We start from the raw sequence: 57383 nt of genomic DNA on the forward strand, positions 1-57383 counted from the left end.
GGCAGGCCGATGGACGGTTCACGCGACGGCAGGCCGGTAGCACCTGGCTCACGCGACGGCAGGCCGATGGACGGTTCACGCGACGGCAGGCCGGTAGCACCTGGCTCACGCGACGGCAGGCCGATGGACGGTTCACGCGACGGCAGGCCGGTGGCGCCCGGTTCACGCGACGGCAGACCCGTGACACCCGGCTCACGCGACGGCAGACCCGTGACACCCGGCTCACGCGTCGGCAGACCTCCCGCCGCCGACTCACGCTGCGGCACACCGTTCGAACCCGGCTGCCGCTGCGGTAGGCCGGTGGCGCCCGGTTCACGCGACGGCAGACGCGTCACACCCGGCTCACGCGTCGGCAGACCACCCGCCGCCGACTCACGCTGCGGCAGGCCGCCAGATGCGGACTCACGCTGCGGCAAGCCACCCAAACCGGAGTCACGCTGCGGCAAGCCACCCAAACCGGAGTCGCGCTGCGACAAACCACCCGCGGCCGATTCCCGCTGCGGCAGACCGCCGGAGGCGGACTCACGCTGGGGTAGACCGCCCAAACCGGATTCCCGCTGCGGCATGCCCTTCGAAGCGTCTCGCGGCGGCACGCCGTTGGTGCCCGGCTGGCGCTGCGGCAGACCGGTGCTCGGCTGCGGCACGCCGTTGGCGCCCGGCTGACGCACCGGTAGCTCGCCCGAGTTCGGCTCACGCGACGGCAGGCCGGTACCGGACGACTCGGCGGGCCCACCGGGCTGGCGCGGCGGCGGACCGCCGGGGCTGAGGTTGCGCTTGGGCAGGCTGGCCGCGGCGAGCTTGCCACGCTGCGGACCACTCGGCGCGGGCTGCCCCGGCGTGGGCCGCAGACTTGTAGCCGACTGCTGGTTCTCCGAGTGCATACCGGACGACGTCATCGCCGAACCCGGCTGCCGCTGCGGCAGTCCACCCGGTCCCGTGGGGATCGGTCCGCTGGACGAAGCGGTGGGCTTGGCGCTCACGGCCGGAATCGGGCCGCTCACCCCGGGATCGACGGTGACCATGACATTGCCCCCAGGAGTCCGCTGGACGGCCCGCATCTGCATGGACGACGGCGCCGACGGACGCTGTGGAGCGGCGGCCTGCGGCGAAGGCTGCGGGGTGACGGGCTGCCCCGCGCTCGGTTTGCCCGCGACGATGAGTCCGACGGGCACGTGCACGGTCACCGTCACGCCCGGATCGCGCGCGGTGTCGAAGGTCGGCCGCAGCCGCACGGTGAGACCGTGCCGCTCGGCGAGCCTGCCGACCACGAACAGACCCATGTGCCGGGCCGTGTCCGGCCCCGGCTCGGCGGTCTGCTCCAGACGGCGGTTGATATCGGCCATCTCGGCGGGCGGCATACCGATGCCGCGGTCGGCCACCTCGATGAGCAGTCCCTGATCGTGCGCCTGCGCGAACGTGAACTTGACGTCGGTCTCCGGCGGCGAGGCGCGCAGCGCGTTATCGAGCAGCTCGGCGAACAGATGCGCGAGGTCGGAGGCGGCGGGTTCCTTCAGCGAACCGCGCGGCGTGGCGCCGAGCTTCACGCGCTCGTAGTCCTCCACCTCGGAGATCGCGGCGCGCAGCACGTCGGCGATCTCGACCGGGGCGGACTTGGCGCGGCGCTGCCTGGTGCCCGCGAGAATCAGCAGGTTGTCACCGTTACGGCGCATACGGGCGGCGAGATGGTCCAGCCGGAACAAGTTCTCCAGCAGGCGCGGGTCCTTCTCGTCGTACTCCATCGCCTCGATGAGCGTGAGCTGATGGTCGACGAGCGACTTCGACCGCCGCGCCAAGGTCTCGAACATGTCGTTGACCTGCGAACGCATCTTCGCCTGGTCACTCGCCAGGCGCAGCGCCTGGCCGTGGATGTCGTCGACCGCGCGGGCGAGCTGACCGATCTCCTCGGTGCTACGCACCGGCATCGGCTCCAGCGGCACCTCTTCCGGCGAGGCGCCGGTGCGGAGCTGGGCGACCTCGTGCGGCAGGTCGCTCTCGGCCACGCGCAGCGCGGCCAACCGCAGCCGGTGCAGCGGGACGATCATCGAGCGGGCCACGAAGACCGCGAGCAGCAGCGCGGCGAGGATGGTCGCGATGACGACCGCGGTATAGGTCCACGCGTCCCGCTGGGCGGTGGTCACCAGCGAGTCCATAGCGGAGTCGATGTCCTTGGTCGCCTTGCCGACGACGTGCTCGTACACCGCGAGGCTGTCGGTCAGCGACTTCTTCAGGTCACCGACCGGAAGCTGGCCCGCCTGCGACTGCGGGCTGGTCAGCAGCGCGATCCTGGTGTCGATGCCCGCGCGCAGGTCGGCGATCGAGGTGTCGCCGTCGGCGAAGCGGTGCGCGAGCACGTTGAGCAGCGCGCGCTCGGTGTTGGAGGCGATGAGGAAGTTCTGAACGCCGGACTGCTGGGCGCGCAGCACCTCGGGGAAGGCGGCGAGCTCACTGACCAGGGTTGCACGGGTGTTGAGCGAGTCGACCAGCCGCAGTTTGGCCGCGTCCACCGCGGTGTCGCTGACCTGGCCGACCGTCGTCTCGACGATCCGGACGCTGTCGCTGCGGACCCGGTCGATCAGCGCGAGGGTGTCCGACGGCGGTCCGGTGGAGACCGACTTGCCCTGGGCGCGCACCCCCTTGGCCTGGGTGAGCATGCTGTCGATGGCCGCGCGCGCGCCCGGTACGCCGTCGAGTTTGCCGACCGCCTTCTCGGCGTTGGCGATCGCCTTGTCCAGGTCCGCCAGGTTCTGGTCGGTCACCACGGACTGGTTGGACCCCAGCGAGATCATCTGCGAGCCCGCTGTGGTGGCGGTCTGCGCGCTGAGCGCGGTGACCGAGGGGATGGCGGCGACGTTGTCCGAGATGTCGGCGAGCCGGTTCGAGTCCGCGAACTCCGACGAGATCCTGGATACGCCGAGGCCGACCGCGACCGCGAGAGGCACGGCGAGGACCGCCGTCACCTTCCAGCGCAGGTCCCAGTTGCCCAGCGCCCAGCGGCTACTGCCGGAGCTAGCGGCGTCACGCATCTCCCACTCACTTTCCAAACTGGCCTCTACCACGCGCCATCAACCGAACCTCCACAATCGCGTGCTTGGCTCGACAGGTGGAGCTGGCCGAGAGCTGCGGCTGGCCGAGAAATTGCGTCTACGACGGCCCAAATAAGTGACATCAGATTCTAACGGATCAATAACTTCTTGGGTGACGGGGCGTGATGTCGCGATCATTGACCTGCCGGTTCCAGGCAAAACCAAAGGTAGCGGCACCCACCCGGGCGTCGCGTGAAGTCTGCCACAATCAACCAGATCTATCGAGGCGGGCATCGAGGCGAGGCTAGGGAGTCACGGGGTTGAACGTGCGGCACGAGTACCGACCGGCCTACCAGACCAGCTTGGTGGATCCAGCCGAGTTCTGGGCCGGCGCGGCCGAAGCGATCGACTGGGACGTGCCGCCGACGCAGATCGTCGACAGCGGCGCCCGCCCGGTAGCCAGGTGGTTCTCCGGCGCCCGGCTCAACACCTCCTTCAACGCGCTCGACCGCCACGTCCACCCCACCACCCCCGACTCGCCGAGCCGCGCCGACCAGCCCGCACTGATATACGACTCGGCTATGACCGACGCCACCGTTGTCTACACCTACGCCGAGCTGCTCGACGAGGTGTCGCGGTTCGCTGGGGCGATGGCGCGGCTGGGCGTCGCCGCGGGCGATCGCGTGGTGATCTACCTGCCGATGATCCCCGAAGCGGTGATCGCGATGCTGGCCTGCGCCCGCATCGGCGCGGTGCACTCGGTGGTGTTCGGCGGCTTCGCGGCCCCGGAGCTGGCCGCGCGCATCGATGACGCCGAGCCGGTGTTGATCATCACAGCGTCCGGTGGCCTGGAACCGGGCAAGCAGATCGAATACCCGCCCATCGTGCTGCACGCGCTGGATCTCGCCGAGACGACCGCGCCGCGCACGGTGATCGTCAAGCAGCGGCCGCAGTTCGACACGATCCACTTTCCCGCGCCGCAGCCCGCCACCGAGTACCTGCCGAGTTCGGCGGAGACCGTGGCCGCGCAGTGGCTCGACTGGGACGACGCCGTCCGCGACGCGCCGCGGGCCGACCCGGTGTCGGTCGCCGCGACCGATCCGCTCTACATCCTCTACACCTCCGGCACCACCGGGAAGCCGAAGGGGGTGGTCCGCGACAACGGCGGGCACGCGGTCGCCCTGGCCTGGTCGATGCGCAACATCTACGACGTCGACGCGGGCCAGGTGATGTGGGCCGCCTCCGACGTGGGCTGGGTGGTCGGGCACTCCTACATCGTCTACGCGCCGCTGTTGGTCGGAGCCACCACGCTGCTGTACGAAGGCAAGCCGGTCGGCACCCCGGACGCGGGCGCGTACTGGCGGGTGGTGGACAAGCACAAGGTCGACGTGCTGTTCACCGCCCCGACCGCGCTACGCGCCATCCGCAAGGCCGACCCCGAGGCCGAGCTGGCCCACCGCCACGACCTGTCCTCCCTGCGCGCGCTGTTCTGCGCGGGCGAACGCCTGGACCCGGCCACCTACGCCTGGGCCGACGAAACCCTGCTCGCGGGCCGCTCGGACTGCCCCGTCGTGGATCACTGGTGGCAGACCGAGACCGGCTGGCCGGTCTGCGCGAACCCGCTCGGCCTGCAGCAGCTGCCGATCAAACCGGGCTCGGCCTCGGTACCGGTGCCCGGCTATCGACTACGCGTGCTCGATTCCTCCGGCAACGCGGTGGCGCCGAACACCGAAGGCAACATCGTCATCGGTCTGCCGCTGCCGCCCGGCACGCTGACCGGCCTCTGGCGGGACGAGGCCCGGTACGAGCGCTCCTATCTCTCCGCGTATCCCGGCCACTACCTCACCGGCGACTCCGGCTACTTCGACGAGGACGGCTACCTGTACGTCCTCGGCCGCAGCGACGACGTGATCAACATGGCCGGGCACCGGCTTTCGGCGGGCAGTATCGAGGCGGCCATCGCGGGGCACGAGGCCGTCGCAGAATGCGCCGTCATCGGGCTGCCCGACGAACTCAAGGGGCACCGGCCGCTGGCGTACGTGGTGCTCAAGTCCGGCGTCGACATCGATCCCGACCGGCTGCGCGACGAACTGATCGAGCGAGTGCGCACCCACGTCGGCGCGATCGCCACGCTGCACGACGCCATCGTCGTGACCGCGCTGCCCAAGACCAGGTCCGGCAAGATCTTGCGCAAGACCATCCGGCAGATCACCTCCGGCGAGACTTTCGAGGTGCCTTCCACCATCGAGGATCCGGCGGTGCTGGTGGCGCTGGAGCAGCAGATCCGCGCGGCGCGTCCCGAATGGCGGGACCCGGCGCACAGCACGGAGAACACCGACGACGTAGTGGCGCCGGACGTGGATCCGGTTGCGCCGTCCTGAGTTTCCGCACCGCCGTTAACGTCCTCAGAGTTTCCTCAGAGGATGTTCATGTCGGTGCCAGCAGTTCGAAATAGCCTCGAGACCGCCCGAAACCCCTCGATGATCTGGAGGCAGAGACATGAAACGTTCCGTAGGCCGCCCCGCCGTCGCCGCCGCGGCAGCAGGTGGAATCGCCACGGTCACGTTGCTACTGAGCCCCGCTATCGCCGCCGCGGGCCCGATGGAATACGCCGAGCCCCTGCTGACCTCGGACTGCTCGTTCGCCCAGGTCGACGCGGCCCTGCACGACAAGGCGCCGCAGCTGGCCGCGATGCTCGACGCGAACCCGAACCAGAAGGCCGAGTTGCAACGCAAGTTCGACCAGCCGGTCGAGCAGCGCAGGGCCGAATTGCGGCGGGCCATCGACGAGAACCCGGACGCGGCGCGCCAGGCGGAGAACGACCCGCGGACCGCGCAGTTGCGCGACACCATCCGCGTCGTGGCGGAGACCTGCCACAACTACTGATCCCGCGGAAACATGGGTGACTCGCCGGGCATTTCCGTATTCCGGCGGGTCATCCCCTGGTTCCGAACGCGAGTCCGCGCGCCGACTCGCACGACCGAAGATTCACGGAGGCGGGGAGCAGAATGGACGACGTGACCTCGACCTCGAACCCGACGGTTCTCGTCGTCGACGACGACGAGGACGTGCTCGCCTCGGTCGAGCGCGGGCTGCGTTTGTCCGGCTTCCAAGTCCTGGTGGCCAGGGACGGCGCACAGGCGTTGCGCAGTGTGAACGAGAACGCGCCCGACGCCATCGTGCTGGACATGAACATGCCGGTGCTCGACGGCGCGGGCGTGGTGACCGCCTTGCGCGCGATGGGCAACGAGGTGCCGATCTGTGTGCTCAGCGCCCGCGCGTCGGTGGACGACCGCATCGCTGGGCTGGAGTCCGGCGCCGACGACTATCTGGTCAAACCATTCGTGCTGAAGGAACTGGTGGTCCGGATCAGGGCGCTGCTGCGCAGGCGGTCGGACGTACCAGCCCCCGCGACCCCGGGAGCGGTCGCCATCGGCCCGCTCGAGGTGGACGTCGCCGGCTACCGCGCGCTGCTGCACGGCCGCGAGATCGAACTCACCAAGCGGGAATTCGAACTGCTGTCGACGCTGGCCAGGAACGTCGGAGTGGTGCTGAGCCGGGAACGTCTGCTGGAACTGGTGTGGGGCTACGACTTCGCCGCCGACACCAATGTGGTGGACGTGTTCGTCGGCTATCTGCGCCGCAAACTCGAGGTGGACGGCACTCCCCGGTTGCTGCACACGATCCGCGGCGTCGGGTTCGTGCTGCGAGCGCCGAAATGACGGTGCCCGCCGCCGCACCGCCGAAAACCCGTCGGCGCCGATCGTTTTCGCTGCGCACCCGCGTCGCGGGCGCGGCAGCCGCGGGCGCGATCATCATCGTGACGCTGATCAGCCTGATCAGCATCCGCGCCATCGAGCGCAACAACGTGCGGCAATCCGACCAGCAACTCGACGTCGCGGCGCGAATCGTGCTGATCGAGCCGCAGATCGCCGTCCGGTTCATCAGCCTGACCGGCTTGAACAACAACATGGCGGTGACCGTCCGGGACAACGGCGAGGTGGTCGCGAGCACGCCCACGGAACTACCCGAGTTGCCCACCGGCTCCCGCACGGTGCCGGTGGGCGGCACCCCCTACCGGATCCTGACCACCACCGAGAAGCAGCCCGCGGGCCGCGTGGTCGCAATCGGCATACCCGCCGCGGACGCGGCCGAGGCCACCGCCGAGCAGCAACGATGGGTGCTCGGCGGCGCGCTGCTGGCCATCGCCGCCGCCGCCGGGCTCGGCTGGTTGCTCGCGGGCGCTGCGGTGCGCCCGATCGTCCGGCTCACTCGGCAGGTGGGCGCACGCAGCGCGTTTCCCGATCCGAGCAATCCGCAGGCGCCGGTGGAGGGTGCGGGCGTGCACGAGGCGGAGCAATTGGCCGACGCGGTAAACACCATGTTGCAGCGGGTGGACCAGGCGCAGGCGCAGACCGCCGCCGCACTGGAGACCGCCCGCGACTTCGCCGCCGTGTCCGCCCACGAACTGCGCACCCCGCTGACCGCGATGCGCACCGATCTCGAGGTACTGCGCACACTCGACCTGGACGAGTCGCAGCGGTCGGAGATCCTGGGCGACCTGCAACGCAGCCAGGGCCGGGTGGAGAGCACGCTCGCGGCGCTGGAGCGGCTGGCCACCGGCGACCTGACCAATGAGCGCGACCACGTCGCTACCGACGTCGGCGACCTGTGCGACCAAGCCGCGCACGATGCCATGCGGCACTTCCCCGGCCTGGTCGTGCGCATCGATTCCGACGCCGAGCTGGTCACCCGCGGCCTGCCCGCCGGGCTGCGGTTGGCGGTGGACAACGCGCTGGCCAACTCGGTCAAACACGGCGGAGCGACCGAGGCCCTGGTCTCGGCGCACCGTGCGCCCGACGGCCACATCGTGATCTCGATCGATGACAACGGGCGCGGCATCCCGCCGCAGGAGCGCGAGGCCGTCTTCGACCGCTTCTTCCGCGGCAGCCAGGCGAGCAAGGGTGGGTCCGGACTCGGCCTCGCTCTGGTCGCTCAGCAGGCCCAACTCCACGGCGGCCGGGCCTATTTCGACGCGGGTACGCTCGGCGGCATCCGCTTGGTCCTGGACTTACCAGAGCGGTCGGCAACTTAGACAACTCTCAGAGAAACGCCAAGGGGGGCGCCAGAACTCGCGTTTAGGGTCTGCGGCGTGATCGGAAAACGCGCCCGCTGGGGCCTTCTCGTCGTCGCCCTCGTCGCAGCTGGAGCGCTCGGCGCCGGGCTCACCGCATGGACCGGGACGGATCGGGGGCCGACGGGGATCGCGCTGGTCAATGCCGATGCCGGGCCGACAGGGGCGCGCGTGGTCAAGGCGTTGCAGGACGCGGGCGGCTACGAATGGACCGCCGCGGCGCCGGGTGAGGCGAACACCGACGACTACGCCGCGGTGATCACGCTGCCCGCCGACCTCACGGCGTCTATGGGCACTTTGGCCGGGCCCGAACCGAAGCGGGCCAAGGTCACCGTGGACACGAACGAACACGCCGACGCCGACTTGGTGCACGGCGCGATGACCGCGGTGACGCACCGGATCGGCGCGGCAGGCGTCGACGCCGCGCTCACCGCCGTCGCACAGGCCAGGTCGCAGATGTCGCAGGTGCAGTTCAGCGCCCAGTTGCTCAACGCGGGCGTCGAGGCGGCCGCCGCGGGAGCCGACCAGTTCAGCTCCGGCGCAGATCAGTTGCTCGGCTTCCTGGAGTTCGCGAAATCCGGATCGGCGCAACTCACTTCGGCCATCGCGTTGCTGAACTCCACCGTCGACGGCGCCGCCGCGCAAGCGGGCCGGCTCGCCGCGGCCCTCGATTCGACCGGAATCACGATCGCGCAGGTGGAACGAACGGCGAACACGGTGAGCGGCGGACTCGACCAGATCCTGCCGCTGCTGCGCGCGCTGCCGTTCGCGAGCGACCCGGCACTCGCCGACATCATCGGGAAGCTGGAAGCGCTGCGCGGCGTGTCCGCGCAGGCGGGATCCCAGCTGACCGGCCTCGGCTCGCTCGTCGGCGGCGCGGTCGACCCCGACACCGATCTCGGCACCCTGCTCCGCACCGTCGTCGACCGCCTGACCAGCGCGAGCGCGCAACTGTCCGAAGGCGCGAAACTCGCCGAGGGCCTCCCGCAGCTCGCCGAACAGGGCGGCGCTCAACTGGTCGGCGCCATCGGCCAGCTCACCGGCGGTGTGAGCCAGCTACAGAACATCGTGCGCAACCTGAGCACGCAAACCGACAAGGCGGTGGCCGCGCTGCCGCAACGCAGCAGCACCCAGCAAGCAGCGCTGGCAGCGGCCCTGACCGACCCGGTCGAGATCGTCAGGAAGTAGATACGACGATGGCCCGTCTTCTTCTAAGAAGACGGGCCATACGCGAGCCATAAGAGGGCCGCGAACACGCGGCGCCGCCAGACTAGTTGGCGTTCAGCAGGTCGATCACGAAGACCAGCGTCTTGCCGGACAGGGGGTGACCGCCGCCAGCCCCGCCGTAGGCCAGCTCCGGCGGGATGGTCAGCTGACGACGACCGCCGACCTTCATCCCGGGAATGCCGTCCTGCCAGCCCTGGATCAGGCCGCGCAGCGGGAAGGTGATGGACTCGCCGCGGTTCCACGACGAGTCGAACTCTTCGCCGGATTCGAATTCGACGCCCACGTAGTGCACTTCCACGGTGCCGCCGGGCACGGCTTCTTTGCCCTCGCCCTCGATGATGTCCTTGATCACCAGCTCGGTGGGCGCGGGCCCTGCCTGGAACTCGATCTCCGGTTTGGTCATTCGGCTATCCCCTTCGATAGATGGTGGATGGATTTCGTCAGCGATTGTTGATCTCGCGGTAATCGCGAGCGCCGTAGCCGGTGTAGATCTGCCGGGGACGGCCGATCTTCAGCGGCTCGCTGTGCATTTCGCGCCAGTGCGCGATCCAGCCGGGGAGCCGGCCCATCGCGAACAGCACGGTGAACATGCGGGTCGGGAAGCCCATCGCCTTGTAGATGACGCCGGTGTAGAAGTCGACGTTCGGGTACAGGCGGCGCTCGATGAAGTAGTCGTCGGTGAGCGCGGCCTCTTCCAGGGCCTGGGCGATGTCGAACAGCTCGTCGTGGCCGCCGAGCTTGCTCAGGATGGCGTCGGCGTGCTTCTTGGCGATCGAGGCGCGCGGGTCGTAGTTGCGGTAGACGCGGTGACCGAAGCCCATGAGCTTCACCCCGTCTTCCTTGTTCTTGACCTTGCGGATGAACTCCTTGACGTCGCTGCCGCTGGCCTTGATGCCGTCGAGCATCTCCAGCACGGCCTGGTTCGCGCCGCCGTGCAGCGGGCCCCACAGCGCGTTGATGCCGCCGGACACCGAGGTGAACAGGTTGGCGTCGGACGAGCCGACCAGGCGCACGGTCGAAGTGGAGCAGTTCTGCTCGTGGTCGGCGTGCAGGATGAGCAGCATGTCCAGCGCCGCGGCGACCTCGGGGTCCACCTCGTAGGGCTCGGCCGGGAAGCCGAAGGTCATCCGCAGGAAGTTCTCCACCAGGCTCAGCGAGTTGTCCGGGTAGAGGAAGGGCTGGCCGACCGACTTCTTGTACGAGTAGGCCGCGATGGTGGGCAGCTTGGCCAGCAGCCGGATGGTGGACAGCTCGACCTGTTCGGGGTCGCGCGGGTCCAGTGAGTCCTGGTAGTAGGCCGACAGGGCGTTCACCGCCGAGGACAGCACCGGCATGGGGTGCGCGTTGCGCGGGAAGCCGTCGAAGAACCGCTTCAGGTCCTCGTGCAGCAGGGTGTGCCTGCGGATGCGGTCGGTGAAGTCCTCGAGCTGGGCCTGCGTGGGCAGCTCGCCGTAGATCAGCAGGTAGCTGACCTCGATGAAGGTCGAGGCCGCCGCGAGCTGGTCGATCGGGTAGCCGCGGTAGCGCAGGATGCCCGCCTCACCGTCGATATAGGTGATCGCCGACTTGGTCGGGGCGGTGTTCATGAAGCCCGGGTCGTACGTCACATACCCGGTGCTGGCCAGCAGCTTTCCCAGCTCGATCCCGTCGTTGCCCTCGGCGGCCCTGGTGACCGTCATCGGGAACTCGCCGCCGGGGTAGGAAAGGACCGGCTTGGCGTCGTCGTCGACGTTGATGATGTTCTCAGCGGGCACGGAAGGATCCCTCTCAGGCTAGAACCACAGGCACCGGCGCGGTGGCGCACGATGCGCTTGCCTCAACGCTAGCCGTTGGCCGACGCGGACAATACCGGAGGGTAGTCCTGCGGCGGCTCACAAACACGTCCCGGCGCGGTGAGGTCCGGTGGCTACCGCGAAACGCGGTCGCCAAGCGTTAGCACTGCACGTCACACGGCGATTTCGGCAGGAGCGCGACCGACACGGTAACGCGTGAAGGCCGGAAACGCGACCGCCGCGATCAGTACACCCACCACCACGAGCGCACCGCCGCCCGCCGCGGCTACAGCGGTACCCAGGCTCGCTGCCGCGAAACCGTGGGCAACATCACCGATGCGCGGGCCGCCCGCGACCACCACGGTGAACACCCCTTGCAGCCGCCCGCGCAGCTCGTCGGTGGCCACCGTCTGCAGCATCGTGACCCGCAGCGCGGCCGAGACCATGTCCACCGCGCCGCCGAAGGCCGAGCACACCAACGCAATCCACAGCCCGGCGCCGAGACCGAGACCGTGGCCGGTGAGCCCGACGGCGAGGCCGAAGCCGACCATGGCCAGCCCCCACAGCGCGATGCAGACCAGCACCGCGAAGCCCTGCCTGCGGATGCGCGGAATCCACCCGGAGAACACGCCGCCGAGCACCGCGCCCGCCGACATCGAGGCGAACAGCAGGCCGAGCGCGACGCCACCGGTCGCCGGGTCGCCGAAGGTCTCGTGCGCGATCTGCGGGAACAGCGCGCGCGGCATGCCGAACACCATGGCGATCACGTCCACCGCGAACGACGCCAGCAGCACCCGTTGCGTGGCGAGGTAACCGAAACCGTCCAGCACGGTGCGGAATCCGGCGCGGCGCACCGTTCCGGTCGGCGGCAACTCGGGCAGCCGCCAGACCGCCCACAACGTGGCCAGCAGCGCGACCGCATCGATCAGGTAGAGCGTGGCGAGCCCGACGACGGGAATGAGCACCCCCGCCAGCACCGGACCCGCGATGGCGCCGAATTGCATCACCGTCATGTTCAGCGAATTCGCGGCGGCCAGTTGGCCTTCCGGCAACAGGCGGGGGATGGTGGCGCTGCGGGTGGGCTGGTTCACCGCGAAGAACGCCTGCTGCACGGCGAACAGGCCGAGCACGAGCCACACGTTGTCCGCCCCTGCCACCGCTTGCAACCAGAAGGCCAGGGCGGTGAGGCCGGTGCCCGAGTTGGTGATCAGCAGGAGCCTGCGCCGATCCAGCACGTCGGCGAGCGCGCCGCCCCACAGGCCGAACACGATCAGTGGCACCAAGCCGAACAGACCGGCCAAGCCGACGTAACCGGAACTGCCGGTGATCTGGAAGATCTGCTGCGGAACCGCGACCACGGACAACTGCGCGCCGATCATGGTGACGATGCCCGAGCTCCAGAGGCGTCGGAAGTCCGGATTGCGCAGCGGAGTGGTGTCGGCGAGCAGTTTCACCGCCGCAGCGTAATCAGTCCTCCCCTCCGGATCGACGCGAGAATTCTCACGCCCGCGCTGGGAATACGTCAGGGCTGTAAGCGCTCGACCGTGGTCCCCGCGTCCTGGATCCGCACCCGGATGCGGTTGTGCAACCGGCCGCGCCGTCCCTGCCAGAACTCGACCTCGTCGGGACGGACCAGGAAACCGCCCCAGTGCGGCGGCACCGGGATCTCGTCGGTATCGGCGAATCGCGCGGTCGTCTCGGCCAGCGTGCGATCCAGTTCGGCCCGGGAGCCGATCGGCTGGGACTGGCGCGAGGCCCATGCGCCCAGCTGCGAGTCCCGCGGCCTGGAACGCCAGTAGGCCACCGTCGTCTCGGCGGAAACCCGCTCGACCGCGCCGCGCAAGTGCACCTGCCTGCCCAGCGCGGGCCAGACGAAGGTGACCGCGGCATACGGGAGGGCGGTCAACTGAGCGCCCTTGGCCGAGTCGTAGTTCGTGTAGAAGATCACACCCTCCGGGGAGAGCCCTTTGCACAGCACCGTCCGCGCGACCGGCCGCGGCGTGCCGTCGGCCAGCGACACCGTGGCCAGCACCATCGCGTTGGGTTCGGCGATGCCGACCGCGGTGGCCTGTTCGATCCAATGTCGCAGCAGCGGCTCCCAGCCGCCGGCGAGCCAGGTCTCGTCCAAGTCGACGTCGTCGTTGCCGCCGTGCGGTAGGCCGCCGTAGTCGACCCGCATGGCCGCGAGATCCGATGAATTGTCCAGGTCACGCATGGGGCAGACGTTACTCTTCGGTAGCGGGGAGCTAAGGTTTTGATGATCGGCATGTGCTCGTCAAATCCGACAACTTCCCATCGGCGAGAACATGCGACCCAAGTGCAAGGAGAGTCGCGACATGACTACCAGCCCCGCGGTTTCCGGTGGGCAGGCCACCGTTCCCAGCGATTTCGTCAGTGGCCTCGAGGGCGTGGTGGCTTTCACCACCGACATCGCCGAACCGGACAAAGACGGCGGCGCGCTGCGCTACCGCGGAGTCGACATCGAGAACCTGGTCGGGAGCCGGGTGACCTTCGGTGACGTGTGGGCGCTACTTGTCGACGGATCGTTCGGGCGCGGTCTACCGCCCGCCGAGCCGTTCCCGCTCCCGGTGCACACCGGTGACGTGCGCGTGGACGTGCAGGCCGGGCTGGCCATGCTCGCGCCGATCTGGGGCTACCAGCCGCTGCTTGACATCGATGACGAGACCGCTCGCGAGAACCTGGCCCGCGCCTCGGTGATGGCCCTGTCCTACGTCGCGCAGTCGGCGCGCGGCATCTACCAGCCCGCGGTCCCGCAGAAGAAGATCGACGAGTGCACCACGGTCACCGAGCGCTTCATGACCCGCTGGAAGGGTGACCCGGACCCGCGCCACACCGAGGCCATCGACGCCTACTGGGTCTCCGCCGCCGAGCACGGCATGAACGCCTCCACCTTCACCGCCCGGGTGATCGCTTCTACCGGGGCCGACGTCGCGGCGGCGCTGTCCGGCGCGATCGGCGCCATGTCCGGCCCGCTGCACGGCGGCGCGCCCGCGCGCGTGCTGCCGATGATCGAAGAGGTCGAGCGCACCGGCGACGCGCGCGCGCTGGTCAAGGGCATCCTGGACCGCAAGGAGAAGCTGATGGGCTTCGGTCACCGGGTCTACCGGGCCGAGGACCCGCGCGCCCGCGTGCTGCGCGCCACCGCGAAGCGGCTGGCCGCGCCGCGCTACGAAGTCGCCGCCGCACTGGAGCAGGCCGCCCTGGCGGAGCTGCGCGAACGCCGTCCGGACCGCGCCATCGAGACCAACGTGGAGTTCTGGGCCGCGGTGATCCTGGACTTCGCCGAGGTGCCCGCGCACATGATGCCCGCCATGTTCACCTGCGGCCGCACCGCGGGCTGGTGCGCGCACATCCTGGAGCAGAAGCAGCTGGGCAAGCTGGTCCGCCCGGCGGCCATCTACACCGGCCCCTCCCCGCGCAGGCCCGAGGACGTCGAGGGCTGGGCCACGATCGCGCACACGTAGCGCGACCACAGCGTCACGACCGCGAGCCGGACGTGACGGCGGAAGCTGTTGTCCCGCCGTCACGTCCGGCTCGCGTAGCATCCGGGAGGGGAAGCTAGAGGACTAGAGGGATGCTGGACGAAGGAATATCGAGGCGGCGGATGCTCGGCGTCGGCGCCGCTCTGGCCGCAGGATTCGCCGCCACCGGGTGCGGCACCACACAGAACACGGCTCTCACGCAGGCGCGCGCGTCGGTCGCGCCCGGCGCCACCACCGGGATGCGGGCCGCTCCCGTCTCCGCGTCCCTGGACGCGGGCACACCGGTCGCCGTCGCCGCCAGGCACGCCGGGATCTCGCCGAAGCGGTGGGGCGTCGAGATGGCGGGAATCACAAGTGCTTTCACCGCCGCGGGCAAACAGATGGCGCTCACTTTCGACGCCTGCGGCGGGACCGGCAACAACGACATCGACGAGTCGCTGGTGAACTTCCTGATCAGCGAGCGAATTCCGGCGACGTTGTTCCTCAACAAACGCTGGATCGATGCCAACCGCGCGCGTACCGCGCAGTTGGCGGCGAATCCGCTCTTCGAACTGGCCAACCATGGTGTGGCGCACAAACCGCTGTCGGTGAACGGCCGCGAAGCCTATGGCATCGCGGGAACCGCTTCGGCGCGGGAGGCGGCCGACGAAGTGTGGGCCAACCACGAGTTGCTCACCACGATCACCGGCAAGCCGCCGCGATTCTTCCGCGCGGGCACCGCGCATTACGACGACGTCGCGGTGTCCATCGTCAACGAATTGGGCGAAACCCCGGTCGGTTTCAGTATCAACGCCGATTTCGGCGCGACCGCGTCGGCCACTCAAGTGCAATCGGCGATGAATGCGGCCGCGCCCGGCGCTATTTCACTGGCCCATATGCATCGGCCGCGCTCCGGAACCGGAGCGGGGATGATCGCGGCGCTGCCGAAGATTCGCGCCATGGGTTTCACCTTCGTGCACCTGTAGCCGCTCGACCGTATTCGCCAGAGGTTTACTCCTCGAGCGAGGCGACCCAGTCGACGGCGACCGTGTCGCCGCGGTCCACTTCGAAGAAGGCGACCTCCAGATGCCTGCCCAGGTCGACCAGCCGGAGGGCGTGCAGCGGCACCGGCTGGACCAGCCGTACCCGCCACGGCTTGGGTTCGTCCCAGGCGCGCAGTTCGAGGTCCAGCCGCAGCACCGGGTCGTCACGACCGGAGTAGTCGGCCGCGACCGGCGCGGCGGCGAGCACGGTGGCGTCGGCGCGGCGGCCGTCGGCGAGGATCTTCGCGATGCTCGCCCGGCCCGCTTCTTCGAGGTCGGGCACGTACAGGACCAGGCGATCGCGGTCGCGCGGGTCCACCCGGCAGCACACCACGTCACCAGGCCGCATCCATTCCAGGTCCGCGTCCGGCACTCGCTGCCGCACCCGGCTCTCGTAGGGGAACTCGCCGGCCAGCTGCACGCGGACCCAGAACACGTGTCCCGGTTCGGTGCGGCGCGGACGCACGCCGAGGATCGTCGCGGTTCCCGCTTCCCCGCGGATCAACAACTCCCGCCGCATCGCGTCCGAGACCGTCGCGCCGCGCAGGCGGAGATTCCGCGCCCGCCGGCGCAGGCGCCACCCCGAGTTAGCTGACGGCATGCTCATGGGCGCTTACGTTAGCCGGAGTGTGGGCGTCGCCACAGCGACACCACCGACTACCCTGTTGGCCATGACCTCTGCGTTTCCGACCATTCCCGACGACCTCAAGCCCGCCGACGGACGGTTCGGCTGCGGCCCCTCCAAGGTGCGCCCGGAGCAGCTGCAGTCGCTGGTGAACGTCGGCGCCTCGGTGTTCGGAACCTCGCATCGGCAGAAGCCGGTCAAGGACGTGGTGGCGCGCGTGCGCTCCGGCTTGCGCGAGCTGTTCGGCCTGCCGGACGGCTACGAGGTGGTACTCGGCAACGGCGGCACCACCGCTTTCTGGGACGCGGCGGCGTTCGGCCTGGTCCGGGAGCGTTCGCTGCACCTGACCAACGGTGAGTTCAGCTCGAAGTTCGCCGCTGTCACCAAGGGCAACCCGTTCATCGGTGACCCGATCGTGGTCTCGGCGGAGCCGGGCAGCGCGCCGGAGCCGGTGTCGGACCCTTCGGCGGACCTGATCGGCTGGGCGCACAACGAGACCTCCACCGGCGTCTCCATCCCGGTGCGACGTCCCGCGGGCTCGGACCACGCGCTCATCGCCATCGACGCCACCTCCGGCGCGGGCGGCCTCCCGGTGACCATCACCGACGCCGACGTCTACTACTTCGCACCGCAGAAGTGCTTCGCCTCCGACGGTGGCCTGTGGGTCGCGCTGATGAGCCCCGCCGCGCTGGCGCGGGTCGAGGAGATCAAGGCGTCGGGCCGCTGGACGCCCGATTTCCTTTCGCTGCCGATCGCGATCGACAACAGCACCAAGGATCAGACCTACAACACCCCCGCGTTGGGCACCCTGCTGCTGTTCGCCGACCAGATCGAGTGGCTCAACAACAACGGCGGCCTGGACTGGGCGGTCAAGCGCACGCTCGACTCCTCCTCGCGCCTGTACTCCTGGGCGGAGTCGAGCGAATACGCCACCCCGTACGTCACGGACCCGGCGCACCGCTCGCAGGTGGTCGGCACCATCGACTTCGCCGACTCGGTCGACGCGGCCGCGGTCGCGAAGATCCTGCGCGCCAACGGCATCGTGGACACCGAGCCCTACCGCAAGCTGGGCCGCAACCAGCTGCGTATCGGCATGTTCCCGGCGATCGATCCGGACGACGTCAGCCAGCTGACCCGCGCCATCGACTGGGTCGTGCAGAATCTCGGCTGAGCGCCGCCTATTTCGGTCCGGAGTGCGCAACACGCCCGGGATCGACACGCCGCAGAATTAGCCATAGCGGAACGAACAGAGCAGATTAGCGGGGCACGGACGTCTCCGAGGAGATTTCCGTGCCGCGTGTCCTGCCCCATGAATCTCAGATGTGCACTACTGTTTCGGAAAGTGGGCGGTGTCGCGAGTCGACGCGATAAGGAGGTAACGGTGCGTGAACTTCGAGTGATCGGGGTGACGCCCGACTCCACGCACATCGTGTGTATCGACACCGAGTCCGGTCAGAAGTTCCGGCTGCCCGCCGACGACAAACTGCGAGCCGCCGCGCGCGGAGACCTTGCCCGATTCGGCCAGATCGAGATCGAAATGGAAGCAACTATGCGTCCCCGCGATATCCAGGCCCGTATTCGAGCAGGGGCCTCAGTGGAACAGGTCACCGAAGAATCCGGAATGCCGGCCAGTCGCGTCGAGCGATTCGCCTATCCGGTGCTGTTGGAGCGAGCCCGCGCCGCCGAACTCGCCCAGAAGGCCCACCCGGTCCGTCCCGACGGTCCCGCCGTCGACATCCTCATCGATGTGGTCACCGCCGCGTTCACCGCGCGCGGGCACAACATCGAGGGCGCCGAATGGGATGCCTGGAAGGACGAGAAGGGTTACTGGGTCGCCCAGTTGCAGTGGCAGAACGGACGATCCGAGATCGCCGCGCACTGGCGCTACCAGCCCGACGCGCACGGGGGTTCGGTTTCTCCGCTCGACGACCCGGCCTCCGATCTGATCGATCCGGATTTCGGACGCGCGCTGCGCGGACTGGCCACGATCGTGCCTCCGGAACCCGAGCCCGCGCCGCCGCAGCCGGAGCCGGTGGCCGAACCGCGTCCCGCCCCGGCCGCACCGCCCGCGCGCACCGCGAGCCGACAGAGCCAGCCGACGCTGGACGAGTACTACGAACAGCGGGCCGTCGCGGCCGGTGGCAGCGCCGCCGCGATCCCGCCGGGCAACGCCACGGCGCCCGCCGCGGCTACGCCTCCCGCGCCTCCCGCGGCCGCCGCCAACGCGACGCCTACCGCCGGTGCCGCCGCGCCACCGGCCGCCACCGTGGACACCCCCGCGCCGACGCCCGCCGCGCCCGAAGAGCCCGCGAAGCCCGCGGCCAAGGCTCCGGCGAAGCCGACGCGCAGCAAGCGCGGCAAGGCCCCGATGCCGTCCTGGGAGGACGTACTGCTCGGGGTACGCAGCTCGGGTCACTGAGCGCCGCCCGCCACCGCGGGTCTTCGTCGTACCGATCAGTCACGTCAGCGCGGTTCCAGGTACCCATCGCGGGACGCGTAAGCGCGCGAAATCAGTGGTCACGAACCGGCGTTCGCGGTGCGAAGCCGCACCGAGGCCGGTGCGGTGCGAGTAGATTTCGGTGTGGTCGACGACGAGCGCCGACGGTGACCGCAGCGATGCCGCGGCCTATGCCTTCGTGCGTTGCTCGAAGTTCGCTGAGTTCGATTCGTGCGACTATCGGGAGGTGCCGGAATGCTGTCCAAGGCTTGGTCGCTCTGGTACGTCGACGCACCGGACCCCCTGGCGGTACTGCGCGCGAACCACAACCCGGACCCCCAAGCCGCACTGGCACTGGCCAAGCAACTGCACCAGGACCGCGACGTGCAGCCGATCCTGGCAGGCACGCTGGCTGGTTGCGCGGGCCCGGCGATCGACGAGGTCTGCATCGGCTGCTTTCCGGGCGTGACGGTGCTGTGCTCGGCCCAGGCCGCGCGCATCCACCCGACCGAGATCCCGGAGTTGCTGGTACGTCCGCTGGCCTCGGAGCACACCTACCTGGTGTCGTTCGACGTCGAGCACGGCTGGGGCGCGTTCGCGCACTGGGAGCGCGGCGAGTTCCGCAGGTCGTTCAGCTCGACCCGGGTGTACATCCTGGAGGACGAGGGACTTCCGCTGGTATGGGAACGGTCCTACTGGGCCGGCGAGCATCCGGTGCGCTGGCGCGCGGGCGAACTGCCCGACCCTCAGTCGCTGCCGTTCGATCCGCCCGACTTCGCCGACGCGGCCAACAACGAATGGCTGGGTTTCCACTACCGCGGGGCCGCCGCATCCGGCGCGCTCGGCCCCGGGGACATACCTATCTGCAAGTTCGCACTGCACCCGAAGGGCAAGCTGCCCACCTCGGGGCTGCGCGGCTCAACCGACGGCGGGGCGCACACGACCTCGCGCAAGCGCGGCCTGTTCGGCTGGCTGCGCGGACACGACCCCGTCGGTTAGCCGCGTCGCCCCGCGGCACCGGCCGTGTCAACCGAATAGTCCGCCCAGCAGCAATATGACCCACCCGAGCAGCACGCCCGCCGCGCCGCCTCCGATCACCCACCGTGTCACCGGTGCGAAACGCCAACGCCATGCGGTGGGCGCGGCGCCGCCGGCCGCGACCAGATTCACCGCCACCGCGAGTAACGGATGCACTTCGGCCAGCGCGGCCCCGAAGGCATAGACCGCGACCGCCGACAGCAGCGCCACCAGGAACGCCACGGTGAGGCCCGCGCCCCACGGTGTCGGGTCCTGGTAGGACGGATACGGCCGGTACGGTCCGGTCACGCCGTCCTCACCCGCTCGTAGAACGCCATCGCGGCCGCGGTAGCCACATTCAGTGAATCGGTGCCCGGCGTCATGGGGATGCGCGCGCGGACGTCGGTGGCCCGCATGGCCTCCTCGGTCAGTCCCGGTCCCTCGGCTCCGAGCAACAACGCCACCCGCTCCCCCGTCATCGCCGCGGCCAGATTCGCCGCCGCCGGGTCGGGCGTGAGGGCGATGATCTGGAATCCCTTGCGCCGCAGTATATCCAGACCATCCGGCCAATCCGGCACGGATGCGAACGGCACGCGCAGCACATGTCCCATCGACACCCGGACGGCGCGGCGGTACAGCGGGTCGGCGCAGCGGTCGCCGAACAGGATCGCGTCGGCGCCGAGCCCGGCGGCATTGCGGAACATGGCGCCGAGATTCTCGTGGTCGTTGACGCCTTCGAGCACCGCGACCGTGCGCGCCTTCTCGATCACCTCGTCCAGGCCGAGACCGGTGGGGCGGCGGGCGACGGCAAGCACGCCGCGGTTGAGGTGGAATCCGACCACCTCGGCCATCACCTCGGCCGTGGCGCGGTAGTACGGCACGTCGACGGTCACCAGGTCGTCGGCGAGTTCGGCGCGCCTGCGCTCCACTCCGAGCAGGGCGGTCGGCGCGAAACGCGAATCGAGCATGCGCTGGACCACCACGACGCCCTCGGCGATCACCAGCCCTTTGCGCCCGGGTAGATCGGGCCTGCGATCGGCCGACTTGAGATCGCGGAAGTCGTCGACCCGTGGGTCGGCGGGGTCATCGATGTCGATCACTTCGGCCACCGCTCCATCCTGCCGGGCGGCCGCGGCCGGGTCCGAATCGGTGTTCGCCGCGCGGTCGCGGACGGCGAAAATGCGGTGCGGGCAGGTACGCGGGCATGGGATGGTCGAGGCATGACCCTGCCGGGAATCACCATTCGGTCGGCCACCGCGGACGACGCGGCCGCGATCACGACGCTGGTGGAGACCTCGTTCGGCACCCGCTACGACCCGGCCGAGGTGGACCAGAATCCACTGCTGTTCCCACCGGAGAACTCGATCGTCGCGGTCGAGGGTGGAGAGGTCGTCGGGCACACGCAGTCCACCACCATGACGGTGACCGTGCCCGGCGAGCGGACCGTGCGGGTGTGCGGCATCGCGGGCGTCGGCGTCGCACCGACGCACCGACGGCGCGGCATCCTCCGCGCCATGTACACCGAACAGCATCGGCGCGTCGAGGCCGACGGCTTGCCTCTGACCATGTTCACCGCGAGCGAGGGCGGCATCTACGGCCGATTCGGTTACGGTCCCGCGACACGGGAGAACGCGGTGGCCATCGAGCGGCGCTTCGCCGAATTCCTCCCCTCGGCACCCGATCCCGGCGGTGTGACGCTGCGCCCGCCGAGCGAGCTGCGCGCGGCGGCGGAGGCGATCTACGACCGATGGCGCAGGCTGGTGCCCGGCGCGCAGGTACGTCCTGCGGCGGCCTGGGACATCGTGTTCGATGATCCGCAACGCTACCGGGAGGGCGGCACCACCCTGTTCGGACTCCTGCACGCCGACGGCTACGCGCTGTATCGGTACCACGCGGACGGCAGGGCACGGACGGTGGAAGTCGCCGAGATGCGGACGGTCACGGCCGAGGCACACGCGGCCCTGTGGCGGGCCTTGCTCGGACTCGACCTGGTGCGACGGGTGGATGCCGTGCTCACCGACCACGACCCGCTGCCCTATCTGCTGACCGATCCCCGCCTGGTGCGCACCACCGCCCGCTACGACGGGCTGTGGCTGCGACTGATGGACGTCCCGGCGGCACTGACAGCACGCGCTTACGCGAGCGACTTGGACGTGACGCTAGAGGTGACCGATCCCTTCCGAAACGCGGGCGGCACGTTCGCACTGCGCGTGCGGAACGGAGAGGCCGAATGCGAGCCGACCGATCGCGCGGCCGATATCGAGCTGGGCATCGACGTGCTCGGCAGCATGTATCTCGGCGCGTATCCCGCGCGAGTGTTCGCCGCGGCGAACCGGTTGCGGGCGAAAGACGCCGCGCAGCTGCGTACCTTCGACGACGCCTTCCGCGCGGAGCGGGACGCGATGCTCGGTTGGTTCTTCTGACGACGCGCGGCGGGCCGCGGGCTGGCATGCTGGTCTCATGAAGCCGATTCAGCTGATCCTCAACATCCTGTGGCTCGTCTTCGCTGGATTCTGGCTGGCGCTCGGCTACATCGCGGCGGGGATCATCTGCTTCATCCTGATCATCACGATTCCCTTCGGCATCGCGTCGTTCCGGATCGCCGCCTACGTGCTGTGGCCGTTCGGCCGGACCACCGTGGAGAAGCCCGGCGCGGGCGCGGGCTCGCTGATCGGCAACATCATCTGGTTCATCGTCGCGGGGTGGTGGCTCGCGCTCGGGCATCTGCTCACCAGCATTCCGCTGTTCCTGTCGATCATCGGCATTCCGTTCGGCTGGGCGAACCTGAAGTTCATACCGATCTCGCTGTTCCCCCTGGGGCGGGAGATCGTGGACAGTGATCGGCCGTTCGGCGCGCAATAGCACCAGGTCCACCAGGGTTTCCATCGCTCGACGCCGTGGAAGAAGAGCTGCGCCATCTCGCGACGACACTGTGATCCGCATCACAGTGTGTTAACGAAATCACACCTCCGTGCGAAGGTTAGCTAGAAGGTAACTGATTTATTTCCAGTGCCCACAGCGTCCCGAGCGGGCGCCGAGCCGACCGCACGGAGGGCTCCACCATGACCGACCGAACCGCCCGCCGGGCCGACTCGGACACCGCGCCACTCGCGCCGATCGCGGTGACTTTGGGAGTGCTGCTGCTGATCGGCGCGGCCACCCAGCTCACACACCTGCCCCGATGGGCCGACGACTACGGAGTTCTGGTCTATCCGGCCTTCGTCCTGTGCCTGGCCATCGCGGGCGGCCTGCTGTGGTGGGGCGCCGGAATCATCCGGGCCAAGCGTTGATCCGAGCCTTCGGCGGCGTATGCGACGAACTCCGTTGCGGCCGTGGCGCTACTCGGATTCCGCGACGATCTGCTTCATGATCGCCACGGCACGGGTGAGCACGACGAGTTGGTCCTCGGTGAGCGTCGACAGCTGCTCGGTCATCCATGCCTCGCGGGCGCTGGCTTCGTCGGCGATGAGCGCGCGCCCCGCCGGGGACAGCGAGACGATGATCTGACGGCCATCGGTCGGATGCGGATTGCGCTCTACCAGATCCAGGTCGGTGAGCGAGGCGATGACGCGGGTCATCGACGGAGGCTGGACGCGTTCCTTGGCGGCGAGTGCCCCCGGGGTCATCGCGCCCTCGCGCGCCAGCGTGGCGAGCGCGGAGAGTTGAGTCAGCGAAATCTGCGAGTCGGCACGACGGCCGCGCAGGTGTCGCGTCAGTCGAACGACCGCCAGCGAGAGCTCACCAGCAAGGGCTCTGACATCCGATGGCGTTGTCACAGTGGCAAACGATACGGGACCGAGGGCGGCCGGTCGCGGCTTCCCGCCATGGTGCGGCCACCTCGTCTTCGCGCGGGCGGCGGACTCCTCCGAGCCGGGCCGATTAGGCTTGACCCGTGACACAGAACGTCCCGCAGCTTCCGCCGCGCCTGACCGACCCGCGCCCCGTGCTCGCGGTCGGCAGCGCGCTGTGGCTGATCGCCACCGTGGTGGTGTGGGCGGGCGGCGACCGGTGGGCGTCGGCACGTCCGGTCTGCCTGATGGGCCTGGTGGTGGGGCTGATCGGACTGGTCATCTATCTGGTTCAGCGCCGCGGCGCGCGGCGCGGGGACAAGGGCGCGCAGACGGGCTTGTAGCCGACCTGGTTACCTTCGGACCAGCTCGAATTCGTCGGTTGTGCCGGTGAGCGGGTAGAGCGCGCCGCCGGGATCCAGACGGGTGGCGTAGTGCTGGAAGCGATAGCGTCCCGGCTCGGCGTCGAGAGGGATGTCCCAGGTGAACCGGGCCACCGACTCGGCGAGCCCGCGCTTGCTCCAGTGGTATTTCACCGCCCACTCGCCCTCGTTGGCCACCCGCACCCATTCGCCGGAAGCATTCCTGCGCTGCACTTCCAGGAACGTCCCGTTACGCCGATTGTCGTGTTTCGGGTGGGCTGAGACGAATTCGGCCAGCACTTGGTCTCCGGGACCGTAGGACGGGTGCGGTTGCACGAGCACGTCACCGAAGTCGCGACCCGGCGCGGCCGCGTCCGGACCCGCGCCCGGCTGGAAGTTCGGTTGCAGCTGGGACACATCGCGCGGGGCCGGGCCGCGCGGCACCGGTCCACGGGCGGCGAATGCCGTAGCCAGACGGGTGAACTCCTGCTGATAGGCGCACAGCGTGTAGCGGCCGAACAGCGTCGAAGCGCCCTCGTACTGCTGGGAGTCGTATTCCTCTGGCGTGGTGACGTATTCGTGGTAGGCGTTCGCGTATCCCTGCATGAGCACCTGCTCCAGTGGGACGCTCAGCGCCGCGGCGACAGCCTTGCGAATGCGCAGGCCCGACGTGATGGTGAACTCGCCGCCCGCGGCGGCCAAGTAGAGCTCGCCGATGCGAACGAGCTGAATCGGCACCACATTCGGCACCCATGGCACCGGAGGCAGCAGGCCCAACGGCACCGCGATCGCTTTCGGCGCCTGCGCGTCCGCCAGCCAAACCGGCGCGGGCTGGGCCGGATCGCCGAGCGACTCGATAAACGGGTTGCGCACGCCCTCCGGGATCGGGCCGCCGGGCAGTCCCGGGCCGTCCTCGACGCTTCCCGCGATCAGCGAGACTCCCGCCGCGGCCGGTGCGGTGCGTCGCGGCAGGCCGTCCGGCGTGAAACGGCCGTCTACCGCGATGTCCGCCAGGTCGATGTAGCAGAGCGTCCCGTCGACCGGGCCGGAGATCGACCGGGCCTGGGCCACCGCTTCTTTCGACGCCGCGTACTGCCGCTCGCCGAGGATGCGGGTGTTCTCGAACTCGTCCTCGGTGGGACCGGAGCCTTGGCGCAGGTTCAGGTTCGGGGACATGTCACCGGCGTTGGTCTGCGCGAAGGCAGCGACGAACGCGGGCTTGCCGTCCAGGTAACGCACGCCGTGCTCGATGTGCTCGGCGGAGAACGCGGCGTAGCCCTTGTTGTCCGAGCTGATCAATCGGTTCGTGTTGGTCATGGACGTGTTGTGCGTGGCGAACCAGGTGATGGTCCCCGCCGTTCGCCCGCCCTTGCGCAAGACGAGAGTGGTCACCGCGGGGTCTATGGCATCCGGGAAATGCTGTTTGTCCGCAGGCGGATTGAGCTCCCAAGCCACGCGCGACCGATTCACACTCGCGTTGTGCAGCTCGGCGCGGCCGAGGGACAGCGAGCCGGGGCCGAGATCGGCGTGCGCGGCTGCGATCGCCTCGACGATCCCGTTCACCTCGGCGTCGTACACCTGCTGCTGGAAACCGAGGATGGACAGGTTATAGGCGTAGTCGTTGCTGGAGCCGCCGCAGGTCGCGTGCGAATGGGTCGATGTGAGCAGGACGTTCTGCTCGGTGTACAGGTCGCCGAAACGCCGGGCCAGTTCGGTCAGCACGCCGCGGTGGACGGACTGGAAGATCATTCCGTTCTCGGCGACCACGAAGACGATCCGCCGCCCCGCGCCGCCGATGATGAACGCCCGCGCCCGCGGGCGCAGGTGGATGCCCGCGGTCTGCTGCTCGAGCTGGGAGTAGCCCATCATCCCGCATTCGGCGGCCGGGCCGGTGATGTCGGAGAGTCCGACACCGATCTCGTAACCGCCGGGATCCGGTGCGGCGGCCGCCGGAACGCCGAGTGCGTCGCTCATCCCGGGCACCGTCGCGGCCGCGAGCGTGGCGGACCCGATCGCCGTCCGAGTCAGAACAGTTCGGCGTGACACCGGCATACCCGTCTCCTTCTGTCCCGATGCAGCGAACCACACAACTGGTCACTCGTCCAGTCCAGATTTTTTCCACCCTTGAATTGACTGCACGAGCCGTGGGCGCTTAACTCCCTTGGGTGTCCTCCCGATTGAGCGTCGAAGAACGACGGGCCCACCTTATCGAGGCCGCGATCGGCCTTGCCGAGAAAAAGGGTGTTGCGGGCGTGACCACGCGTGATGTCGCTCAGGCGGCCGGCGTCTCGCTCGGTGTGGTGCATTACTGTTTCGAAAACAAGGACGCGCTGATGACCGAGCTGGTCAAAGCGTTGTCGATGGAATTGCGCGATTCCGTCGACGCGAACGAAACGGTTTGGCAGGACGTCGGAAGTGGAAAAGAAGCCCTTCAAAAATTGATCCGCGCGGGTCTGGAACTGATGTGGCTGAACATTGAAGCCACTCCGGAACGACAGCTGCTCACTTACGAAACGACCACTTACGCGTTGCGCGAGGGCGAACAAACCCCGGCGAAACTCGCGATCGCGCGCGAGCAGTACAACTTCAACGACTCCACGGTCGCCGACATCCTGGAGCACGCGCGCGACGCGACCGGCAACACCTGGTCGGTCCCGGTGCAGACACTGAGCCGGTTCACGCTCAACGTCATCGACGGTGTGGTGCTGCGCTGGCTGGTTGACAACGACAGCGAGAGCGTGCGCGGACAGCTCGATCTGCTGAGCGAGATGCTCACGGGGTACGCGGCGCAGTAGCCGAGCTCAGCCACCCGGCCGCGGCGCGCGGACGTGCACGGCCGAGCCGGTCTGCCACCAGGGCACCGCGACCGTGGCCTCGATCGCGCCGCTCAACCGCACCGTCAGGTCGTGGTGTACGACCAGCTCGCCCGCTTGCGGCGGCAAAGCGAACAGCTGCCGCAGCACGACTCCCAGCGGCTCCGCTGCCCAGGTCGTGCGACGGCCGACGCTCACCACCTCGCCGGTGACGGCCTCCGACACCAGCCGCAGATCGAGCAGAGCCGCCAGAGACGAGGCCGTTCCGGCGTCGCCGACCACCAATCTATCCGGCGGCACCGCCAGGCCGAACCACGGTCGATCGAGGACGAACGCGTCTTCCGGATCGACCACGGCGCCGGTGAGCGCGCGCACGCGATCGGGTGGCCGCAGGTCGGCGAGGTCGAGCAGGCCGGCGGCGACAGCGGCGGCCAAGCGGGCATGAGTGCGGGAGACAACCTCCGGCGAGGGAGTTCTCGACGTGTCGGCGAGCGCCTCCAACAAAGCGGCGGCCAACTCGTCGGTGATCGTCGCGGGGTCGGCGAGAACCGCGCGACAAGCGTCCGGGTCGACGCCGGCGACGGCGAACGCCGGTAACAGACCGTCGAAGTCGGTGTCGGCGGGATGGCGCAGAAGTCCCAGCGGAGTGCCGTCGACCCGCGCGTATCGGCGCAACCACCACGCGGTGTAACCGTCGGCGTCGGTGAGCAGGCGGCGGGTGCGCGGCGACCCGGCCAACTGCCGCAACGCTTCCGGCCAGGCGGTGTCATCGATCAGGTCCAGGTCACGGACGGCGACCAGCTCGGGCGGATCGTCCGGAAGCGTGGACCACCAGTGCTCCTCGTCGTCCAGATCGTGGTCCGGACCGGTCGGATCGGCTTCGACGATCACACCGAAATCCCAGCCGACGCCGACGGCGCGCAGCGCGTCCGCGCCGTAGCGTTCGACCAGTTCTGGGTCGACGGTGCCGAACGGCGCATCGGGCACCAGCAGCTCGCGCAGCGGCGCGCCGGGCAGCAGCAGTTCGTCGGCGGGCCGCGAGTCACCTTCGGTGTCGGGCAATTCGAGCAGCCCCAGCCAGGAAGACAGGGCCTCCCGGTCGGCATGCGCGGCTAGACGCAGGATGGCATCAGCGGTGTCCGGGTCGCCCGGATGGTCCTCCAGATCGGCACGCAAGCCCGGGTCGGTCAGGAGATCCTCGGCGGTGGCCGACCGCGCGCCGAGCCGAGCCAGCAGGGGATGCGCGGCCTCCGGATGCGCCAGCCTGGCCCAGTGCAGCGGGATCGCGACCTCGAGCTGATCGTCCAGCACCACGGTGCGCGGCCCCGTGACGAGTCTGCCGTCGGCCAACGGCACCGCCAGCGCGCCCAACTCCTCCGCCGCGAGCGGATCCACCACGAACGGTTCGAGCGCCGCGTAGAACGATCGCCACCAACTCGGCGGCCGCTCCAAGCCCCCGGACAACTCCGCCAGCCGAGCCAAGCCGAGCCGGTGCACGTCCAGCGCGCCCATGGCCTCGGTGTGCGCCCGTCCGGAGAGGTCCGGGATCACCAGGGGACCGACCACTTCATCGAGCAGGTCGGCCAATTCCGCGGTCAGACCGGCCAAGACGTACGCGCGGGTGGGGACGGCGATGTTCCCCGCTTCGACGTCGGCGACGGCACCCGATTCTCGGCCCCGCAGTTCGTCGTCCGCACCGGGAAAGGCGGGAGTGCCCGATCCGAGGTGGTCCGCGGTCAAGGGCTCGGGATCGCCTAGGCCTTCCGGGTAGGCGTGCCGGCGGGTGGCGACTACCGGCAGCCAAGAACGCGTCTGCAATTCGCGCAGCAGCGCTTCGCGCAGCAGGCCATCGGCCTCGCTGCGAGCGAACCCGGGCGTTGGTACCAGCACGAGCCGGTCGCGTGGCGGAAGAGCACGAGCGAAATCCGCGTAGCCGCGGGCCAGTTCGCCGAGCCGCGCACCGGGCAGCAATCTGCGCCGATCCGGCTGCATCGGGATGTCGGCGATGAGCAAGGCGGGCAGGGACAGTTCCTCGTCCGATCTGGTCGGCGCGCGCAGCACATCGGGGGCGGCGGCCACCGGCCTGCCGTCACGCACCGGCAGCAACCAGCGGGCGCGCGGCGCGCGGTACTGCCACCAGGTGCGCTGTTCGCTGCCGGGGCCGTCGACATAGACCTCGTGCATACCGTCGCCCATGTCCTCGGCACTGCTGACGAATTCGTCCGTGCCGATCCGGATGCGGTGCAGGGCGGGCAGTTCCAGCAGCAGATCGACGGCTTCGGCGCGCATCGCGGCCAGCAGTGCGTCGGCGTCCACGTCCGCGCGCAGCCGCAGCACCACCTCGGTGTCGAGACCGTCCGCCGGTCGCGCCTCGATCGGCCAGGCCAACCGCAACACCGGTGCGGCGAATTCGCCCGCATCGACCGCAGGTAAACGGATCTCGTTGCGGTGCAGAGCGTTCCGGGTCTCGGCACGCGAGAACCACAGCGACCCGGAGGCCGACCGCAACTCGATGTCGTCGCTCACCGCGAGCACCGCGGTGAAACCGACACCGAATCGACCGACGGTCCCGCCGTCGGACTTCCCCGACGCGCGCAAGGCGGTGAGCGCGTGCACACCGGAGACGTCGAGCGGCGCACCGGTATTCCCGACGTGCAGGTCACGACCGTCCAGCCAGACCACGACAGCGCCGTCCACGCCCGCCCTGCGCGCGGCGTCGGCGGCATTCTGCGCCAACTCGGTCAGCAAGCGGTCCCGATAGCCCGCGCGCACCAGGTCGTTCTCGGTAGCGGCGTCCTCACGCAACCGCGTCGGCGAATCACGCCATGCGGCGAGCACCGCCGCTCGCAGCGCCGAAGTGCCGAACGGGTCGGCGGCGTCGCTCAGTTCCGCGGCGATGACCAGAACTCCGGCCGTGCCTCGGAACCCGGAGCATCAGCGATACCCGACTCGGATCGCGCGTCGGCGTCATCGGCGACCGGCGTAGCGGTGGGTTCCGGTGCGCCAGGCGTGTCCGTCTGGGACGACGATGCGGGCTCGTGCGCCTGCGACACGGCGTCGGAAGCCTCGGCCACATTCGGATCGGCTGCGACGGATTGCACCGGGGTCGACTCGACGGCCTCCGTCGTCGCGTCACTCGATCCGGCTGCTTCGCTCGACTCGACAGCGTCCGGTTCGGTCGCGCGCGCGTCGACGGCATATCGATCGTCAGAACCCGGCGACGCATCACCGCTCGTTACCCCGGGTGCACGTGATCCCGTCGTGCCCGACTCGGACTCCGCCGCACCGGCCTCGCGATCGGTCGCCACCGCGGGACGCGTGGCGGCATCGGCGTTTTCCGTATCGGCCGGCGTGACATCCGAACCGCTTTCACCGGCGTCCGCCGCTTCGTCCGTTCCGAGAGCCGGACCGGTGGCTGCGTCGTCCGTCGCCACGCTCGGCTCATCCGCGACCGTCCCGGCAGAGGCGGGCTCGTGGCCGGTCGGTGCTTCGGCGGCATCGTCCACGCTCGGCGTCGCACGCACGGCGGGCGGGATGCTCGATTCGGTGAACGCGGCGGCGGCGTCGATTTCGCCGACCTCGGCGGCGCTGACCTCGACGAACTCGACCACATCGCGGTGCGTAGCCGCCGTGCTGCCCGCGGGCTGGGCGGTCGCGCCCGAGCCCTCGACGGTGGTGCTTTCCTCCGAGGCGGCGGTGTCCTCCGTCGCCTCGTCACCTTCGACAGCCGCGAGTGCTTCCGCGATGCCGGAATGCTCGCCGCCGGCGGCGATCGCGGCGGCGTCGTCTTGGGCGAAGACCGCATCTCGAGCGACGACCGGGTTCTCGGTCACCGCAGCGTTCTCGGCGACCTCTTCGTGCCCGATCGCCGCGGTTTCCTCGATCACCGCGGCGCGCTCACCGAGTGCGGCATCCTGGCGGAACGCGGGATCGCCGGTCGTGGCGGTGGTCTCGGACCGGTCCTCCGGCGCGATGGCAGCTTCCCCGGAAACCGCAGGAGCCCGCACGTCCACAGCCTTCTCGACGACCGCGGCACCCTCGCCGGTCGAGACGTCTTCAGCAGGCGCAGCGGCCACGGCGGCATCCCCGGCCACGGCTGCGCCTTCGGCGACTCCCGGGTCGGCGGCCACCGCGACATTCTCGGCGGCCGCACCGTGCGGATCGATGTCCTCGGTTGTCGGCGCTTCGTCGGCGCCCTGCGGGGCCACGCGAGAGTCGGCGGTTTCGAGCGAGATCACCTCTATGGCCGCGTCGTCGTACGCCTCGAACAGCGGCGACCCGTTACCGGCTGGAACCTCGGTATCCGAGTGCGCGCCGCAGCCGTAGGCGACGTGGACAACGCGCCCGTCCGCGCCCATGGCATTGCCGCAGACACCGAACGCGGCGCGCAGCGACCCGGCGAGTGGCAGATAGAAGCCGCAGGTCCCGCAGGTGGCGGGCGCGGCCTTGGCCATCTCCGAGTCGGGTCCGTGTTCGGTGTACCACCGCTCGGCGGCCTCTTCGCGGCCTTCCCTGCTCATCACCTTGGTACGGCCGAGACCGACCTCGTAGGCCACCTCGTCCACCACCGGATCGCCGGTCGCGACGTAGCCCGGCACCAGGCGTGGGTCGTCGGCGGGCGGGGCGAGCAGGTCCCCTGGCGCGAGATCCCCGGGGCGGACGCGCTGCTCCCAGGGCACGAACTCGGGCGCGACCAAGGCATCGGGCCCGGGCAGCAACGCGGACTCGCTGACCGTCGCGTGGTCGGCGTCGGGCGGGGCGGCCACCACGACCGCCCACTGCCACCCGCGGTAACCGGGGAGCGTGGCCTCGAATCGGTGGGTCGCCGCACTCTCGTCCTCGGCGATCACGCCGAGGTGCGCGCCGACGGCCGACGGTTCCAACTCCAGGAGCGCACGGCGGGCCAAATCGACGGCATCGGCCAGAATCGGCCGCACGCCGGACTCCGAAACAGAAACTGCGCTCACGGCCTACATTTTGCCGTATGGAACGCAATCGGCGTGCGTTGGCCATCAGTGTGCTGGTCGGTCTGCTCATCGTGGGTGGATGCGGCGGCGTAGCGGACCAGGCACCCAGCATGAACATCGAGGTGATCGCCACCCGGCCGCACGATACGAAGGCGTTCACCCAAGGCCTGGAGGTCGACGGCGACGTGCTCTACGAGGGCACCGGGCTGGTCGGCGCGTCCGGCGTGCGCGCGTCCCGGCTCACGACCGGGGAGGAGTTGGCCAGAACTGAGTTGCCCGCCCCGTACTTCGGCGAGGGCATCACCCTCGCCGGCGCCACGCTCTGGCAGCTGACCTGGCACGACGGCGTGGCCATCGCCCGTGACCCGGCGACGCTCGCCGAACGCGGCCGGGTGAGCTACGACGGCGAGGGCTGGGGTCTGTGCGCCGGAAACGGACGGCTGGTGATGAGCGACGGCACCGACCGCCTCACCTTCCGTGATCCGGTCACCTTCGCCCCTACCGGCTCGGTCGAGCTCGACAGTCACCACGGCGCACGCCTCAACGAGCTCGAATGCGCGGCGGACGGGTCGGTCTACGCCAACGACTGGCCCACCGACACGATCCTGCGCATCGACCCGGACTCCGGCGCCGTGCTGGCGACCGCCGACGCCGCCGGTCTGCTCCCCGCGACCGCACGGGCAGGCGCCGACGCCCTCAACGGCATCGCCCAACTGCCCGGCACCGACCGGTTTCTGATCACGGGCAAGAACTGGCCGACCATGTTCGAGGTCCGCTTCGCCCCCGCCTGAGCGTGATCGCGGGTCGCGACGACGATCGCTTTCCGCCGCCACCCCGGAGCGCGCGTGAACACCCGGCCCGAGAGTGCGCCAGAATTGGAGTCGTGACTACTCCCCGCGAACCTTCCGGTCCCGACCGTGATCGGCGGGAAGGCGAGGAGGTCCCGCCGTTCGATCGGCATCCCGGTTTCGACCGATATCCGCCACCCAATGGGCCGCGGCGCCGCAGGCCGCTACCACCGCTCGGACCGGGATCCGGACGCGCCGCCGAGCGTCATGACCAGCCGGGACCGCCGCCGAGCCCGCGACGCGACCCGCCACGGCCCGCGCAGCCTCCGCCCACCAAGCCGCTCCCGGTCGGGCCCGACGCCGAGCAGCCGAAGGCCTCCGGCCGCGCGGCTCGGCACGTCTTCCCGCACCGTCCGGAGCCGCCCCGGTACAGCGAGACACCGGCCCCCGCCGAAGGCGACCATCCCGAGACCGCCGCGCAGGATCAGGGCCGGCAACCCGAGAGCCCCGATGCCGCCGGCGCGCGGCGGATGCCACGCAAACTCACGGTCACCCGCGTGGCCGCCATGCGCGGCAGGGAACTCACCGAGAAAGGCATCGCGACCTTCCAGCGCGCGGCCAAGGCCGACGGCGCGGACAAGTCCGGCCTCACGGCGCTCACCTACGCCACCATGGCGAACTTCGCCCTGGACGCCGCCATCGCGGTGGCACTGGCCAACACCTTGTTCTTCGCCAGCGCCACCGCGGAGAGCAAGACGAAAGTCGCGCTGTACCTGCTGATCACGATCGCGCCGTTCGCGGTGATCGCCCCGCTGATCGGACCGCTGCTCGATCGCCTGCAGCGCGGTCGCCGCCTCGCGCTGGCGACGTCGTTCGCGGTGCGCGCGGTGGTCGCGGTGGTGCTGGTCTTGCAGTTCGACACCTGGGCGCTGTATCCGCTCGCGCTGTGCATGATGATCGGCAGCAAATCGTTCTCCGTGCTCAAGAGCGCGGTCACGCCCCGGGTGCTGCCGCCGGACATAGATCTGGTCCGCACCAACTCCCGCCTCACGGTGTTCGGGCTGGTCGGCGGCACCATGGGCGCCGGAGCGCTGGCCGGGTCGGCCGCGGCGATCGCGGGCTCCAACGGCGCACTGGTCTTCGCGGCGCTGATCGCTTGCGGGGGGACGTATCTGAGTCTGCGCATCCCCTCCTGGGTGGAGGTGACCGAGGGCGAGGTGCCGGCGACGTTGAGCTATCACGGCGCCGACGCGCGCACCGAGGTGCTCTCGTCCGGCGCGGAGTCGTCGATCCCGCCGCGCAAGCGCAGGCAACCGCTCGGCCGCGCCGTGGTGACCGGGCTCTGGGGCAACAGCGCCATTCGTGTCCTGACCGGGTTCCTCACCTTCTATGTCGCGTTCGTCGCCAAAGCGACAGAACACCGGCCCGCGCAGCAGGCCCTCATGCTCGGTGCGGTCGGCGCGGCCGCGGCCATCGGCAATTTCGCGGGCAATGCGACGGGCGCCCGGCTGAAACTCGGCAAGCCGTCGCTGGTCGTGCTCGGCTGCACGGCGGCGTGCGCGCTGGTGGCGCTGTTCGCGACGTTCGCCGACAACCTCCTCGGCGCGGCGACCGCGGCCCTGGTGGCGGCGGGGACGAGCGCGCTGGCCAAGGTGTCGCTGGACGCCTCGATCCAGGACGACCTGCCGCCGGAGTCGATCGCCTCCGGCTTCGGGCGGTCGGAGACCGTGCTGCAACTGAGCTGGGTCGTCGGCGGTGCGGCCGGTGTGCTGCTGCCGACCGACTACTGGAAGGGCTTCGCGGTGGTCACCGTGATACTCGTCCTCGGCTTGGTGCAGACTTTCCTCAGCTTCCGAGGCCACTCGCTACTGCCCGGCCTCGGCGGCAACCGTCCCCAGCACGCGGAGCAAGAGGTGCCGACGACCCGGCCGCACGGATATCCGGCGAGCGCGCCTCGGGCGGAGGACCCGGCGCCGCGCGACGGTGACGCCGAACGCTTTCGACGAGGGCAAGGAGACCCGATCTGGTGAGCAAGCTCAACGCACGCACGATCGCCGCGCTGGCCGCGGTCGCACTGCTCGTGCTCACCGTCGCCTTCGTGGGCGTGCTGGCGGTGCTGGTCCACGACGCCGAGAAGCCCGACGTCACACTCACCGCCTACGCACACGGCAAGACGGTCACCGTGCGGCCGTTCAGCTACTGCTCGGTGACTATGCAGGACTGCAGCATCCTGCCCGAGGACAATGTCCCCGGCACGGTGTTCACGACGCTGAATTGCGGGCCCGACACGCCGGATTGCCACCGTGGCCGCACCGTCGACCTGGAAGTGCCCGCCGGTTACCCACTGCAGCTGTCGCTTCCGAAGAAGGTCGCCGACGCGCCTTGGCTCGCACAATTGGTCTACCTTTTGCCGAACGGCGAGAAAGTCGACCAGGTGATCAGCCGCAACGACTACCCGGACCGGGCCTTCGCCCTCACCATCGATTCCAAACCGGAGCCGGACCTGCGCCTCATCGGCGTGGAGTTCCAGCTGCCGATCCTCGCCCGCGACGAAACGGGCCGGGAGTTCTACGTGCCGCACGCCACCTGGTCGATCAGCACGGCGTAGCGAGTCTCGGACGCAACGTCTTTCGCCGACTCCGCAGACGCCGGTGCGCGTTCCGAGCGCACGGCGCCTGCACGGTGGCCGGGCAGGACTCGCCCGAAACCCGCTGCGGGTCGGATGAATCCACCGATGGACGGCCACGAACGATCGGCGTCAGAAGTCCGGCAACCGGGCTTCCCTCGACCTCCGCGGCCCCAAAACGCCTACCTCGAGTGAATTCGGCCCGACGGCCGCCCGGATGAAGCGAAATCGAGCGGAATCAGTGGTCCAGTTCGCGCGCCACCGCGCGGACGACTTCCGAGATGCGCTGCGCCGTCTTGCGATCCGGGTACTTGCCCTTACGCAGGTCCGGCTGCACCTTCGCCTCGAGCAAGGTGATCATGTCCTCGACCATGCCGTGCAGCTCGTCCGGCGTGTGCCTGCGCGCGGCAGGCTCCTTGCGCGCGTTGCGTTCCTGGCCCTGCCGGACCGACGGCGGCGCCTCGAGCAGCTTGAGGCTCAGCGCCTGGGGGCCGCGACGGCCTGCGGCCATGCCGAATTCGACGCGCTGGCCGGGCTTGAGGCCCTCGACGCCCTGGGGCAGCGCGGACGAGCGCACGTAGACGTCCTCACCCTCGTCCTGGGAAAGGAAGCCGAAGCCCTTTTCGACGTCGTACCACTTCACCCTGCCGGTCGGCACTGCGCTCACCCGTTCATCATCGAAAACTCGGACCCCTACGGCCCGAGCACATCCGTCTACCGGGCCGGTCGCGCGACCGGCCCTTTTCCTGTGCGAAAAGAACGCGCCCAGCAGGATTGCAGGACGCGATTGCTATCGAGTCTACCCCGGTGCGAATAACGCAAGCACATCAGTTTTACCGTCGAACCGTGACGAACCCTTCCGCTCCGACCCCGCCCGGCGGCGCCCCACGGCGGCGCGGCGACTGGTTGCTGCAACTCGCGCTCTCCGTGTTCGCGCTGGGATTGCTGGCTATCGTCGCGATTTTCGCGATCCCCTTGCTGACCGACGGCGAGCCGGGGCTGTGGCTCTACTTCGGGGCGATGCTCGCGCCGCTGGGGTTCGTGCTCGCGCTCGTCTTCGCGCTGCGCTCGGGCCGCCGGTCGCGCTGAAGCGGAGTGATCATCTCCGATCCGACACCGAACCGGTTACCCGATGCGATCGTTACCCACTCCAGTGTGTGATCCTCATCACATTACGAGTAGATCACGAAGCGGTGACGACCCGCCGCGGGTGCGGCCGCGGCGCCTCTAGCTGCATGAAGCCTCCTCCCCGGTCCGATATCGCGTCGAGACCCGTTGGTACACGCCGGTTACCAAATAGTGATTTTTCCCGCGGTTCGTCGTACGGTCTTATCCAGCCGGGGCACCCCCGGCGACCACCGGCCCGCCGCACCGAGCCTCGCCCCGCGGGTACCGGATCCCCCGACGGAAACGTAGGGGCGAGGGCGGAACGGACGACCTCTCAGTCCGAACCAGAACCGAAGATGTCGCAGGTGCGTCGAGAGGAAGACGAACCCGATATGAGTGGACGCCATCGCAAGCCAAGCTCGACCGGACGCACGGTAGCCAAGGTTGCCGTGACCGGAGCCATCATCGGCACCGCCGGTGTGGCCTTCGCAGGCAACGCCAGCGCGGCACCCGACTCCGACTGGGATCGACTCGCTCAGTGCGAGGCCGGCGGCAACTGGGGCATCAACACCGGCAACGGTTTCCAAGGCGGGCTGCAGTTCTCGCCCAGCACGTGGCGCGCCCACGGCGGTCAGGAATACGCCGCCAGCGCCAACCAGGCCAGCCGTGAACAGCAGATCGCGGTCGCCGAGAAGGTGCTCGCCTCGCAGGGTTGGGGCGCTTGGCCCTCCTGCTCCTCGAAGCTGGGCCTGAGCAGCGCGCCGAGCCCGCGCTCCGCGCCCGCCACCGCCGAGACCCCGCGCTGGAACCCCGCGCCGCAGCTCGCTCAGTCAGCGCCTGCCGCGCCTGCCGACACGCAGCAGATCTTCTCGGCCGTCGACCGCGCTCTCGAGGTCGTGCAGAGCCAGGGCGTCCAGGTGCCCAAGGAAGCTCTCGACTTCTTCAACGCCGCCAAGTCCAGCGGAGTCACCCTCGACCCCGCGATCGTGAACTTCTACGAGGCGAACAAGGGTCTGCTCCCCTCCTGACCCGAAGGCTTCAGCAAGAAGGGCCCCGCATCAACGTGGATGCGGGGCCCTTCTCCGTAGCCGAGAACGTTCCGGTCGCGCGCTCAGCGGTTGATCACCGTGTTCGGGTGCATGTAAGGCAACTGCTCAGCCGGGACCGGGAACTCGGTGTCCTCGCCGTAGGGCGAGAGACCACCGGATCGGGCCGAAGAGAGCTCGGTGACCGCGGGGTCACCGTCGGCGACCTTCGGCCAGCCGTTGTCGACGTAGGATTTCTTCGATTTGTTCACCACGGCCCCATGCTAGCCCGGCCGCTCAACCAGGATGCGCCGCAGCCCGTAGCTCCGGACGTCGGCGGGCGATCGCCCAGCATCGTAGGCTGGATCGGATGACCGTGACCGACTCCCTTGCCGGATGGCTCGGTGCCCGCAGTGATGCCCAGCTCGTGACGCTGCTGCAGCTTCGGCCCGACCTGGCCGTCCCGCTGCCCTCCGCCATGGCCGTGCTCGCCGCCCGCGTCGAACAGCGCGCGTCGGTGCTGCGCGCCACGGAGGACTTGAACACCCTCGAATTCGCCATCGTGGAAACCCTTGCGATGCACGGGGTGACGCGCACCGACGGCGGCACGCTGCGCCGCGCCGAGTTGCATGTGCAATTGAGCGAACGGGTGCCGGCCGCCGCGATCGATGAGGCGCTGGAGCGGCTGACCGCTCGCGCGCTGGTCTGGATCGACGCCGAGCAGGGACTGCACCTGATTCCGGCGGCCGCCGAGGCGTTGCCGTGGCCGATCGGCACCGCGACCGAGATCCCCGACGCGCTCACCGAACCCGAGGTGGTCGCGGCGCTGCCCGAGCTGCCGCCCGCCGAACGGTCCCTGCTGGACAAGTTGGCCGCGACAGGGCCTCGTGGCCGCACCAAGGACGCCGCACCGGGCACTCCGGCCGAGCGGCCGATCCAGCGGCTGCTGGCGCGCAGGCTGCTGCACCGGATCGATGACGAGACCGTCGAACTCCCGGTCACCGTCGGCCAGGTGCTGCGAGGGGAACCGGTCACCCACCCGCATGCCCTGACGCCGCCGCGACCGGAGCCGGCGAAATACCCGCCCGCCGATGTGAACGCGGTCGCGGCGGGCGAGGTCGGCGAGCTGCTGCGGCACTGCGCGGCCGTGCTCGAGGTGCTCGGCCATGCCCCGGCTCCCGCGTTGCGCGCGGGCGGCCTGGGCGTGCGCGAGCTGCGCCGCATCGCCAAGCAGGTCGGTGTCGACGAGCCGAGGGCGGGTTTGCTGGTCGAGCTGCTGGCGGCCGCGAAATTGATCGAGAAGGGTTTGCCGGACCCGCCACCGGACTTCGAGACGACCGACGACTTCTGGGCGCCGACGCCACTGGTGGACGCCTGGCTGGAAGCGCCGCCCGCCCGGCGCTGGGCCGCCCTCGGACTGACCTGGCTCGAATTGGATCGGATGCCGTGGATGATCGGCATGCGCGACGCCAACGACAAACCGCTGGCCGCGCTGTCGCTGGAACTGCGCACCCCGACCGCGCCGCGCGACCGGCACGCGATCCTCGCCCTGCTGGCGGAATATCCGTCCGGCACCGCGCTGGCCCCAACGGAAATCGGCCGGGTACTGGCCTGGCGGCAGCCGCGCAGGCGCAGGAATTTCCGGCCGGAGGTGGTCGAACAGACGCTGGCCGAGGCGGCGGCGCTCGGGTTGATCGGCCGCGGCGCGCTCGGCTCGGCGGCGCGGGCGCTGCTGCACGCGGCGCCGACCAGCGTGGCCGACGCCGAGGCGGAGATGGAGGCGGCGCTGCCGGAGCCGGTGGACCACGTGCTGGTGCAAGCCGATCTCACGGTGATCGCACCCGGCCCGTTGACCACCGATCTCCAGCGTCGCGTCGCCCTCGTCGCCGACGTCGAATCCGCGGGCGCCGCAACGGTATACCGGATCGGAGAGTCCTCGGTGCGGCGCGCGCTGGACGCCGGGCTGACGGCGGCGGAGCTGCACGCGCTGTTCGCCGCGCATTCCCGGACGCCGATCCCCCAGGCACTGACCTATCTGATCGATGACGTGGCCCGGCGTCACGGCCAGTTGCGCGCGGGTATGGCCCAGTCGTTCATCCGCAGTGACGACCCGGCGCTACTGGCCCAAGTACTGTCCGCGCCGGTGGCGAGCGCGCTGGCGCTGCGATCCATCGCCCCGACCGTCGCCATCGCCCAAGCGCCGCTCGGCGAACTGCTCGAGCAGCTGCGCGCGGCCGGTTTCGCACCCGCGGGTGAGGACTCGAGCGGCGCGATCGTCGATCTGCGGCCGCGGGGCGCGCGGATCTCGGTGCGGCCCGTCGCACGGCAGCCGTATCGGCCGACACCGCCCAGCACCGAACAACTCGAACTGCTCGTCACGGAATTACGCGCGGGCGAACGCGCCGCCAGTGCCCGGTCCGGTCAAGCGGTACGCACGGACGGCACGCGGACCAATACCGCCGCCACCCTCGCCCTGTTGCAGCTCGCGGCGCGGGTGCGACGGTCGGTGAACATCGGCTACGTCGACGCCCAAGGCGTCGCTTCCCAACGGGTGGTGGAGCCGTTGAAGGTGGGCAACGGGCAGCTGGACGCGCTGGACCCGGTCACCGGCGCGGTCCGGCACTTCACGCTGCACCGGATCGCGTCGGTTGCCCTGCTGGAATGATCAGCCCTTGGGCTTGGCGGTGCAGAAGGTGACCTTCGGGTCCGTTTCGATGAGGCGGAAGCCGTCGGCGTCCTGGTCGCACAGCAATTCGTCGGCCTTGCCGTCGATCCGCTTCAGCACCTTGAAGGTGGCGTCCGAGGCAGCGCAGTCGACGTGCTTGTATCCGGTCGTGCTGCTCTCGTTGTAGCAGCTGCCTTCCTTGAAGTTCGGGGCCAGGCACAGGAAGGCGGTGGTACCGCCGGCCAGGGTCTCCTCGTAGGAGGTGTAGTCGGCGGCGCAGTCGGTCTTCTTGTCGTAGGACTGCGCGACCTTGTACACGGCTTTGTCCGACGAGCAGTCGACCGGTTCGGTCTTGGAGTCGACCGCCGAGCCCTCGATGACGTTGATGCAGTCGCCGGCCTTGGCCTTGGCGGTGTCCGACTTACCCGCGTCCTCGATCAACGAACAGCCGGCCACCGTGACCACCACCGCGGCCACCGCGACGAGGGCGAGCACGATCCGTGCCAGCAACCTCGCTCCTGGAAACTTCACCTGAAAACCTCTCTCACCGAAACGTTCACGTGCTCGTGAACGCGGTGAGGATACCCGCACGACCTGAGCGGCCGCATCAGCCCGCGGGCGACCTGGCACGGGGGCGGCCTAGATGCTGTGCGTGCCGTACAGCCCCATGAGCGCGTAACCGAGGATGCTGGGGAGCAGACGGCCGAGCAAGAAGAACGCAGAGTAATTCACTAGCAACGCCTTTCGCGTATTCCATGCAACTGGACTCTTGTCCGGTATGCGGAGTGTGTCGTCGCCCGAGACCGAGTCGTTACGCTTGGGCAGTATGACGGTCGAGGACGTCGCACGCGACCTGTACGGGTTGGCGCCCGCGGATTTCGTCGCGGCGCGCGCCGACCGGGCGGCCGCCGCGAAACAGTCGGGTGACAAGCAACTGGCGGCCGCCATCGGCAAGCTGCGTAAACCCACCCTGACCGCGTGGGCGGCGAACCTGCTGTCCAGGGCGGCGCCCGAGGACGTGGCCGCCCTGCTGCGGCTGGCCGCCGCGCTGGCCGCCGCGCAGCGAAAACTCTCGGCCGAACAGCTGCGCGAGCTGACCGCGCAGCGCCAGCAACTGGTCAACGCCCTCGCCAAGAAGGCGGGGGCGCTCGCCGCCGAACACGGGCATCCGGTCGGCGAGAACGTCGTCCGGGAGATCGGCCAGACCTTGACCGCCGCACTCGCCGATCGGGACGTAGCCGATCGGCTGCGTGCCGGAACACTCGCTACGGCCGCGAGCTACGAAGGCTTCGGACCGAGTGGACCGGGTCTGCTCGCGGTGCCCGAACGGGCCACGCGGCCCGGACGAGCGGCCGTGCGGCAGCCCGACGACAGCGCGCGCCGAGAACTGCGGGAGGCCGAGGAGGCGCTCGAAACCGCCCGTGCCGAGGAGGATTCGGCCGGAGCCGCGTTCGAAGAAGCGACCGGAGAACTGTCCTCGGCCGAGGAACGCGTCGCCGCGCTGCGCGACGAGCTCGAGCACGCCGAACAGCAGCGGCAGTTCCGCAAGTCGGCCGAGCGGTCGGCGAAGGACGAGTTGCACGCGGCGCGCCGTCAGGTGGAGCGAGCCGAACGCAGGCTGGCGAAGGCCAGGCAGCGCGCCGGGGACGACTGACGGGTCAGCTGCGCAGGACGCCCGGAAACAGGTACTCCTCCGGCGGCGGCGCGGTGGTGTTCAGCCACGCGTGGAAGAACCCGGTCAGGTCCATGGGTGAGCGGGACTGCACGAAAGCGCGGAATTCCGGCATCGAGGCATTGCCGTAGGCATGCGCGGCGAGGAAGTCCCGAACAGCCGCGAAGAACACCTCGTCGCCGATCTGCTTGCGCAGCGCGTGCAGGAACAGCGGGCCACGGTAGTAGACGGAGGTGAACTCCTTTCCCACGCCGGGGTCCTCCAACGGGATGTTCCAGTACTTCTCACTGTCGCGGTATTTGCGGATGGTCTCGCGGTACTGGTCGTCGACGTTCTTGCCGTCCATCCGCTCCGGCCACAGGTAGTCGGCGGTATAGCTGGCGAAGCATTCGTTCAGGCAGATGTCCGACCACCGGCGTATCGACACCCAGTCGCCCCACCACTGGTGCGCGATCTCGTGCACGACAGTCTGCAGATCGATCGACGGCGCGTAGAGCGGGCGGGTCTGGGTCTCCAGCGAGAACGTGATGCCCGCGTCCACGTGGATGCCGCCTGCGGCCTCGAACGGGTAAGGGCCGTAAATCTTTTCGGCGAAGTCGAGGATCTCCGGCAGGCGCTGTTCCAGCTCGCGCTGATCCTGCTCCACATTCGGGGCGAACGCGCTGATCAGCGGAATGCCGTTGGCCCTGCGCTGCTCGAGGTAGTCGAACTTGTCGATCGCGACCGTGGTCAGATAGCCGACCACCGGCTTGGCGTTGAACCAGCGGACCGTCCGCTTGTCGCCGCGCACCACGTCCTCGATGCGTACGCCGTTGGAAATCACCTCCCACTCCGCGGGAACGGTGGCGTTCAGGCTGAACGTGGCCTTGTCCAGCGGAGTGTCGTTGAGCGGGTACCAAGTCGTCGCCGAGTGCGGCTCACCGGCGACGAACGCGCCGCCGCTGGGTGCGAAGGTCCACCCCTCCCCTTCGGCGTTCACCGCGGGGCCCGCGTAGTCGACCGTGACGGTGAACGGCAGGCCTGGCAGCAGCGGCAACGTCGGCGTGACGGTCAACTCGTGCTCGCCGTTGCGGTCGAAGTCGGCGGGCAGCCCGTTCACCGCCACCTCGCGCACATCGGGCCCCGCGTAATCGAGGTTGAACACGCGCAGGGGCTGGGTGGCGTGCGCGGTGATCGTGGTGGTGCCTGCCAGTTTCCGGCTGGGCGGGTCGTAGTCGATGCCGACGTCGTAGTGCTGGACGTCGTAGCCGCCGTTGCCGTCGAGCGGATAGTACGGATCGCCCAGGCCCGGCGCGCCGACCAGTGGGTCCGGGGGCGGCTCCGCGTGCGCGGGCACCTGAGACACCGCGGCGAACACACACGCGACCGCGGCGCACATCCGGCCGGACAACCACATACGGACAACCACCCCTTTCCACCCCGCCTCTCGCCGGTACCGGCGCACCGACTTCGCTGGATGGTAGCGGCTTCAGTCGCCGCTTCCGGTCAGCGCCACCGACGCGCCGACACCGAAGATCATCACCCCGCCCGCGCCGCCGATCGCCTCCAGCCTGCGCGGCGACTTGGCGAACCAGGACCTCGCCGAGGCGGCCAGCAGTGCCCACGCGCTGTCGGAGACCAGCGCGATGGCCAGGAAGACCGTGCCGAGCAGCAGGAACTGCCACGACAGCGACCCTGAGGCCGGGTCGGCGAAGTGCGGCAGCACCGCGGAGAAGAAGACGATCGCCTTGGGATTGGTGAGCCCGACGACAGCGCTCTGCCGCAGCACGCGCGTGTTCGGGGCCGGTTCGACCGCGGCGCCCAGCGCCTCGCGCAACGCCGAACGCTGACGGATCGCTTGGATGCCGAGATACATCAGATACAGCGCACCCGCGAACTTGACCACGGTGAGCGCCAACGCCGACGCGGTCAGTAAAGCGCCGAGCCCGATCGCGACCAGGACCAGTGCCGCGTAGACGCCCATGGCGTGCCCGAGCACCGACAGCAGGGCCGCGCGCCGGCCGAGCGTGAGCGCGCGACCGACCGTGAAGAGTACGCCGGGACCGGGCACGACGATGATGACGACCGCGGCGGCGACGAATGCCAGCAGATTGGACGCTGGAACCATCCTTCGAGTCTAGGCGACAGCGCAACCGATAAACCCCGCGGACACAGCCGGATTCAGGAGCCGAGTTCGCCCGGTAGCTGGTGCGGATCGAGCAGCAGACGTTTCGTGGTGGTGCGCCGCACCTTCTCCGCGAGCGCGAGATTGTCGGTGAGCAGCCGCCACTCGGTCTCGCTGATCGCGGCGCGGGCGCGGGCGATGACCGCGTCGTCGGTCGTGCCCCAAGCGATCGGCATGGCGCTCACCGACTGCCAGCGCTGACCCACCTGGCGCGGCGCGCGGTCGGTCCGCACCGCGACGGACGGCACGCGCTCCCCGGCCCTGGCCTGGTGACCGGGCAGGTCGCGGACCTTCCTGGTCACCAAGGCGTAGCGCGGATCGCGCGTATCCGGCGCGGACACATCGACCAAAGCGAGCAGCACGACACCCGACGGGCGCGCCTCCGAAACCACCGCGGGTACCAGCTCACCGTCCGCGTAGAGCTTGTCGATGCTGGAATGCCACGGTGTCCACAAGGCCACCCACAGCGCCGTCACCGTGCCGAGCGCGAAGGCGACCGCGAGCAGATACGCCCACGGATGGTCCAGCCAGATCAGCAACGCCGTGCCCGCCGCCGCGACCACCGTGGCGGCGATCGCCAGCAGGCGCAGGCGGCGAAGGTCGGCGAAGACTTCGTTCACCGCGTGGGCGTGCTTGCGGTCCACCGCGAATTCGAAGTGTCGCACGCCCTTATTCCTAGCACAGTTTGTGGAGGGGATTCCTCCGCTTATCCGATGGCGGGTCCGAGCAAGTCGTCGGCATCCGTGATGCGGTAGGCGTACCCCTGTTCGGCGAGAAAACGCTGGCGATGCGCGGCGTATTCGGCGTCCAGGGTGTCGCGCGCGACGACCGAGTAGAAATGTGCCTGTCCGCCATCGTGTTTCGGACGCAACAGCCGCCCGAGACGTTGCGCCTCCTCCTGTCGCGAGCCGAAGGTACCCGAAACCTGGACGGCCACGGACGCTTCCGGCAGATCGATGGAGAAGTTCGCCACTTTGCTCACCACGAGCACCGGAATCTCGCCGCGCCGGAACGCGTCGAAGAGTTCCTCCCGCTCCTTGGTCTTCGTCGACCCCTGGATCACGGGTGCGTCGAGCGCGACCCCGAGTTCGTCCAGTTGGTCCAGGTACGCGCCGATGACCAGGCTCGGCGCATCCTGGTGCTGAGCCAGGATCGACTCGACCACGGCGATCTTGGTGTGTGCGGTGGAGCACAGCTTGTAGCGCTCCTCCGGCTCGGCGGTCGCGTAGGCCATCCGCTCGGCGTCGGTCAGCGTGACCCTGACCTCGATGCAGTCGGCCGGCGCGATCCAGCCCTGGGCCTCGATGTCCTTCCACGGCGCGTCGTAGCGCTTCGGGCCGATCAGCGAGAACACGTCGCCCTCGCGGCCGTCCTCGCGCACCAGGGTGGCCGTCAGGCCGAGCCTGCGGCGGGACTGGAGATCCGCGGTCATCCGGAAGACCGGCGCGGGCAGCAGGTGCACCTCGTCGTAGATGACCAGCCCCCAGTCGCGGCTGTCGAACAGTTCCAGGTGCTTGTACTCGCCCTTGGTGCGCCGAGTGATCACTTGGTAGGTGGCGATGGTGACCGGGCGGATCTCCTTGCGCTCCCCGGAGTACTCGCCGATCTCGTCCTCGGTGAGCGAGGTGCGGGCGAGCAGTTCACGCCGCCACTGCCTGCCCGCCACCGTGTTGGTGACCAGGATCAGCGTGGTGGCCTTCGCCTTGGCCATCGCGGCGGCGCCGACCATCGTCTTGCCCGCGCCGCAGGGCAGCACCACCACCCCGGAGCCGCCCGCCCAGAACGAGTCGGCGGCCATCTGCTGGTAATCGCGCAGATGCCAGCCGTCGGTCGCGTAGTCGAGGTCGATCGGGTGCGCCTCGCCGTCGACGTAACCCGCGAGGTCCTCGGCGGGCCAGCCGATCTTCAGCAGCGTCTGCTTGATCCGGCCGCGCTCGGACGGGTGCACCACCACCGTGTCGTCATCGATGCGCGCGCCGAGCATGGGCGCGATCTTCTTGTGCCTGAGCACCTCCTCCAGCACCGCGCGATCCAGGCTGACCAGCGTCAACCCGTGGGCTGGATGCTTCACCAGCTGCAACCTGCCGTAGCGCGCCATGGTGTCCACCACGTCGACCAGCAACGGCTGCGGCACCGCGTACCGGGAGAAGCTGACCAGCGCGTCCACCACCTGTTCGGCGTCGTGCCCGGCCGCGCGCGCGTTCCACAGCGCCAGCGGCGTCACCCGATAGGTGTGCACGTGCTCGGGCGCCCGCTCCAGCTCGGCGAACGGCGCGATCGCCTGCCGCGCGGCATCGGCCAACTCGTGGTCGACCTCCAGCAGCAGCGTTTTGTCACTCTGCACGATCAGCGGACCGTCGTTCACAGTCCCTCCTCAGCTAGATTCCCCGCCATTCTCCCCGACCCCTCCGACAACCCGCAGGTTACCGGCCCTTCCCGCAGGGCGCGGGTGCGGCAGCGACCGGATGCAACGCCGGAAGAGCGCGATGTCTTCCCGCGGACCGCACCGGGACGCTCAGCCGCGCGCGAGCGCCCGTTCGGTGAGCGCGCCGACGACCGGGGCGAGCGTCGTGGCGTAACCGCTCGTCAGGTGATTGTCGTCACGGTAGACGAGGGTGTTCCCGACGATGACGGGACAGCGGGCGGTGGTGCAGAACAGCGCGGTCAGATCAGCGTACTGGCCGCCGCCCGCCGTAGCGGCCGCGCGCTCGGCGGCGATGCCCGCCTCGTCGACCGCCACCGCTCGGGCGGGGGCGCATGCGGAGGCGTCGTCGATGTGCTCGGCCACGCACGCCGGCACGGTGGCGTGTGGATCGGGGATGCCGCCGAGCACGAGGACGGCCGCGCCCGACTCGCGCAGCTGGGCGACCAGGCGACGCACGCCGTCGATCCACGCCGGGTCGTAGGTCACGAAGCCGAAGTCGCCGCCGTAGCGGCGGGACATGCCGACCACGATCAGCCGGGGCCGTTCGTGCCGTAACCGGGTCATGATCTGCCCGCGCCACTGTTCGCATTCGGTATACGTCCGCCCCAGGTAGGGGCTGGTGATGGGCAGATCGAGCAGCGGGCAGGTGACCTTCGCCATGGTCTCCAGCCGCCAATGGTGCGCTACCGACATGTTCTCGAACGCCGGTTGCCACATCGCCGCGTGGGAATCGCCGACCAACGCGACCGTGGTGGACGAGGCGGGATCGCCGGAGGCGCACTCCCCTTGGCCCACGTCAGTCCAGGAACGGAAGCAACCGTTGTCGAACACCTCCGCTCGGTCGCCGCGCGCGTTCGACAGTGCTGGCGTGAGATTCGACGGGACGTCGCGGACCTCCGCCGAGGCGGCGACCGCCGCTTGGGTCTGCGCGGTCAGCTGCTCGATCGCGGCATCGTAGGGGTCGGCGGTGGGAGTGGCCGGTGCGGCCGGTGTCGTCAGTGTGAGACTCCGCGCCGCCGTGCCGTGTCCGACCGGAGGGGGTACGAGCACGAGTAGCGCGGCCGCCACACCGATGGCCAGCGCGGTGCTCACACCACCGCAGGCGAGGCTGAGCCGGCCCGAACCGCGCAGGCGGGCCGCGAAGCGGACCGGGTTCTCGATCAACCGCTGAGTGAGCACGGCGAGCCCACCGGCCATGGCGACCGCGCCGAGTGCGCCGACCAGCCCGAGCGGGCGGCCGAGCGCATGCGGGGCCAGCACCAACACCGGCCAGTGCCAGAGATACCAGGAGTAGGACAGCCTGCCGACGGCCTGCATCTCGGGTACCGCCAGGACGCGACCGACGCCGAATCGCGGTGCGACACAGCCGCTCCCGATGACCAGAACCGCGCCGAGCACGGGCAGCAGCGCCGCGATGCCCGGATACGGGGTCTTCTCGTCGAGCCGAACGCAGGCCACGACGATCAAACCGGCTCCCGCCCACCCCGCGCAGGTGGCCACCGACTTCGGCAACCGGGACCAGAGCGCGGCCGACAGCGCCACCATGCCGCCCGCGGCCAACTCCCAGGCCCGAGTGGGCAGCGCGAAAAACGCCCACGGTGGCATGGTGCGGGTCCAGGTCAGCGCGACCGCGAAAGAGAGCGCGGCGACGACGACGAGAACGATCAGGTACGGCAGCGCGGTCGCCGAACCGCTGCGGCGCCGTCGCACGAGCCGAGCCGTCGTGATCACCAGCGCGGGCCAGATCAGGTAGAACTGCTCCTCCACACCGAGCGACCAGAAGTGCTGAAACGGTGAAGGCGGCGCGTCCGCGGCAAGGTAGTCGGTGCCCTGCAGGGCGAAGCGATAGTTCCCGGCGTACAGCGCGCTCGCGATCCCGTCGCCGAGCGCTTGGCGGCCCTGCAACGGCGGCAGCAGCACGGCCGCGCCGATCGCCGTGGCGACCAGCACGACCCCTGCGGCGGGCAGCAGCCTGCGCGCCCGCGCGCCATAGAACCGGACGAGCCCGACAGTGCCGTCGGCCGCCGATTCCCGATACAGCATTCCCGTGATGAGAAAACCGGAAATCACGAAAAATACGTCCACACCGGCAAATCCCCCACCGATTCCCGGCACACCGGCATGAAAAAGCACTACGGCCAGTACCGCGACCGCCCGCATTCCTTCGATGTCCCCCCGAAATGCCGCCCCCGGCGACACTCCGTCGATCAGCTCCGCCCGCCGATTTCCCAACCCGCTGACCGTGGCCGCCATGCGCAGCATTGTCATCGGTCCGGCCGGACAAGTCCCGCCGACTCGCCGCCGGGCATGCGCCTCGGTCGGGTGTCCGCGCGCTGCGCCTATTCCATCCAACTCATTGCACGCCACACCGGCACAATCCCGAGCTTGCGGTAAGACAACACTTTTCGATCCGATCGTCCGATTTGTCGACGCCTACATGAACAGACGACACCAGGTCTCCCGGCGCTGCCACGATGCCCTCCTGCGGCCGGTACGCTTGTCCGGAATACGACCTCGAGGGGGCACGGTGAGCGAGCTCGAACTTGATCCGGTCCAGACGCGAGAGATGGCGGGGGCAGTACGTGGCCACGCCGACGCGATACGGCAGTCGGTGCCCCTGGCGAGGGATGTCGTCGCTGTCGAAACCATGCGCGACTCCCAGGTAGCAGACGCCGTGGATCAGATCGCGACGGCGCTCGACCGAGTGGTGAGCTACCACGCGCAGCGATTGATCGGATTCGCGGACGTCACGGACGCTGCGGTGGTGGAGTTCGTCAGTCGGGATCAGGCCTGGGCTACCGCGCTCCGGGAGGCGGGCCAGCGATGAGCGGCGGAAGCTACACGACGCCGCTTACGGTATCGACAGTGCTGTCCTGGGATCCACGTGCCACGGTCACCGTTGCCAACGCGTTCAAAGACGCCGCGCTGCGGATCGAGGAGCAGACGCACCAGGCGGCATCCCGGATCGACATGTCGTACACCTACTTCAAGGGATCGGTCGCTGATTCCGCCCGCGACAGAGCGGCTCAGGACCGGGACCATGCCCGGCGAACGAAGCAGGTTCTCATCGATATCCAGCAGCAGGTCTACCTTCAGATCGATGCGATCGTCGGCTACATCGACGTGATCAAAGACAAGAAGGCCGAAGCCGAGTCCGCCAAGTTCGATTTCTTCGTCAGAGACGACGGTGGCGTGGACTCCAGGATGTCCAATAGCGAGGTCCTGATGAAATTCGGGGCATCGGGCCTCGTGGAGAAGGAGGGGCTCGAATTCTTCCTGACCACACAGATCCGTGCAGCGCTGACTGCGATCCAGCAAACCGACCTGGAGGGCGCGGAGAAAATCAAGCGACTACTAGAGGATCTCTCACCGGAGACCCGGCGCGGAGTCACCGCTATGCCTGAGGACCCGAGCCTGGTCGAGGTCCTTACCAAATTCCAGACCGCACCGTCGAGTGCTCCCGCCACGCTGTGGCCCTCCGGTTTGGTCCTCGATCGCATCCGTGCCGTCCGCCCGGACTTCCAACCCATCCTGATGACGCCCGAAGAGATAGCGCTGCTCTCATCACGAGTCGCCCGGCCGGGAACCACTGGGATAGGTGAAATCAGGGATTTCTTCGAGATAAAAGCGCAGGCTGAGGACGCTGCCGAGAAGACCTACACCAACCCGGACCAGAACGCGCTCAACGACGGCCACGGCGACGCATTCCGGCACATGTACTGGAATGCGCTCATGACACAGCGCTACGGCGCGGAGTGGACCGAAAACTATGGTGCCGCGCATGAAGGCCTCGGCGCGAACCCTCCCACGCGAGAAGCGATGGATCTACACAACAACGCGATCGGCAGGCAGATCGCCATCGACAATCCGAATGCCGCACCGGAGGAACTACAGCGATTGGTATATCAACGAATCAAGGAGGGTGGCGCGATCGTGCTCGACCCGAGCGGCCAGGTCGCATGGAGCAACCAGGTCGAAGTGGGCAAGAACGGGCACCCGGCGCGTGCTGACATCCCGCTTCCGGCAGGTCGGTGATCCATGGGTCATCTGCTCCGGATCACGGCTGTAATTCTGGGCCTGCTGGCCGGTGCGGCATGCTCCACGTCGGAGGACCGCGGTGCGACCGCTTCGCAGTGCTCGGCCAACTTCGATCTGGAGTCGCGCGCCGAGCCGCTGGGTTCCGCGACCGAATTGCGGCGCTCCATCAGAGAGCGGGCTGCGCAGCCGGGAACCTATTCGCTGCGGGCGCTGACCGAAGCCGCAGGGTGGGATGATCAGTGGGATCGCGTCGTCATAGCGTCTTCCGGGCTTCCAGCAGAGAAGCTGAACTCGGCAGCGAATCTTCCCGGATACTGCTGGTCCAACCTCCCGGACTCCGGGTTCGACCGGCCCATCGATAATTTCTACGTCTTCATCACGGGCTCTACTCCCACACAGGTAATTCGCGCCGCACAGGGCTCCGAGCTCTTCCGAGGCGTGCGTAGCGGTGAGGTACTCGGACCGGAGTCCCGCTTCCAGTCGGTTCAGCCGCCGGCCCAGCTGCAGAAGCCGTATCTGGAATTGACGCAGGGCTGATCGGAAGCACGGTACGCGTCGCCTCACGTCCAGCAGGTGTCGAGTGGACCGCGACAAGGAGCGGTGGGGCGGGCGAGGATCGGGGCATGATCGAGATGGCGGCGGTGGCCGGGGTCGCGGTGGCGGCGTTGGGGATGGTGCTCACGCCGGGGCCGAACATGATGTACCTGGTGTCGCGGACGGTGTCGCAGGGGCGACGGGCCGGGTTGGTGTCGTTGGCGGGGGTAGCGGCGGGGTTCGGGGTGTATCTGGCGGCCGCGACGGCGGGGATCACGGCGGTGTTCGCGGTGGTCCCCGGCCTGTACCTGGCGGTGAAGCTGGCCGGAGCCGCGTACTTGGGTTGGCTGGCCTGGCAGGCGCTGCGACCGGGCGGCGGCTCGGTCTTCGCGCCCGCGGCGCTGTCCGCGGACCCCATCCGGCGGTTGTTCACGATGGGGCTGGTCACCAACCTGCTGAATCCGAAGATCGCGATCATGTACATGGCGCTGATCCCGCAGTTCGTCACGCCGGAGCACGGGAAAGTGTGGTTGCAGAGCCTGTGCCTGGGCACGGTGCAGATCGCGGTGGCGCTCACCGTGAACGGCTTGATCGTCCTCGGGGCGGGCGGTCTGGCGACATTCCTCGCCGCCCGGCCCCTGTGGCTGCGCACCCAGCGATACCTCACCGGCACCATGCTCGGCGCCATCGCCGCCTTGCTCGCCACCGACCGCGCCCGCCCCATCCCGGCCTGAACCGAACGGCCTCGACTCAGCGCTGATCGGCCGGATTCGCCAACCGGTAGCGCAGTTCCACGAACTGACCGGCCTGCTGCACCGCGGTGAGCCGCATCCGGCTGGAAAGGATGCGTCGCGGCAGCAGCGGGGCGCCCGCGCCCAACGTCACCGGAGCGACGCTCACCATGACGTCGTCGAGCAGGCCGGCGTCGGCGAATTGCCCGGCCAGGTCCCCGCCTCCGACGATCCAGATATCGCGGGCGCCGGCCGCCGCGGCCATCTCCCGGTGCACCGACTCGACCGACCCTGCGACGAACCGCAGATTCGCGTCCGGTATCGCGGGAAGATCCCGGTGGGTGAAGACCCAGCACGGGAGGTCGCCGTAGTACTTACTCCAGTTCTCCGGTGGTTCGTTCGCCACGACCCATTCGTAGGTGGTCGCGCCCATGCACATGGCGCCTACCTGCGCGAGGAAGCCCGCGATGCCCGCCTGCGCCTCGTCCGCTCCATCTACCTCGAAAAGCCAGGTGAGCGAGTTCTCCGTGTCGGCGAGATATCCGTCGAGACTGGTTGCCGTGTAGTACTGGGTTGCCATGCCGTGCACGTTGCCAGCGAAACATGACAGTTCACGTCATGGTTCGGGATCAACCGTGACGCAACCGGCGGACCCCTTCGTCGAGCGTTTCGTCGCGCTTGCAGAAGGTGAACCGGACCAGATGACTCCAGGCGGCCGTGTCGTCGGCGAACGCGCTGACCGGCACCGCCGCCACGCCGAGCCGCTTGGGCAACTCACGGCAGAAGGTCAGGCCGTCGGCGGCGCCGAGCGGCGTGATATCGGCGACGACGAAGTAACCGCCCGCGCTCGGGTATACCCGCAGACCGGTATCGGCGAGCGCCGCGGAGAGGCGAAGCCGTTTCTCCGACAAGGAGTCCCGCAGCTTGCCGACCCATTCCAACTCGTGGTTGATCGCGTGTGCGACGGCGGGTTGGAACGGCCCGCCCGCCACGAAGGTCAGGAACTGTTTGGCGGCGAGCACCCCATCGATCAGGTCGGCGGGCCCACACGCCCACCCGGTCTTCCACCCGGTGACGCTGAAGGTCTTCGCCGCGCTGGAAACCACGACCGTCCGCTCGGCCATGCCAGGCAAGGTGGCCAGGCTGATGTGCTCGGCGCCGTCGTAGACCAGGTGCTCGTAGACCTCGTCGGTGAGCACCAGAATGTCATGCTCGCAGGCGATCTCGGCGATGGCGAGCAGGTCCGCGCGTCCGAGGACCGTGCCGGTCGGATTATGGGGCGAGTTGACGATGAGCATCCGGGTGGCCGGGGTGATGGCCGCGCGCAGACTGTCCAAGTCCAGGACGAACCGATCTCCGTCGGCCACGAGACGCGCCGTGCGCCGTCGGGCGCCGGCCAGTGCCACGGCCGCGGCGTACGAGTCGTAGTACGGCTCGATCAGCACTACCTCCTCGCCCGGCTCGACCAAGCCGAGCACCGCCGCGCTGATCGCCTCGGTCGCACCCACGGTCACCAGCACTTGTGAATCGGGATCGTAGGAGGTTCCGTAGCGCCGGGCCCGGTCGTCGGCGACGGCTCGGCGCAGCACCGGCATACCGCGTCCCGGCGGGTACTGGTTGAGTCCGTCGGCGATGGCGCGGCGCGCCGCTTCCAGCATGCTCGCGGGCCCGTCGGTGTCCGGGAACCCCTGGCCCAGGTTGACCGCGTCGTGCCGAACGGCGAGTTCGGTCATCTCGGCGAAGATAGTGGACGCGAAAGGGCGCAGACGGGCAACGGTCGGATGTCGCGAGGGCATATCCGGAGACTAGTCCAGCGGTCCACCGCACAACCGGGCTCAACCCAGTCGGACGCCACCCAGCTTGGCCGGATTCGCCACGTCGTAGGCGCCCCAGACCAATCCGTCCCGAACCGTGAAGCCGACGACTCGCGCGGGATAACCGCCCCTGCCCTCGGTCTCCGGACGCGCCGCGACGCTGATACCCAATTGCCCGTTCACCGAGACGAACGCGTACACCTGCGAGGCGTCCTCGAGGCCGTACTTGCGCACCAGGCCCAGATAGAAACGGGCGATGCGATCCGCGCCGTGCAGGACGTTGATCGCGGTGGCGGTGGTGCCGTTGGCATCGCCGATCATCATCGCGTCCGGATGCAGCGCCGCGGCGACGGCGGCCACGTCACCCGTGCTCAGCGCGACGAGGAAACGCTGCACGGCGGCCTCGTGCTCGGCGTCGGGCACCGGTTGCGGCGTCTGCACCACCGCCTTGCGGGCACGCACCGCCAGCTGCCGCGCCGCGTCGGCGGAGATGCCGAGGATGTCGGCGATCTCGTCGAACGGCACCGACAACCCGTCGTGCAGCACGAAGGCCACCCGCTGCGGCGGCGTCAGGGTGTCCAGCACGATCAGCGCGGCGAACCGGCACTCCTGCTTGCGCACCACGGCTTCCAACGGGTCGGGAGCGCTCGACGGTGTGCGAGCGGTGACCACGGGTTCCGGCAGCCACTGGCCCACATAACTCTCCCGCCGCGCCGCGGCGCTCCGCAGACGATCCAGGCAGATCCGGCTCACCACGGTGGTCAGCCAAGCTCGCAGATCATCGATCTCGGACTGGTGCGCGCCCGCCAAGCGCAACCAGCTCTCCTGCACCGCGTCCTCGGCATCGCCGACGCTGCCCGTCAGTCGATAGGCGACCGAGAGCAGATGCGCTCGATGTGACTCGAACAGGTCGGAAAGCAGCGCGGCAACCATCGACGGGAAGTCTACGGTCCGATTCGCATCATCCCGGCATCGGCGGCCTGCGCCGGACAAACCGGATGATCCACCGGCCGCTTCCGTGACAGCATGGCGCGATGGAACACCGCGTGCTGTCGAACGGAACGATCTGGCTGTCGGCTCCGACGGCGGACGATGTCGACGCCATCACCGAGTGCTGCCAGGACCCGGCCATCGCGGAGTGGGTGACCATCCCGGTGCCGTACGTCCGGGACAGCGCCGTGACCTTCCTCGAGGAGATGGTCGTTCCAGGGTGGGCGGCGCGCAGCCCGACCTGGGCGATCCGGCCACGTGCGGGCGCACCGGTCGTCGGCATGATCGGCTTGGGCGAACAGGACGAGAGCGCGGCCGAGATCGGTTTCTGGCTCGCTCCGGCGCAACGGTCGCGCGGCCTGATGACACAGGCGGTCGAGCTGGTGTGCGAATTCGGGTTCCACGCCGACGGACTGGCGCTGGAGCGGATCTCCTGGCGCGCGTTCGTGGGCAACTACGCCTCGGCGGCGGTGGTCCGGCGCGCCGGGTTCCGGTACGAAGGCATGTCGAGGCTCGGCAGCATCCAACGCGGACGACGCCGCGATCACTGGCTCGCCGCCCGGCTGCGCACCGATCCGCCCGGACCGTCGGACGACTGGCCCGCCCAGTTCATCTCCGCCCGGACGCCGAGCACGCAAGGGCCGGGGGTGCCGTAGCCGAAGCGGGCCCGGCGTTCGGGCCGGCCCAGCTGACTTGCGCGTCGGCGGCTTCCCGGCTCGTGCGCGAGCGGACGAAACTCGCGCTTCGTCCACTCGGGCACGAGCCGCGCCGAAAACGCGCTGGTCAGCGCTCGCGGCGCTGCCGCACCGCGTCCGCGAGGCGGTCCAGCTGCACGGCGGTGGTCTCCCAGTCCAAGCAGGCGTCGGTGATCGACTGGCCGTAGGTGAGCTCATCGGCGTGGCCGAGAGTGAGGTCCTGGCGGCCCGCGATCAGGAAGCTCTCCAGCATCACGCCCACCACGCTCGACTCGCCCGCCGCCAGCCGCCGTGCGATGTCGGTGACCACGTCGGCCTGCTTGTTGTGGTCCTTGTTGCTGTTGCCGTGGCTGGCGTCCACCACGATCCGCTGCGGTAGCGACGCCTTCTCCAGCCGCAGGCACGCCTCGGCGACCGAAGCCGCGTCGTAGTTCGGCCCGGCGCTGCCGCCGCGCAGGATCACATGGCAGTCCGGATTGCCGGTGGTGCGGATGAGCGCGGAGCGGCCGTCGAGGTCGGTACCGGGGAACACATGGCTGGCCGCCGCGGCGCGCACGCCGTCCACCGCCACCTGGACGTCGCCGTCGGTGCCGTTCTTGATGCCGACCGGCATCGACAGCGCGCTGCTGAGCTGGCGGTGCACCTGACTGGCCGCGGTGCGCGCGCCGATCGCGCCGTAGGACACCAGATCCGCGATGTACTGCGGCGTGATCGGGTCCAGGAACTCACAGGCCACCGGAAGACCGAGAGCGGTGATGTCGACCAGCAGCTTGCGGCCGAAGCCCAAACCGGTGTTCACGTCGAACGATCCGTCCAAGTGCGGGTCGTTGATCAGGCCCTTCCAGCCCAAGCTGGTGCGCGGCTTCTCGAAGTAGACCCGCATCACCACGTGCAGTCGATCGTCCAGCTCCGCGGCCTTGGCCGCCAGACGGCGCGCGTAATCCAGTGCGGCGGCGGGGTCGTGCACGGAGCACGGGCCGACGATCACCATCAAGCGATCATCCGCGCTGTTCAGCACGTCGACGGTGGCTTTGCGTCCCGCACGGACGGTGTCGGCGAGGGCATCGGTGATCGGGTGCACCCGACGCACCTCCGCGGGCGAGCGCAGCGGGCTCACGTTGAGGGTGCGTTGATCGTCCAGATCCGAATGCCGTGCGTCGACGTCGGCTGCGGTTGTCATGTCGTGGGTTCCTTTTCTCGGGGCCGACCCACGGATGAGAATCCCGTCGAGCCGGTCCATCGTCCGGCTCGGGGTGGAAGTTCGTCAGCGCACGCGGTTGCCGCAGACCAGCCCACCCAGGGCCGGCTTGCTAAACCAGAAATACACGCGCTGCACGTCAGGCACAGTACCAGCCCACATCCGATCGGTGAACTGTGTTATCTGCCACGGTGTGTTTCGACGGGGAGGCGGACCTACAAGCGCCGTTCGCGGCCCACGTGACAAGGGGCCCCGAACGGCGCGGGCGATGCCGGACGGTCCGGCTCATCCCCACTGCCCGGGCACGTAATCACCGGCCGGGGTGCGGGCGATGACGTTCATCCGGTTCCAGGCGTTGATCATCGCGATGGCGGCGATGAGGGCGGCGATCTGGTCGTCGTCGTAGTGCTTGCGCACCTCCTGCCACACCGCGTCGCTGACCACGCGTCCGTCGCCGATCCGGGTGGCCTCCTCGGTCAGCGCCAGCGCGGCGCGCTCGGCCTCGGTGAAGACGGTGGCCTCGCGCCAGGCGGCGATCAGGTTGAGCCGCACGGAGGTTTCGCCCGCGTGCGCGGCGTCCTTGGTGTGCATGTCGGTGCAGTAACCGCAGCCGTTGATCTGGCTGGCGCGAATCTTCACCAACTCGTAGGTCGCGGCGTCCAGGGTGGAATCGTCGATCACCTTGGAGGCCATGGTGAGCCGCTTGATGAAGCTGGCGCCGACCGGGTTGGCGAAGAGTTCGAAGCGCTGTTCCATGATGTCCGTCCTTTGTCGTTCCCTGTGGGTTCACAAGGAGGACGACGCGGAAAGACGGAGTGTGACAACGGCTTATGAGACGTAGGTCACACCGCGTCCGCGGGAAGAGCTGCGGTCATTTCGTGAAGTCGTAGGTGACCCCGGTCAGTTTCTCGGACAACTCCCACAAGTCGGCGGCGACCTTCTCGTCCCTGGACGCTTTCGACGACCCGGACGGCCCCGGGTACCCGCGCATGCCACCCAGGCCGGTCGGTCCGTAGTAGCCGCCCGGCTGGACGTCGGTGGTCGCGGCGAACAGCGTCGGCAGCGCGCCCATCGCGGCGCTCTGCGCGAGCAACCGGTTGCCGACCCACATCACCCGGTCGAGGAAAGACTCGGTGTGCGACTGCAATTCGGTGGAGGCATAGCCGGGATGCGCGGCGACCGAGAGTTTCGTGGAGCCCGCCGCCGTCAACCTGCGCTGCA

General features: G+C 69.2%; 53 protein-coding genes (1 of these 53 cut by a window edge). 27 read left to right on the plus strand and 26 right to left on the minus strand.

Annotation, left to right across the window (positions count from 1 at the left end):
* Nucleotides 1–3023: ATP-binding protein (locus tag ACWESM_RS05820; RefSeq protein WP_452491042.1), on the minus strand; the 3023-nt coding region annotated here is incomplete at its 3' end.
* Nucleotides 3024–3343: 320 nt separating this feature from the next.
* On the opposite strand from ACWESM_RS05820, the gene ACWESM_RS05825 reads away from it, so the two are divergent.
* The 5 genes from ACWESM_RS05825 to ACWESM_RS05845 all read left to right on the plus strand — a co-directional run bounded on the left by ACWESM_RS05825 (nucleotide 3344) and on the right by ACWESM_RS05845 (nucleotide 9345).
* A complete protein-coding gene (locus ACWESM_RS05825) occupies nucleotides 3344–5404 on the plus strand; it encodes an AMP-binding protein (protein ID WP_356963715.1) in 2061 nt (686 codons plus the stop codon).
* A 118-nt stretch (nucleotides 5405–5522) separates the two neighbouring features.
* On the plus strand, nucleotides 5523–5909 hold the full coding sequence (locus ACWESM_RS05830; RefSeq protein ID WP_355074921.1) for a hemophore-related protein: 387 nt from the start codon (nucleotides 5523–5525) through the stop codon (nucleotides 5907–5909).
* Nucleotides 5910–6031: 122 nt separating this feature from the next.
* Entirely contained in the window at nucleotides 6032–6745 is a 714-nt protein-coding gene (locus ACWESM_RS05835; protein WP_355074922.1) for a response regulator transcription factor, read from the plus strand.
* The gene (locus ACWESM_RS05840; RefSeq protein WP_355074924.1) at nucleotides 6742–8118 is read left to right on the plus strand and encodes a sensor histidine kinase; all 1377 of its coding nucleotides are present in this window, start codon (nucleotides 6742–6744) and stop codon (nucleotides 8116–8118) included. Before ACWESM_RS05835 ends, ACWESM_RS05840 begins: the two co-directional genes overlap by 4 nt.
* Nucleotides 8119–8175: 57 nt before the next feature.
* Nucleotides 8176–9345: a YhgE/Pip domain-containing protein gene (locus tag ACWESM_RS05845; protein WP_364424971.1), complete on the plus strand. Its 1170-nt coding sequence runs from the start codon at nucleotides 8176–8178 to the stop codon at nucleotides 9343–9345.
* An 82-nt stretch (nucleotides 9346–9427) separates the two neighbouring features.
* Here the strand turns inward: ACWESM_RS05845 and ACWESM_RS05850 are convergent, their stop codons facing one another.
* From ACWESM_RS05850 to pdxH, 4 genes are all read right to left on the minus strand, one after another.
* A complete protein-coding gene (locus ACWESM_RS05850) occupies nucleotides 9428–9787 on the minus strand; it encodes an FKBP-type peptidyl-prolyl cis-trans isomerase (RefSeq protein ID WP_355074928.1) in 360 nt (119 codons plus the stop codon).
* Nucleotides 9788–9824: 37 nt separating this feature from the next.
* Entirely contained in the window at nucleotides 9825–11138 is a 1314-nt protein-coding gene (locus tag ACWESM_RS05855) for a citrate synthase (protein WP_083880375.1), read from the minus strand.
* 191 nt (nucleotides 11139–11329) lie between these two features.
* On the minus strand, nucleotides 11330–12610 hold the full coding sequence (locus ACWESM_RS05860; protein ID WP_355074930.1) for an MFS transporter: 1281 nt from the start codon (nucleotides 12608–12610) through the stop codon (nucleotides 11330–11332).
* 68 nt (nucleotides 12611–12678) lie between these two features.
* Nucleotides 12679–13371 (minus strand): pyridoxamine 5'-phosphate oxidase, encoded by a 693-nt coding sequence (pdxH, locus tag ACWESM_RS05865; protein WP_364424975.1) that lies wholly within the window; start codon nucleotides 13369–13371, stop codon nucleotides 12679–12681.
* A 121-nt stretch (nucleotides 13372–13492) separates the two neighbouring features.
* Between pdxH and ACWESM_RS05870 the strand changes: the two genes are divergently transcribed.
* Both ACWESM_RS05870 and ACWESM_RS05875 read left to right on the plus strand, forming a co-directional pair.
* A complete protein-coding gene (locus tag ACWESM_RS05870; RefSeq protein ID WP_364424977.1) occupies nucleotides 13493–14641 on the plus strand; it encodes a citrate synthase 2 in 1149 nt (382 codons plus the stop codon).
* A gap of 110 nt (nucleotides 14642–14751) precedes the next feature.
* The gene (locus ACWESM_RS05875) at nucleotides 14752–15624 is read left to right on the plus strand and encodes a polysaccharide deacetylase family protein (protein WP_364424979.1); all 873 of its coding nucleotides are present in this window, start codon (nucleotides 14752–14754) and stop codon (nucleotides 15622–15624) included.
* Between the two features lie 25 nt (nucleotides 15625–15649).
* On the opposite strand, the gene ACWESM_RS05880 is transcribed toward ACWESM_RS05875, so the two are convergent.
* Nucleotides 15650–16288, minus strand: coding sequence for a hypothetical protein (locus tag ACWESM_RS05880; protein ID WP_355074937.1), 639 nt, complete (start codon nucleotides 16286–16288; stop codon nucleotides 15650–15652).
* A 64-nt stretch (nucleotides 16289–16352) separates the two neighbouring features.
* Here ACWESM_RS05880 and serC point away from each other — a divergent pair, with 64 nt between their 5' ends.
* From serC to ACWESM_RS05895, 3 genes are all read left to right on the plus strand, one after another.
* The gene (serC, locus tag ACWESM_RS05885; RefSeq protein WP_355074939.1) at nucleotides 16353–17477 is read left to right on the plus strand and encodes a phosphoserine transaminase; all 1125 of its coding nucleotides are present in this window, start codon (nucleotides 16353–16355) and stop codon (nucleotides 17475–17477) included.
* Nucleotides 17478–17687: 210 nt separating this feature from the next.
* A complete protein-coding gene (gene sepH, locus ACWESM_RS05890) occupies nucleotides 17688–18725 on the plus strand; it encodes a septation protein SepH (protein WP_364424982.1) in 1038 nt (345 codons plus the stop codon).
* A 273-nt stretch (nucleotides 18726–18998) separates the two neighbouring features.
* A complete protein-coding gene (locus ACWESM_RS05895) occupies nucleotides 18999–19742 on the plus strand; it encodes a DUF6928 family protein (RefSeq protein WP_356963706.1) in 744 nt (247 codons plus the stop codon).
* A 27-nt stretch (nucleotides 19743–19769) separates the two neighbouring features.
* Here ACWESM_RS05895 and ACWESM_RS05900 read toward each other — a convergent pair whose 3' ends face one another.
* Nucleotides 19770–20069: a DUF2537 domain-containing protein gene (locus ACWESM_RS05900; protein WP_355074945.1), complete on the minus strand. Its 300-nt coding sequence runs from the start codon at nucleotides 20067–20069 to the stop codon at nucleotides 19770–19772.
* The gene (locus ACWESM_RS05905) at nucleotides 20066–20869 is read right to left on the minus strand and encodes a TrmH family RNA methyltransferase (RefSeq protein ID WP_397275047.1); all 804 of its coding nucleotides are present in this window, start codon (nucleotides 20867–20869) and stop codon (nucleotides 20066–20068) included. The genes ACWESM_RS05900 and ACWESM_RS05905 overlap by 4 nt, the downstream gene beginning before the upstream one ends.
* Nucleotides 20870–20980: 111 nt before the next feature.
* Between ACWESM_RS05905 and ACWESM_RS05910 the strand changes: the two genes are divergently transcribed.
* The 3 genes from ACWESM_RS05910 (at nucleotide 20981) to ACWESM_RS05920 (ending at nucleotide 23050) form a co-directional block, all read left to right on the plus strand.
* Nucleotides 20981–22183 (plus strand): GNAT family N-acetyltransferase, encoded by a 1203-nt coding sequence (locus ACWESM_RS05910; protein ID WP_452491043.1) that lies wholly within the window; start codon nucleotides 20981–20983, stop codon nucleotides 22181–22183.
* A 37-nt stretch (nucleotides 22184–22220) separates the two neighbouring features.
* Nucleotides 22221–22622 (plus strand): YccF domain-containing protein, encoded by a 402-nt coding sequence (locus tag ACWESM_RS05915; RefSeq protein ID WP_355074951.1) that lies wholly within the window; start codon nucleotides 22221–22223, stop codon nucleotides 22620–22622.
* 200 nt (nucleotides 22623–22822) lie between these two features.
* Complete coding sequence (locus ACWESM_RS05920; RefSeq protein WP_355074953.1) at nucleotides 22823–23050, plus strand: hypothetical protein; 228 nt, start codon at nucleotides 22823–22825, stop codon at nucleotides 23048–23050.
* A 48-nt stretch (nucleotides 23051–23098) separates the two neighbouring features.
* Here the strand turns inward: ACWESM_RS05920 and ACWESM_RS05925 are convergent, their stop codons facing one another.
* Nucleotides 23099–23536, minus strand: coding sequence for a MarR family winged helix-turn-helix transcriptional regulator (locus ACWESM_RS05925; RefSeq protein WP_355074955.1), 438 nt, complete (start codon nucleotides 23534–23536; stop codon nucleotides 23099–23101).
* 116 nt (nucleotides 23537–23652) lie between these two features.
* On the opposite strand from ACWESM_RS05925, the gene ACWESM_RS05930 reads away from it, so the two are divergent.
* Nucleotides 23653–23892, plus strand: coding sequence for a DUF2530 domain-containing protein (locus ACWESM_RS05930; protein WP_355074957.1), 240 nt, complete (start codon nucleotides 23653–23655; stop codon nucleotides 23890–23892).
* 9 nt (nucleotides 23893–23901) lie between these two features.
* On the opposite strand, the gene ACWESM_RS05935 is transcribed toward ACWESM_RS05930, so the two are convergent.
* Nucleotides 23902–25962 (minus strand): neutral/alkaline ceramidase, encoded by a 2061-nt coding sequence (locus ACWESM_RS05935; protein ID WP_452491044.1) that lies wholly within the window; start codon nucleotides 25960–25962, stop codon nucleotides 23902–23904.
* A 125-nt stretch (nucleotides 25963–26087) separates the two neighbouring features.
* Between ACWESM_RS05935 and ACWESM_RS05940 the strand changes: the two genes are divergently transcribed.
* Nucleotides 26088–26705, plus strand: coding sequence for a TetR/AcrR family transcriptional regulator (locus ACWESM_RS05940; protein ID WP_228829715.1), 618 nt, complete (start codon nucleotides 26088–26090; stop codon nucleotides 26703–26705).
* 6 nt (nucleotides 26706–26711) lie between these two features.
* Here the strand turns inward: ACWESM_RS05940 and ACWESM_RS05945 are convergent, their stop codons facing one another.
* Nucleotides 26712–29561, minus strand: a complete 2850-nt coding sequence (locus ACWESM_RS05945) for a sacsin N-terminal ATP-binding-like domain-containing protein (RefSeq protein ID WP_452491045.1) — start codon at nucleotides 29559–29561, stop codon at nucleotides 26712–26714.
* Between the two features lie 44 nt (nucleotides 29562–29605).
* Nucleotides 29606–31690: a DUF3027 domain-containing protein gene (locus ACWESM_RS05950; RefSeq protein WP_452491046.1), complete on the minus strand. Its 2085-nt coding sequence runs from the start codon at nucleotides 31688–31690 to the stop codon at nucleotides 29606–29608.
* 17 nt (nucleotides 31691–31707) lie between these two features.
* Between ACWESM_RS05950 and ACWESM_RS05955 the strand changes: the two genes are divergently transcribed.
* The 3 genes from ACWESM_RS05955 (at nucleotide 31708) to ACWESM_RS05965 (ending at nucleotide 35086) form a co-directional block, all read left to right on the plus strand.
* Nucleotides 31708–32481: a glutaminyl-peptide cyclotransferase gene (locus ACWESM_RS05955; RefSeq protein WP_355074963.1), complete on the plus strand. Its 774-nt coding sequence runs from the start codon at nucleotides 31708–31710 to the stop codon at nucleotides 32479–32481.
* 92 nt (nucleotides 32482–32573) lie between these two features.
* On the plus strand, nucleotides 32574–34508 hold the full coding sequence (locus ACWESM_RS05960) for an MFS transporter (protein ID WP_397275058.1): 1935 nt from the start codon (nucleotides 32574–32576) through the stop codon (nucleotides 34506–34508).
* Nucleotides 34505–35086: a DUF2771 domain-containing protein gene (locus ACWESM_RS05965; RefSeq protein WP_355074967.1), complete on the plus strand. Its 582-nt coding sequence runs from the start codon at nucleotides 34505–34507 to the stop codon at nucleotides 35084–35086. The genes ACWESM_RS05960 and ACWESM_RS05965 overlap by 4 nt, the downstream gene beginning before the upstream one ends.
* 256 nt (nucleotides 35087–35342) lie before the next feature.
* On the opposite strand, the gene ACWESM_RS05970 is transcribed toward ACWESM_RS05965, so the two are convergent.
* Entirely contained in the window at nucleotides 35343–35762 is a 420-nt protein-coding gene (locus ACWESM_RS05970; RefSeq protein ID WP_039795090.1) for a cold-shock protein, read from the minus strand.
* A gap of 188 nt (nucleotides 35763–35950) precedes the next feature.
* On the opposite strand from ACWESM_RS05970, the gene ACWESM_RS05975 reads away from it, so the two are divergent.
* Nucleotides 35951–36193 carry a hypothetical protein gene (locus tag ACWESM_RS05975; protein WP_355074969.1) on the plus strand — a complete coding sequence of 81 codons (243 nt, stop codon included), beginning with the start codon at nucleotides 35951–35953 and terminating at the stop codon, nucleotides 36191–36193.
* Between the two features lie 410 nt (nucleotides 36194–36603).
* Nucleotides 36604–37239, plus strand: a complete 636-nt coding sequence (locus ACWESM_RS05980) for a resuscitation-promoting factor Rpf1 domain-containing protein (protein ID WP_355074971.1) — start codon at nucleotides 36604–36606, stop codon at nucleotides 37237–37239.
* An 83-nt stretch (nucleotides 37240–37322) separates the two neighbouring features.
* Here ACWESM_RS05980 and ACWESM_RS05985 read toward each other — a convergent pair whose 3' ends face one another.
* The gene (locus tag ACWESM_RS05985) at nucleotides 37323–37511 is read right to left on the minus strand and encodes a hypothetical protein (RefSeq protein WP_040864798.1); all 189 of its coding nucleotides are present in this window, start codon (nucleotides 37509–37511) and stop codon (nucleotides 37323–37325) included.
* 95 nt (nucleotides 37512–37606) lie between these two features.
* Here ACWESM_RS05985 and ACWESM_RS05990 point away from each other — a divergent pair, with 95 nt between their 5' ends.
* On the plus strand, nucleotides 37607–39901 hold the full coding sequence (locus tag ACWESM_RS05990) for a helicase-associated domain-containing protein (RefSeq protein ID WP_355074973.1): 2295 nt from the start codon (nucleotides 37607–37609) through the stop codon (nucleotides 39899–39901).
* Here the strand turns inward: ACWESM_RS05990 and ACWESM_RS05995 are convergent, their stop codons facing one another.
* On the minus strand, nucleotides 39902–40432 hold the full coding sequence (locus ACWESM_RS05995) for an LppU/SCO3897 family protein (protein WP_355074975.1): 531 nt from the start codon (nucleotides 40430–40432) through the stop codon (nucleotides 39902–39904).
* 295 nt (nucleotides 40433–40727) lie between these two features.
* Between ACWESM_RS05995 and ACWESM_RS06000 the strand changes: the two genes are divergently transcribed.
* Entirely contained in the window at nucleotides 40728–41555 is an 828-nt protein-coding gene (locus ACWESM_RS06000) for a hypothetical protein (RefSeq protein ID WP_397275063.1), read from the plus strand.
* A gap of 4 nt (nucleotides 41556–41559) precedes the next feature.
* Here ACWESM_RS06000 and ACWESM_RS06005 read toward each other — a convergent pair whose 3' ends face one another.
* The 5 genes from ACWESM_RS06005 to ACWESM_RS06025 form a co-directional block, all read right to left on the minus strand.
* Complete coding sequence (locus ACWESM_RS06005; RefSeq protein WP_397074130.1) at nucleotides 41560–42981, minus strand: M1 family metallopeptidase; 1422 nt, start codon at nucleotides 42979–42981, stop codon at nucleotides 41560–41562.
* Nucleotides 42982–43041: 60 nt separating this feature from the next.
* The gene (locus ACWESM_RS06010; protein ID WP_355074981.1) at nucleotides 43042–43680 is read right to left on the minus strand and encodes a LysE family translocator; all 639 of its coding nucleotides are present in this window, start codon (nucleotides 43678–43680) and stop codon (nucleotides 43042–43044) included.
* Nucleotides 43681–43733: 53 nt separating this feature from the next.
* Nucleotides 43734–44402, minus strand: coding sequence for a DUF3239 domain-containing protein (locus ACWESM_RS06015; RefSeq protein WP_356963695.1), 669 nt, complete (start codon nucleotides 44400–44402; stop codon nucleotides 43734–43736).
* Nucleotides 44403–44443: 41 nt separating this feature from the next.
* Nucleotides 44444–46102, minus strand: a complete 1659-nt coding sequence (locus ACWESM_RS06020; protein ID WP_355074985.1) for a DNA repair helicase XPB — start codon at nucleotides 46100–46102, stop codon at nucleotides 44444–44446.
* Between the two features lie 150 nt (nucleotides 46103–46252).
* Nucleotides 46253–48415 (minus strand): acyltransferase family protein, encoded by a 2163-nt coding sequence (locus tag ACWESM_RS06025; RefSeq protein ID WP_452491047.1) that lies wholly within the window; start codon nucleotides 48413–48415, stop codon nucleotides 46253–46255.
* Nucleotides 48416–48689: 274 nt separating this feature from the next.
* Here ACWESM_RS06025 and ACWESM_RS06030 point away from each other — a divergent pair, with 274 nt between their 5' ends.
* From ACWESM_RS06030 to ACWESM_RS06045, 4 genes are all read left to right on the plus strand, one after another.
* The gene (locus ACWESM_RS06030; protein ID WP_356963694.1) at nucleotides 48690–48989 is read left to right on the plus strand and encodes a hypothetical protein; all 300 of its coding nucleotides are present in this window, start codon (nucleotides 48690–48692) and stop codon (nucleotides 48987–48989) included.
* 38 nt (nucleotides 48990–49027) lie between these two features.
* Complete coding sequence (locus tag ACWESM_RS06035; RefSeq protein WP_452491048.1) at nucleotides 49028–50197, plus strand: DUF6973 domain-containing protein; 1170 nt, start codon at nucleotides 49028–49030, stop codon at nucleotides 50195–50197.
* A gap of 3 nt (nucleotides 50198–50200) precedes the next feature.
* The gene (locus tag ACWESM_RS06040; protein ID WP_397275070.1) at nucleotides 50201–50737 is read left to right on the plus strand and encodes a hypothetical protein; all 537 of its coding nucleotides are present in this window, start codon (nucleotides 50201–50203) and stop codon (nucleotides 50735–50737) included.
* A gap of 86 nt (nucleotides 50738–50823) precedes the next feature.
* Complete coding sequence (locus ACWESM_RS06045; protein WP_397275072.1) at nucleotides 50824–51468, plus strand: LysE family translocator; 645 nt, start codon at nucleotides 50824–50826, stop codon at nucleotides 51466–51468.
* Nucleotides 51469–51484: 16 nt separating this feature from the next.
* Here ACWESM_RS06045 and ACWESM_RS06050 read toward each other — a convergent pair whose 3' ends face one another.
* The 3 genes from ACWESM_RS06050 to ACWESM_RS06060 are packed head-to-tail and all read right to left on the minus strand — an operon-like array spanning nucleotide 51485 to nucleotide 54212.
* A complete protein-coding gene (locus tag ACWESM_RS06050) occupies nucleotides 51485–52045 on the minus strand; it encodes a dihydrofolate reductase family protein (RefSeq protein WP_452491049.1) in 561 nt (186 codons plus the stop codon).
* Between the two features lie 49 nt (nucleotides 52046–52094).
* Nucleotides 52095–53261 (minus strand): pyridoxal phosphate-dependent aminotransferase, encoded by a 1167-nt coding sequence (locus ACWESM_RS06055; protein ID WP_355074996.1) that lies wholly within the window; start codon nucleotides 53259–53261, stop codon nucleotides 52095–52097.
* 39 nt (nucleotides 53262–53300) lie between these two features.
* On the minus strand, nucleotides 53301–54212 hold the full coding sequence (locus tag ACWESM_RS06060) for a sigma-70 family RNA polymerase sigma factor (RefSeq protein WP_452491050.1): 912 nt from the start codon (nucleotides 54210–54212) through the stop codon (nucleotides 53301–53303).
* A 101-nt stretch (nucleotides 54213–54313) separates the two neighbouring features.
* On the opposite strand from ACWESM_RS06060, the gene ACWESM_RS06065 reads away from it, so the two are divergent.
* Nucleotides 54314–54925, plus strand: a complete 612-nt coding sequence (locus ACWESM_RS06065; RefSeq protein WP_364425016.1) for a GNAT family N-acetyltransferase — start codon at nucleotides 54314–54316, stop codon at nucleotides 54923–54925.
* A gap of 127 nt (nucleotides 54926–55052) precedes the next feature.
* Here the strand turns inward: ACWESM_RS06065 and ACWESM_RS06070 are convergent, their stop codons facing one another.
* The 3 genes from ACWESM_RS06070 to ACWESM_RS06080 form a co-directional block, all read right to left on the minus strand.
* On the minus strand, nucleotides 55053–56144 hold the full coding sequence (locus ACWESM_RS06070; protein ID WP_356963687.1) for a 3-deoxy-7-phosphoheptulonate synthase: 1092 nt from the start codon (nucleotides 56142–56144) through the stop codon (nucleotides 55053–55055).
* 303 nt (nucleotides 56145–56447) lie between these two features.
* A complete protein-coding gene (locus tag ACWESM_RS06075; RefSeq protein WP_397074154.1) occupies nucleotides 56448–56918 on the minus strand; it encodes a carboxymuconolactone decarboxylase family protein in 471 nt (156 codons plus the stop codon).
* Between the two features lie 115 nt (nucleotides 56919–57033).
* Nucleotides 57034–57383, minus strand: the 3' portion of a protein-coding gene (locus ACWESM_RS06080; protein WP_397275081.1) for an oxidoreductase. Its footprint extends 529 nt past the window's final position; the window shows 350 of its 879 coding nt (coding positions 530–879); its start codon lies beyond the right edge, outside the window — the gene reads right to left on this strand; its stop codon occupies nucleotides 57034–57036.

Source organism: Nocardia sp. NPDC003999 (assembly GCF_053604885.1).

Excerpts from the sequence above, each read along its gene's own strand:
- ACWESM_RS05935 (WP_452491044.1), bottom strand. The coding sequence starts at position 25,962 with ATGCCGGTGTCACGCCGAACTGTTCTGACTCGGACGGCGATCGGGTCC.
- ACWESM_RS05895 (WP_356963706.1), top strand. The coding sequence starts at position 18,999 with ATGCTGTCCAAGGCTTGGTCGCTCTGGTACGTCGACGCACCGGACCCC.
- ACWESM_RS06025 (WP_452491047.1), bottom strand. The coding sequence starts at position 48,415 with ATGGCGGCCACGGTCAGCGGGTTGGGAAATCGGCGGGCGGAGCTGATC.
- ACWESM_RS06055 (WP_355074996.1), bottom strand. The coding sequence starts at position 53,261 with ATGCCCTCGCGACATCCGACCGTTGCCCGTCTGCGCCCTTTCGCGTCC.
- ACWESM_RS06050 (WP_452491049.1), bottom strand. The coding sequence starts at position 52,045 with ATGGCAACCCAGTACTACACGGCAACCAGTCTCGACGGATATCTCGCC.
- ACWESM_RS06045 (WP_397275072.1), top strand. The coding sequence starts at position 50,824 with ATGATCGAGATGGCGGCGGTGGCCGGGGTCGCGGTGGCGGCGTTGGGG.
- ACWESM_RS05840 (WP_355074924.1), top strand. The coding sequence starts at position 6,742 with ATGACGGTGCCCGCCGCCGCACCGCCGAAAACCCGTCGGCGCCGATCG.
- ACWESM_RS06060 (WP_452491050.1), bottom strand. The coding sequence starts at position 54,212 with ATGGTTGCCGCGCTGCTTTCCGACCTGTTCGAGTCACATCGAGCGCAT.
- ACWESM_RS05980 (WP_355074971.1), top strand. The coding sequence starts at position 36,604 with ATGAGTGGACGCCATCGCAAGCCAAGCTCGACCGGACGCACGGTAGCC.
- ACWESM_RS05955 (WP_355074963.1), top strand. The coding sequence starts at position 31,708 with ATGGAACGCAATCGGCGTGCGTTGGCCATCAGTGTGCTGGTCGGTCTG.
- ACWESM_RS06065 (WP_364425016.1), top strand. The coding sequence starts at position 54,314 with ATGGAACACCGCGTGCTGTCGAACGGAACGATCTGGCTGTCGGCTCCG.
- ACWESM_RS05870 (WP_364424977.1), top strand. The coding sequence starts at position 13,493 with ATGACTACCAGCCCCGCGGTTTCCGGTGGGCAGGCCACCGTTCCCAGC.
- ACWESM_RS06000 (WP_397275063.1), top strand. The coding sequence starts at position 40,728 with ATGACGGTCGAGGACGTCGCACGCGACCTGTACGGGTTGGCGCCCGCG.
- pdxH (WP_364424975.1), bottom strand. The coding sequence starts at position 13,371 with ATGCGTGACCTGGACAATTCATCGGATCTCGCGGCCATGCGGGTCGAC.
- ACWESM_RS05880 (WP_355074937.1), bottom strand. The coding sequence starts at position 16,288 with ATGAGCATGCCGTCAGCTAACTCGGGGTGGCGCCTGCGCCGGCGGGCG.
- ACWESM_RS05875 (WP_364424979.1), top strand. The coding sequence starts at position 14,752 with ATGCTGGACGAAGGAATATCGAGGCGGCGGATGCTCGGCGTCGGCGCC.
- serC (WP_355074939.1), top strand. The coding sequence starts at position 16,353 with ATGACCTCTGCGTTTCCGACCATTCCCGACGACCTCAAGCCCGCCGAC.
- ACWESM_RS05835 (WP_355074922.1), top strand. The coding sequence starts at position 6,032 with ATGGACGACGTGACCTCGACCTCGAACCCGACGGTTCTCGTCGTCGAC.
- ACWESM_RS05920 (WP_355074953.1), top strand. The coding sequence starts at position 22,823 with ATGACCGACCGAACCGCCCGCCGGGCCGACTCGGACACCGCGCCACTC.
- ACWESM_RS05915 (WP_355074951.1), top strand. The coding sequence starts at position 22,221 with ATGAAGCCGATTCAGCTGATCCTCAACATCCTGTGGCTCGTCTTCGCT.
- ACWESM_RS06070 (WP_356963687.1), bottom strand. The coding sequence starts at position 56,144 with ATGACAACCGCAGCCGACGTCGACGCACGGCATTCGGATCTGGACGAT.
- ACWESM_RS05990 (WP_355074973.1), top strand. The coding sequence starts at position 37,607 with ATGACCGTGACCGACTCCCTTGCCGGATGGCTCGGTGCCCGCAGTGAT.
- ACWESM_RS06075 (WP_397074154.1), bottom strand. The coding sequence starts at position 56,918 with ATGGAACAGCGCTTCGAACTCTTCGCCAACCCGGTCGGCGCCAGCTTC.
- ACWESM_RS05850 (WP_355074928.1), bottom strand. The coding sequence starts at position 9,787 with ATGACCAAACCGGAGATCGAGTTCCAGGCAGGGCCCGCGCCCACCGAG.
- ACWESM_RS05830 (WP_355074921.1), top strand. The coding sequence starts at position 5,523 with ATGAAACGTTCCGTAGGCCGCCCCGCCGTCGCCGCCGCGGCAGCAGGT.
- ACWESM_RS05910 (WP_452491043.1), top strand. The coding sequence starts at position 20,981 with ATGACCCTGCCGGGAATCACCATTCGGTCGGCCACCGCGGACGACGCG.
- ACWESM_RS06010 (WP_355074981.1), bottom strand. The coding sequence starts at position 43,680 with ATGGTTCCAGCGTCCAATCTGCTGGCATTCGTCGCCGCCGCGGTCGTC.
- ACWESM_RS06040 (WP_397275070.1), top strand. The coding sequence starts at position 50,201 with ATGGGTCATCTGCTCCGGATCACGGCTGTAATTCTGGGCCTGCTGGCC.